At 71.6% G+C, this 53,402-nt stretch carries 61 protein-coding genes, 2 tRNA genes, 1 pseudogene and 1 riboswitch (1 of these 65 running past the window's edge); of the genes and pseudogenes, 26 read left to right on the forward strand and 38 right to left on the reverse strand.

Annotated features, from left to right (window positions below):
• The first annotated feature begins 283 nt into the window (after positions 1–283).
• Entirely contained in the window at positions 284–1,906 is a 1,623-nt protein-coding gene (locus tag ABT299_RS36190) for a long-chain-fatty-acid--CoA ligase (RefSeq protein WP_190851099.1), read from the forward strand.
• Here the strand turns inward: ABT299_RS36190 and ABT299_RS36195 are convergent.
• A complete protein-coding gene (locus ABT299_RS36195; protein ID WP_500253477.1) occupies positions 1,867–2,331 on the reverse strand; it encodes an SRPBCC family protein in 465 nt (154 codons plus the stop codon). The two genes, ABT299_RS36190 and ABT299_RS36195, sit on opposite strands and share 40 nt — an antisense overlap.
• Positions 2,328–2,573, reverse strand: a complete 246-nt coding sequence (locus tag ABT299_RS36200) for a hypothetical protein (RefSeq protein ID WP_206699739.1) — start codon at positions 2,571–2,573, stop codon at positions 2,328–2,330. The genes ABT299_RS36195 and ABT299_RS36200 overlap by 4 nt, the downstream gene beginning before the upstream one ends.
• A gap of 251 nt (positions 2,574–2,824) precedes the next feature.
• Here ABT299_RS36200 and ABT299_RS36205 point away from each other — a divergent pair, with 251 nt between their 5' ends.
• A complete protein-coding gene (locus ABT299_RS36205; protein WP_500253478.1) occupies positions 2,825–4,540 on the forward strand; it encodes an RNA polymerase sigma factor in 1,716 nt (571 codons plus the stop codon).
• A 42-nt stretch (positions 4,541–4,582) separates the two neighbouring features.
• On the opposite strand, the gene ABT299_RS36210 is transcribed toward ABT299_RS36205, so the two are convergent.
• The gene (locus ABT299_RS36210; RefSeq protein ID WP_190851085.1) at positions 4,583–5,350 is read right to left on the reverse strand and encodes a MerR family transcriptional regulator; all 768 of its coding nucleotides are present in this window, start codon (positions 5,348–5,350) and stop codon (positions 4,583–4,585) included.
• 91 nt (positions 5,351–5,441) lie between these two features.
• Between ABT299_RS36210 and ABT299_RS36215 the strand changes: the two genes are divergently transcribed.
• A complete protein-coding gene (locus ABT299_RS36215; protein ID WP_500253479.1) occupies positions 5,442–6,449 on the forward strand; it encodes an adenylate/guanylate cyclase domain-containing protein in 1,008 nt (335 codons plus the stop codon).
• Positions 6,450–6,521: 72 nt separating this feature from the next.
• A complete protein-coding gene (locus tag ABT299_RS36220) occupies positions 6,522–7,712 on the forward strand; it encodes a hypothetical protein (protein ID WP_500253480.1) in 1,191 nt (396 codons plus the stop codon).
• Here the strand turns inward: ABT299_RS36220 and ABT299_RS36225 are convergent.
• From ABT299_RS36225 to ABT299_RS36245, 5 genes are all read right to left on the reverse strand, one after another.
• Complete coding sequence (locus ABT299_RS36225) at positions 7,684–8,133, reverse strand: MarR family winged helix-turn-helix transcriptional regulator (RefSeq protein ID WP_500253481.1); 450 nt, start codon at positions 8,131–8,133, stop codon at positions 7,684–7,686. The two genes, ABT299_RS36220 and ABT299_RS36225, sit on opposite strands and share 29 nt — an antisense overlap.
• A 48-nt stretch (positions 8,134–8,181) precedes the next feature.
• The gene (locus ABT299_RS36230) at positions 8,182–9,138 is read right to left on the reverse strand and encodes a sigma-70 family RNA polymerase sigma factor (RefSeq protein WP_500253482.1); all 957 of its coding nucleotides are present in this window, start codon (positions 9,136–9,138) and stop codon (positions 8,182–8,184) included.
• A gap of 184 nt (positions 9,139–9,322) precedes the next feature.
• Entirely contained in the window at positions 9,323–9,781 is a 459-nt protein-coding gene (locus ABT299_RS36235; RefSeq protein WP_500253483.1) for a VOC family protein, read from the reverse strand.
• A gap of 25 nt (positions 9,782–9,806) precedes the next feature.
• Positions 9,807–10,742: a DUF5996 family protein gene (locus tag ABT299_RS36240; protein WP_190851059.1), complete on the reverse strand. Its 936-nt coding sequence runs from the start codon at positions 10,740–10,742 to the stop codon at positions 9,807–9,809.
• Positions 10,743–10,870: 128 nt separating this feature from the next.
• Positions 10,871–11,308, reverse strand: coding sequence for a hypothetical protein (locus tag ABT299_RS36245; protein ID WP_500253484.1), 438 nt, complete (start codon positions 11,306–11,308; stop codon positions 10,871–10,873).
• A gap of 216 nt (positions 11,309–11,524) precedes the next feature.
• On the opposite strand from ABT299_RS36245, the gene ABT299_RS36250 reads away from it, so the two are divergent.
• Positions 11,525–11,995 (forward strand): STAS domain-containing protein, encoded by a 471-nt coding sequence (locus tag ABT299_RS36250; RefSeq protein ID WP_500253485.1) that lies wholly within the window; start codon positions 11,525–11,527, stop codon positions 11,993–11,995.
• Between the two features lie 26 nt (positions 11,996–12,021).
• Here ABT299_RS36250 and ABT299_RS36255 read toward each other — a convergent pair whose 3' ends face one another.
• The 4 genes from ABT299_RS36255 to ABT299_RS36270 all read right to left on the reverse strand — a co-directional run bounded on the left by ABT299_RS36255 (position 12,022) and on the right by ABT299_RS36270 (position 16,312).
• Complete coding sequence (locus ABT299_RS36255; RefSeq protein ID WP_500253486.1) at positions 12,022–12,927, reverse strand: RNA polymerase sigma-70 factor; 906 nt, start codon at positions 12,925–12,927, stop codon at positions 12,022–12,024.
• A 37-nt stretch (positions 12,928–12,964) separates the two neighbouring features.
• Complete coding sequence (locus ABT299_RS36260; protein WP_500253487.1) at positions 12,965–14,047, reverse strand: NAD(P)/FAD-dependent oxidoreductase; 1,083 nt, start codon at positions 14,045–14,047, stop codon at positions 12,965–12,967.
• Between the two features lie 82 nt (positions 14,048–14,129).
• Positions 14,130–15,332 carry an MFS transporter gene (locus tag ABT299_RS36265; RefSeq protein WP_500253488.1) on the reverse strand — a complete coding sequence of 401 codons (1,203 nt, stop codon included), beginning with the start codon at positions 15,330–15,332 and terminating at the stop codon, positions 14,130–14,132.
• Entirely contained in the window at positions 15,329–16,312 is a 984-nt protein-coding gene (locus ABT299_RS36270) for an NAD(P)/FAD-dependent oxidoreductase (protein WP_500253489.1), read from the reverse strand. The genes ABT299_RS36265 and ABT299_RS36270 overlap by 4 nt, the downstream gene beginning before the upstream one ends.
• Positions 16,313–16,404: 92 nt before the next feature.
• On the opposite strand from ABT299_RS36270, the gene ABT299_RS36275 reads away from it, so the two are divergent.
• Positions 16,405–17,064 carry a helix-turn-helix domain-containing protein gene (locus tag ABT299_RS36275; protein ID WP_500253490.1) on the forward strand — a complete coding sequence of 220 codons (660 nt, stop codon included), beginning with the start codon at positions 16,405–16,407 and terminating at the stop codon, positions 17,062–17,064.
• Here ABT299_RS36275 and pabB read toward each other — a convergent pair.
• Positions 16,975–19,089: an aminodeoxychorismate synthase component I gene (gene pabB, locus ABT299_RS36280; RefSeq protein ID WP_500253491.1), complete on the reverse strand. Its 2,115-nt coding sequence runs from the start codon at positions 19,087–19,089 to the stop codon at positions 16,975–16,977. The genes ABT299_RS36275 and pabB overlap by 90 nt on opposite strands.
• A gap of 24 nt (positions 19,090–19,113) precedes the next feature.
• Positions 19,114–19,195, reverse strand: a riboswitch (ZMP/ZTP riboswitch).
• Positions 19,196–19,244: 49 nt separating this feature from the next.
• A complete protein-coding gene (locus ABT299_RS36285) occupies positions 19,245–19,847 on the reverse strand; it encodes a TetR/AcrR family transcriptional regulator (protein ID WP_500253492.1) in 603 nt (200 codons plus the stop codon).
• A gap of 117 nt (positions 19,848–19,964) precedes the next feature.
• Here ABT299_RS36285 and hpnH point away from each other — a divergent pair, with 117 nt between their 5' ends.
• Positions 19,965–20,966 (forward strand): adenosyl-hopene transferase HpnH, encoded by a 1,002-nt coding sequence (gene hpnH, locus ABT299_RS36290; protein ID WP_500253493.1) that lies wholly within the window; start codon positions 19,965–19,967, stop codon positions 20,964–20,966.
• Between the two features lie 14 nt (positions 20,967–20,980).
• On the opposite strand, the gene ABT299_RS36295 is transcribed toward hpnH, so the two are convergent.
• Both ABT299_RS36295 and lepB read right to left on the reverse strand, forming a co-directional pair.
• The gene (locus ABT299_RS36295) at positions 20,981–22,222 is read right to left on the reverse strand and encodes an ion channel protein (RefSeq protein WP_500253494.1); all 1,242 of its coding nucleotides are present in this window, start codon (positions 22,220–22,222) and stop codon (positions 20,981–20,983) included.
• A 163-nt stretch (positions 22,223–22,385) separates the two neighbouring features.
• Positions 22,386–23,303, reverse strand: coding sequence for a signal peptidase I (gene lepB, locus ABT299_RS36300; protein ID WP_500253495.1), 918 nt, complete (start codon positions 23,301–23,303; stop codon positions 22,386–22,388).
• A gap of 170 nt (positions 23,304–23,473) precedes the next feature.
• On the opposite strand from lepB, the gene ABT299_RS36305 reads away from it, so the two are divergent.
• Positions 23,474–23,788 (forward strand): hypothetical protein, encoded by a 315-nt coding sequence (locus ABT299_RS36305; RefSeq protein ID WP_190851029.1) that lies wholly within the window; start codon positions 23,474–23,476, stop codon positions 23,786–23,788.
• On the opposite strand, the gene ABT299_RS36310 is transcribed toward ABT299_RS36305, so the two are convergent.
• Positions 23,785–24,687, reverse strand: coding sequence for an SDR family oxidoreductase (locus tag ABT299_RS36310; RefSeq protein ID WP_500253496.1), 903 nt, complete (start codon positions 24,685–24,687; stop codon positions 23,785–23,787). The two genes, ABT299_RS36305 and ABT299_RS36310, sit on opposite strands and share 4 nt — an antisense overlap.
• 97 nt (positions 24,688–24,784) lie before the next feature.
• On the opposite strand from ABT299_RS36310, the gene ABT299_RS36315 reads away from it, so the two are divergent.
• On the forward strand, positions 24,785–25,387 hold the full coding sequence (locus ABT299_RS36315) for a TetR family transcriptional regulator (protein ID WP_190851025.1): 603 nt from the start codon (positions 24,785–24,787) through the stop codon (positions 25,385–25,387).
• Here the strand turns inward: ABT299_RS36315 and ABT299_RS36320 are convergent.
• Positions 25,338–25,805 carry a hypothetical protein gene (locus ABT299_RS36320; protein WP_433144931.1) on the reverse strand — a complete coding sequence of 156 codons (468 nt, stop codon included), beginning with the start codon at positions 25,803–25,805 and terminating at the stop codon, positions 25,338–25,340. The genes ABT299_RS36315 and ABT299_RS36320 overlap by 50 nt on opposite strands.
• 956 nt (positions 25,806–26,761) lie before the next feature.
• Positions 26,762–26,834 (reverse strand) — tRNA-Arg (locus ABT299_RS36325).
• Between the two features lie 192 nt (positions 26,835–27,026).
• On the opposite strand from ABT299_RS36325, the gene ABT299_RS36330 reads away from it, so the two are divergent.
• Positions 27,027–27,458, forward strand: a complete 432-nt coding sequence (locus tag ABT299_RS36330; protein ID WP_190851002.1) for a hypothetical protein — start codon at positions 27,027–27,029, stop codon at positions 27,456–27,458.
• A gap of 151 nt (positions 27,459–27,609) precedes the next feature.
• A tRNA-Ser gene (locus ABT299_RS36335) sits at positions 27,610–27,702 on the forward strand.
• Positions 27,703–27,863: 161 nt separating this feature from the next.
• Here the strand turns inward: ABT299_RS36335 and ABT299_RS36340 are convergent.
• From ABT299_RS36340 to ABT299_RS36360, 5 genes are all read right to left on the reverse strand, one after another.
• A complete protein-coding gene (locus tag ABT299_RS36340; protein WP_500253497.1) occupies positions 27,864–29,435 on the reverse strand; it encodes a site-specific integrase in 1,572 nt (523 codons plus the stop codon).
• Between the two features lie 67 nt (positions 29,436–29,502).
• The gene (locus ABT299_RS36345) at positions 29,503–29,811 is read right to left on the reverse strand and encodes a sigma factor-like helix-turn-helix DNA-binding protein (RefSeq protein WP_500253498.1); all 309 of its coding nucleotides are present in this window, start codon (positions 29,809–29,811) and stop codon (positions 29,503–29,505) included.
• A gap of 134 nt (positions 29,812–29,945) precedes the next feature.
• Positions 29,946–30,146, reverse strand: coding sequence for a helix-turn-helix domain-containing protein (locus ABT299_RS36350; RefSeq protein WP_500253499.1), 201 nt, complete (start codon positions 30,144–30,146; stop codon positions 29,946–29,948).
• A 59-nt stretch (positions 30,147–30,205) separates the two neighbouring features.
• Positions 30,206–32,029, reverse strand: coding sequence for a relaxase/mobilization nuclease domain-containing protein (locus ABT299_RS36355; RefSeq protein ID WP_500253500.1), 1,824 nt, complete (start codon positions 32,027–32,029; stop codon positions 30,206–30,208).
• Positions 32,030–32,075: 46 nt separating this feature from the next.
• On the reverse strand, positions 32,076–32,498 hold the full coding sequence (locus ABT299_RS36360) for a hypothetical protein (RefSeq protein WP_500253501.1): 423 nt from the start codon (positions 32,496–32,498) through the stop codon (positions 32,076–32,078).
• Between the two features lie 129 nt (positions 32,499–32,627).
• Here ABT299_RS36360 and ABT299_RS36365 point away from each other — a divergent pair, with 129 nt between their 5' ends.
• Complete coding sequence (locus tag ABT299_RS36365; protein ID WP_500253502.1) at positions 32,628–32,858, forward strand: hypothetical protein; 231 nt, start codon at positions 32,628–32,630, stop codon at positions 32,856–32,858.
• An 815-nt stretch (positions 32,859–33,673) separates the two neighbouring features.
• Here ABT299_RS36365 and ABT299_RS36370 read toward each other — a convergent pair.
• Positions 33,674–33,955: a hypothetical protein gene (locus tag ABT299_RS36370; RefSeq protein ID WP_500253503.1), complete on the reverse strand. Its 282-nt coding sequence runs from the start codon at positions 33,953–33,955 to the stop codon at positions 33,674–33,676.
• Between the two features lie 275 nt (positions 33,956–34,230).
• Positions 34,231–34,629, reverse strand: coding sequence for an ATP-binding protein (locus tag ABT299_RS36375; protein ID WP_500253504.1), 399 nt, complete (start codon positions 34,627–34,629; stop codon positions 34,231–34,233).
• A 143-nt stretch (positions 34,630–34,772) separates the two neighbouring features.
• Between ABT299_RS36375 and ABT299_RS36380 the strand changes: the two genes are divergently transcribed.
• From ABT299_RS36380 to ABT299_RS36395, 4 genes are all read left to right on the forward strand, one after another.
• Positions 34,773–35,582 (forward strand): helix-turn-helix domain-containing protein, encoded by an 810-nt coding sequence (locus ABT299_RS36380; RefSeq protein WP_500253505.1) that lies wholly within the window; start codon positions 34,773–34,775, stop codon positions 35,580–35,582.
• Positions 35,573–35,824, forward strand: coding sequence for a DUF397 domain-containing protein (locus ABT299_RS36385; RefSeq protein WP_500253506.1), 252 nt, complete (start codon positions 35,573–35,575; stop codon positions 35,822–35,824). Before ABT299_RS36380 ends, ABT299_RS36385 begins: the two co-directional genes overlap by 10 nt.
• Before the next feature lie 474 nt (positions 35,825–36,298).
• A complete protein-coding gene (locus ABT299_RS36390; RefSeq protein WP_500253507.1) occupies positions 36,299–36,757 on the forward strand; it encodes an nSTAND1 domain-containing NTPase in 459 nt (152 codons plus the stop codon).
• Positions 36,694–37,158, forward strand: coding sequence for an nSTAND1 domain-containing NTPase (locus ABT299_RS36395; RefSeq protein WP_500253508.1), 465 nt, complete (start codon positions 36,694–36,696; stop codon positions 37,156–37,158). Before ABT299_RS36390 ends, ABT299_RS36395 begins: the two co-directional genes overlap by 64 nt.
• A 137-nt stretch (positions 37,159–37,295) precedes the next feature.
• On the opposite strand, the gene ABT299_RS36400 is transcribed toward ABT299_RS36395, so the two are convergent.
• On the reverse strand, positions 37,296–37,712 hold the full coding sequence (locus tag ABT299_RS36400) for a hypothetical protein (RefSeq protein ID WP_500253509.1): 417 nt from the start codon (positions 37,710–37,712) through the stop codon (positions 37,296–37,298).
• Positions 37,713–37,842: 130 nt separating this feature from the next.
• The gene (locus ABT299_RS36405; protein ID WP_500253510.1) at positions 37,843–38,280 is read right to left on the reverse strand and encodes a MerR family transcriptional regulator; all 438 of its coding nucleotides are present in this window, start codon (positions 38,278–38,280) and stop codon (positions 37,843–37,845) included.
• Between the two features lie 119 nt (positions 38,281–38,399).
• On the opposite strand from ABT299_RS36405, the gene ABT299_RS36410 reads away from it, so the two are divergent.
• The 3 genes from ABT299_RS36410 to ABT299_RS36420 are packed head-to-tail and all read left to right on the forward strand — an operon-like array spanning position 38,400 to position 40,241.
• The gene (locus ABT299_RS36410) at positions 38,400–38,714 is read left to right on the forward strand and encodes an ArsR/SmtB family transcription factor (RefSeq protein WP_500253511.1); all 315 of its coding nucleotides are present in this window, start codon (positions 38,400–38,402) and stop codon (positions 38,712–38,714) included.
• Entirely contained in the window at positions 38,711–39,835 is a 1,125-nt protein-coding gene (gene arsB, locus ABT299_RS36415; protein ID WP_500253512.1) for an ACR3 family arsenite efflux transporter, read from the forward strand. Before ABT299_RS36410 ends, arsB begins: the two co-directional genes overlap by 4 nt.
• Entirely contained in the window at positions 39,828–40,241 is a 414-nt protein-coding gene (locus tag ABT299_RS36420) for an arsenate reductase ArsC (protein WP_500253513.1), read from the forward strand. Before arsB ends, ABT299_RS36420 begins: the two co-directional genes overlap by 8 nt.
• A gap of 984 nt (positions 40,242–41,225) precedes the next feature.
• Here the strand turns inward: ABT299_RS36420 and ABT299_RS36425 are convergent.
• A complete protein-coding gene (locus tag ABT299_RS36425) occupies positions 41,226–41,663 on the reverse strand; it encodes a VOC family protein (protein WP_500253514.1) in 438 nt (145 codons plus the stop codon).
• 603 nt (positions 41,664–42,266) lie between these two features.
• Here ABT299_RS36425 and ABT299_RS36430 point away from each other — a divergent pair.
• Positions 42,267–43,091 carry an ATP-binding protein gene (locus ABT299_RS36430; protein WP_500253515.1) on the forward strand — a complete coding sequence of 275 codons (825 nt, stop codon included), beginning with the start codon at positions 42,267–42,269 and terminating at the stop codon, positions 43,089–43,091.
• Positions 43,092–43,256: 165 nt separating this feature from the next.
• Complete coding sequence (locus ABT299_RS36435) at positions 43,257–43,529, forward strand: STAS domain-containing protein (RefSeq protein ID WP_500253516.1); 273 nt, start codon at positions 43,257–43,259, stop codon at positions 43,527–43,529.
• Between the two features lie 186 nt (positions 43,530–43,715).
• Here the strand turns inward: ABT299_RS36435 and ABT299_RS36440 are convergent.
• Positions 43,716–44,336: pseudogene (locus ABT299_RS36440) on the reverse strand (helix-turn-helix transcriptional regulator); the annotation flags it as partial.
• Positions 44,337–44,551: 215 nt separating this feature from the next.
• Between ABT299_RS36440 and ABT299_RS36445 the strand changes: the two are divergent.
• Positions 44,552–45,529, forward strand: coding sequence for an aldo/keto reductase (locus ABT299_RS36445; RefSeq protein WP_500253517.1), 978 nt, complete (start codon positions 44,552–44,554; stop codon positions 45,527–45,529).
• A gap of 10 nt (positions 45,530–45,539) precedes the next feature.
• Positions 45,540–46,079, forward strand: a complete 540-nt coding sequence (locus ABT299_RS36450; protein WP_500253518.1) for a zinc-binding dehydrogenase — start codon at positions 45,540–45,542, stop codon at positions 46,077–46,079.
• Between the two features lie 47 nt (positions 46,080–46,126).
• On the opposite strand, the gene ABT299_RS36455 is transcribed toward ABT299_RS36450, so the two are convergent.
• The 3 genes from ABT299_RS36455 to ABT299_RS36465 all read right to left on the reverse strand — a co-directional run bounded on the left by ABT299_RS36455 (position 46,127) and on the right by ABT299_RS36465 (position 48,924).
• Complete coding sequence (locus ABT299_RS36455) at positions 46,127–47,845, reverse strand: SpoIIE family protein phosphatase (RefSeq protein ID WP_500253519.1); 1,719 nt, start codon at positions 47,843–47,845, stop codon at positions 46,127–46,129.
• Positions 47,846–48,043: 198 nt separating this feature from the next.
• The gene (locus tag ABT299_RS36460; RefSeq protein ID WP_500253520.1) at positions 48,044–48,445 is read right to left on the reverse strand and encodes an STAS domain-containing protein; all 402 of its coding nucleotides are present in this window, start codon (positions 48,443–48,445) and stop codon (positions 48,044–48,046) included.
• 71 nt (positions 48,446–48,516) lie between these two features.
• Entirely contained in the window at positions 48,517–48,924 is a 408-nt protein-coding gene (locus tag ABT299_RS36465) for a DUF5994 family protein (RefSeq protein WP_500253521.1), read from the reverse strand.
• Positions 48,925–49,455: 531 nt separating this feature from the next.
• Between ABT299_RS36465 and ABT299_RS36470 the strand changes: the two genes are divergently transcribed.
• Positions 49,456–49,866, forward strand: coding sequence for an STAS domain-containing protein (locus ABT299_RS36470; RefSeq protein WP_500253522.1), 411 nt, complete (start codon positions 49,456–49,458; stop codon positions 49,864–49,866).
• Positions 49,867–49,980: 114 nt separating this feature from the next.
• Here the strand turns inward: ABT299_RS36470 and ABT299_RS36475 are convergent, their stop codons facing one another.
• The 3 genes from ABT299_RS36475 to ABT299_RS36485 are packed head-to-tail and all read right to left on the reverse strand — an operon-like array spanning position 49,981 to position 51,106.
• The gene (locus ABT299_RS36475) at positions 49,981–50,148 is read right to left on the reverse strand and encodes a hypothetical protein (RefSeq protein WP_500253523.1); all 168 of its coding nucleotides are present in this window, start codon (positions 50,146–50,148) and stop codon (positions 49,981–49,983) included.
• A 33-nt stretch (positions 50,149–50,181) separates the two neighbouring features.
• Entirely contained in the window at positions 50,182–50,538 is a 357-nt protein-coding gene (locus tag ABT299_RS36480) for a PRC-barrel domain-containing protein (protein ID WP_500253524.1), read from the reverse strand.
• A 10-nt stretch (positions 50,539–50,548) separates the two neighbouring features.
• Positions 50,549–51,106, reverse strand: coding sequence for a hypothetical protein (locus ABT299_RS36485; RefSeq protein WP_500253525.1), 558 nt, complete (start codon positions 51,104–51,106; stop codon positions 50,549–50,551).
• A gap of 352 nt (positions 51,107–51,458) precedes the next feature.
• Between ABT299_RS36485 and ABT299_RS36490 the strand changes: the two genes are divergently transcribed.
• Together ABT299_RS36490 and ABT299_RS36495 are read left to right on the forward strand one after the other, a co-directional pair.
• On the forward strand, positions 51,459–52,058 hold the full coding sequence (locus ABT299_RS36490) for a DUF5994 family protein (protein ID WP_500253526.1): 600 nt from the start codon (positions 51,459–51,461) through the stop codon (positions 52,056–52,058).
• On the forward strand, positions 52,055–52,420 hold the full coding sequence (locus ABT299_RS36495; RefSeq protein WP_500253527.1) for an STAS domain-containing protein: 366 nt from the start codon (positions 52,055–52,057) through the stop codon (positions 52,418–52,420). The genes ABT299_RS36490 and ABT299_RS36495 overlap by 4 nt, the downstream gene beginning before the upstream one ends.
• A 153-nt stretch (positions 52,421–52,573) precedes the next feature.
• Here the strand turns inward: ABT299_RS36495 and ABT299_RS36500 are convergent, their stop codons facing one another.
• Both ABT299_RS36500 and ABT299_RS36505 read right to left on the reverse strand, forming a co-directional pair.
• Positions 52,574–52,837: a DUF6458 family protein gene (locus ABT299_RS36500; RefSeq protein ID WP_500253528.1), complete on the reverse strand. Its 264-nt coding sequence runs from the start codon at positions 52,835–52,837 to the stop codon at positions 52,574–52,576.
• A 162-nt stretch (positions 52,838–52,999) separates the two neighbouring features.
• Positions 53,000–53,402 carry the end of a PP2C family protein-serine/threonine phosphatase gene (locus ABT299_RS36505; RefSeq protein WP_500253529.1) on the reverse strand. It continues 806 nt past the right edge of the window, so the window shows 403 of its 1,209 coding nt (coding positions 807–1,209); the start codon falls outside the window, past its right edge — the gene reads right to left on this strand; its stop codon occupies positions 53,000–53,002.

A 53,402-nucleotide genomic window follows, 5' to 3' on the forward strand; every position in this document is an offset into this window, starting at 1 on the left:
GCTGTTAGACGCTCCGCTGGCGCTCCGCGTGAAACAGCCCGTCAGTCGTCGGGCAGGCCCGCTGCGCTCGCTGGCGCTCGCTCCGCGTGCCTGCCCGTGAGGGTGGCTGGGGGTTCGAGCCTTCGGGCTGGGGTTCGAGCCTTCGGGCGGGCGTTCGAGCCTTCGTGGCTGGGGTTCGGGCTTGCGTGGCTGAGGTTCGGATCATCCGGGCTGGGGTCGGGCTCTGGGCAAATGGGGGGTGGTGGGCTAGAACGGAGTTCCGCAGCTGAGCCGGAGGTGTGCCGTGTGGAGCACCATGCAGGACTTCCCGCTGACCATCACCACGATCATGCGATACGGCACGCAGGTGTGCGGGTCCGCGGAGATCGCGACCTGGACCGGGGACGGCGCGCGGCGCCGGACGTACGCCGAGGTCGGTGAGCGCGCCGCCCGGCTCGCCGGGGCGCTGCGCGCGCTCGGGGTGGACGGTGACCAGCGCGTCGCCACGTTCATGTGGAACAACACCGAGCACCTGGAGGCGTACCTCGCGGTCCCGTCGATGGGGGCCGTCCTGCACACGCTGAACCTGCGGCTGTTCCCCGACCAGCTCGTGTACATCGCGAACCACGCCGAGGACTACGCCGTCATCGTGGACGGGTCGCTCATCCCGCTGCTCGCGCCGGTGCTGCCGCAGATGAAGACCGTCCGGCACGTCGTCGTGGTGGGCGACGGCGACACGGCGCCCCTGGAGGCGGCGGGCAAGGAACTGCACTCGTACGAGGAGCTGCTCGCCGCCGCGCCGCCGGAGTTCGACTGGCCGGAGATCGACGAACGGTCGGCGGCGGCCATGTGCTACACGAGCGGCACCACCGGGAACCCGAAGGGCGTCGTCTACTCGCACCGGTCCGCGTACCTGCACTCGCTGTCGGTGTGCACCGGGAACGCGCTCGGGATGAGCGGCGCCGACGTCGTGCTGCCGGTCGTGCCGATGTTCCACGCGAACGCGTGGGGCCTGCCCTACGCGGCGATGCTGGCCGGCGCGGCGCTGGTGATGCCGGACCGGTTCCTGCAGGCGGAGCCGCTGGTGAGGCTGATCGAGGCGGAGCGTCCGACGATCGCGGGCGCCGTTCCCACGATCTGGTCGGACGTGCTGCGGTACACGCTGGAGCACGGGTCGGACCTCAGCTCGCTGCGGCTCGTCCCGTGCGGCGGGTCGGCGGTGCCGGAGGCGCTCATGCGCGGGTTCGACGAGATCGGCGTGCGGATCGTGCAGGCGTGGGGGATGACGGAGACGTCGCCGGTCGCGACGATGGCGCACGCGCCGGCGGGCGCGGAGGGCGAGCGGGCGTGGCGGGCGCGGGTCAGCCAGGGGCGGGTCCTCGCCGGGCTGGAGATCCGGGTGGTCGGGGACGGCGACGTGGTGCTGCCGAACGACGGGGACGCCGTCGGCGAGGTGGAGATCCGCGGCCCGTGGATCACCGGCGCCTACTACCGCGACGAGGACCCCGGCAGGTTCCACGACGGCTGGCTGCGCACGGGCGACGTCGGCAACCTCTCCCCCGACGGGTACATGGTCCTCACCGACCGGGCGAAGGACGTCATCAAGTCCGGCGGCGAGTGGATCTCCTCGGTGGAGCTGGAGAACCACCTCATGGCCCATCCGGACGTGATCGAGGCGGCCGTCGTCGGGGTCCCGGACGACCGCTGGCAGGAGCGCCCGCTGGCGTCCGTGGTCGTCCGGGACGGCGCGTCGGTCACGGCGGCGCAGCTCAGGGAGTTCCTCACCGGCCGGGTGCCGAAGTGGCAGCTGCCCGAGCGGTGGACGTTCATCGCCGAGGTCCCGAAGACGAGCGTCGGGAAGTTCGACAAGAAGGTGCTGCGCCGCCGCTACGCGGAGGGCGGGCTGGAGGTCGAGCGGGTCGACTGAGCGAGGTGCGCGGCGATCGCGTCCTCCCATGACCGCAGGAACGCCGGGTACCCGTCGGCGAACGCTGCGAGGTCGGGCGCGGCGTCGGCGGTGAGGGCGGTCAGGTCGTAGACGACCTCGGCGGTGCTCCCGCCGTCCGGGTGCGGGACGACGTCGACGGTGACGGTCCCGGCGCGGAGGCCCGGTGTCACGCGGGCGTAGGAGACGTGCCGTCCGGGGTCGCGGGCGAGGACGACCCAGGTCGTCCGCTCGGTGCCGTGGACGGTCTCGAAGACCGTGCCCGGGGCGGTGTCGTCGGGGGCGCCGGCGGGGAAGAGCGGCCGCCAGCCGTGCACCCAGCGCTCCTCGCCGCGCGGCGTGAACAGCGCGAACGCCTCGCCGGGCGGCAGCGGGACCCGGACGGTCCCGGTGAGCCGGCGCCTCATCGGGCCGCTCCGTCCTCGGTGAGGGCGTGCGCGTCGGCGGCGGTGAGCGTCAGCCCGTACACGGACTTGAGCTGCCGGATCTTGCCGAGCGTCTCGGGGGAGAAGGGGGCGCTGCCGTCGAAGGCGTGCAGGGCGATGCCCTCGACCAGGTCGCCGAGCGAGATGTCGAGGTATTCGGCCAGCCCCTTGAGCACCTTCAGCACGTTCCGCTCGATCCGCATGCCGGTCTGAACACGGTCCACATGTACCATGGTACCAACATAACATCATCTGACCGGATTCTGACGCTCGGTCATGAACGGAGTGGTCACCGAGAGGGGCGGGCGCTTCGGCGTTCGGTCACCGGTATCGGCGTTTTCGGGGGATCGAGTGGTGTCGAACGGGCCAAGGGGTGTATGCAAGGTGGGCTGAATGTCCGGACGGCCCCTTTGGGGGCGGACTCTCATGCCGGTGTCGGGGAGCGTGTATGCCCAGATTGTCTCCCTCCGAAGACGTGGCGGACCGAAAACTGGTCCAGGGTCTGAACGAAGGCGACGAGGCGGCGCTGGGCACGCTCTATGACGAGTACGGTGAGCGCCTTTACGACTACGCGTTGTCAATGACGGGAGACGAGAAGACCGCCGCCGACATCGTCCACGACACCTTCATCGACGCGAGCCGCCGCGCCCCCCGGATGCGCGACCACCTGCACCTGAGCTCGTGGCTTTACGGCTCCGCCCGGCGCCGCTGCATCCGCCGCGGCCGCCCGAGGCACCTCTACTGGGACCGGGACGCCGAGTTCTCCGACACCCCGTTCCTGGAGCGCGCCGACGCCGGCGACGTCTCCGGCTGGCCGCCGTCCGCCGAGCTGCACCGCCTGCTGCGGGCCGCCCTCGACGCCCTGGACCCGGTCGACCAGGAGGCCGTGCTGATGGCGTTCCGGCACGACCTGCGGCCCGCGCGGCTCGGCGCCGCGCTCGGGATGTCGGGCCGCCGCGCCGCCGCGCGCGTCCGCGAGGGCGGCGCCGCGATGGAGGCGGCGCTCGCCGCCGAGGCCGTCCGGGCCGCCCGCTCCTGCGCCGATTTCTCGGCGCCCGTCCCGGAACCCGACGACGAGGCGGCCGAGGAGACCCGGCCCGCCGCCATCGCGGTCCTGGCGGCCCGCACCCCGCCGGCGAAGCGGCCGCCCGGCGCCGAGACGCCGGGGGGCGAAGATCGCCGGGACGCCGTGGACGGCCCTGAGACGGCGGACGGCGCGTCCGGCGCCGCCCGCGAGGGGGCGAGGCGCGGCCCGCTGTCCGCCGCGCTGTGGCGGACGTTCCACCGCCGCGGCGACGCCGCCGCGGACGAGGCCGCCGATCCGGCCGTCGCCGAGCACGTCGAGGGATGCCCGGCCTGCCGGGCCCGCGGCCGGGTCCGCGCCGCGCCGCTGCTGCGCCGGGCGCCCGCGCCCGTGCTGCCCGCCGCGCTGCGCCACCGCGTCATGCACACCGCGACCGACCCGGAGCTGGCCGGCTACCGCGCGGACATCGCCGCGCGCGGCGGCCCGCTGACCCCGGAGGGCCTGCCGAGCCAGCCGGACGTGCCGTCGCCGTTCACCCGGCGGTGGCTGTTCACCGGCGGCGGGATGGCGGGCGCGCTGGTCGCGGCGGTCGTGGCGGCGCTCCTCATGGGGCCCGGCATCGGCGGCGGCACGCTGTCGTGGCCGCCGTTCCTGAACCAGCCGACGATCAAGCACGACGGCGGGCACGGCGGCGGGAGCAAGGAGCACGGCGGCCACCGGTCCGGCGCGCCCGGCGGCCCCGGCGGCCCGTCCGGCGTGCCGGGCGGCCCGTCCGGCGCGCCCGTCCAGCCGCAGACCGACGAGAAGAGCCCGTCGCCCCCGGTGACGTCCGCGCCGCCGACGCCCACGCCGACGACCCCGAAGCCGCCCGCGCGGCCGGGCGTGCTCGTGGTGAACCCCGGCACGGTCGAGATGTACGGCACCAAGACCGCGCAGGTCAGCCTGTCCGCCAAGAACGGGCCGGTGACCTGGACGGCGATGACGTCCAACGGCGAGCTGGTGCTGTCGCAGATGCAGGGCGGCGTCGCCAAGGGCGGGACGGCGCACGTGACGGTCACGCTGCGGACCGCGCTCATCGGCCTGCCCGGCCAGGGCACGCTGACCTTCACCGACTCCGAGGGCGCCGCCCACCAGGTCACCGTCAAGTGGGGCGCCTCGCTGCTGTGACGCGCAGGGCCGCCCGGCGGCGCGGCCCCCGGGGCCGCGGGCTCAGCCGGCGGCGGGCCGGCCGTCGCCGGCGAGGTGGTCCCTGATCGTCTCGAGGTGCTCGCCGAGCGCGGCCTGCACGCGGGCCTCCATCGCCCGCGCGATCAGCGGGTCGACGACCATCTTCACCAGCGGCCGCATCCGCCGCACCACCGCGGCGACCTCGGTGACCTCCTCGCCGCCCGGCTGGTCCTCCAGCCGGGCGAAGACGTGCTCCTGGACGAGGCCGACGAACCGTCCCGCGATCACGTCGACGTCGCCGCGGATCCTCTCGGCGATGTCGAGCACCGCGTCCAGCGGGATGCCCGCCGCGACCAGCTCGGCGCCGACGTGCAGCAGCCGGGGGCTCGGCACGCGGAACTTCTCGCCGTCCGGCTCGATCAGGCCGAGCGCGACGGTGCGCTCCCGCATCCGCTCCCGCTCGGCCTCGTCCAGCCCGGCGCCGAAGATCGCGATGAGCTCGTCGTAGCCGACGGTGCCGGGGATCTCGTCCGACCACGGGTCGGTGAGCACCTTCTCCAGGCCGAGGACGTCGCCGACGTCCCGGCCGGTCTCCCACGCCGTCAGCAGGTCCTTGATGACCGCGAACGTGTAGCCGCGGCCGAGGAGCTGGCCGATCAGCCGCAGCCGGGCCAGGTGCGAGTCGTCGTACAGGCCGACCCGGCCGGCGAGCCGCGGCGGCGGCAGCAGCCCCCGGTCCTGGTAGGCGCGGATGTTGCGCACGGTGCTCCCGGCGGCCCGCGCCAGGTCGTCGATTCGGTACTCGGCCATGCCCCGCCTGCCGGTTGCGTCCATCTTGACCGCCGCGATCTTACTCCGCCATCATTGTGACATTGATCAATGAGACATAGAGGGGGAGTCCATGACGGACCCCGGCGGACCCCTGGACATCGAGGAGACCCTCCTCGGCGGGCCCCTGCGCTACACGCGCAAGGACGTCGAGGCCCTCTCCGGCGTCCCGGACGCGTACGCGCGCCGCATCTGGCAGGCCCTGGGCTTCCCCATCCCGCCCGACGACGAGGTCGCCTTCACCGACGGCGACGTCACCGCCCTCCGCGAGATCAACGAGGTGCTCGGCCACGACCTCGTCGACGAGGACACCGTCCTGCAGCTGGTCCGCGCCGTCGGCCAGACGATGGGGCGGCTCGCGAGCTGGCTCGGCGACGTCTGGCTGCAGCGCCTCAGCGTGCTGCCGGCCGACCAGCCCGTCACGCCCGACCTGGTCACCGCGGCCCTCGCCGCCACCGAGGAGCTGCGGCCCGCGTTCGAGCGGCTGCTGCTGCACGGCTGGCGCCGCCAGCTCACCGCCGCCGGGATGCGCGCCGCCGCCGTCACGGCCGCCGCGCCGTCCGACCCCGGCGCCGGCCTCGCCCACCTCGCGGTCGGGTTCGCCGACGTCGTCTCGTTCACCCGGCTCAGCCGCAGCCTCGACGCCGACGCGCTCGCCGCGTTCGTCGAGCGGTTCGAGTCCGCGACGGCGGAGATCGTCGCGGACCTCGGCGGCCGGGTCGTCAAGACCCTCGGCGACGAGGTCCTCTTCGTCGCGACCGACCCGTCCGCCGCCGCCGAGATCGGCCTGCGCGTCGCGGAGCGCTTCAACGAGGACCCCGAGTTCCCCAAGGTCCGCGTCGGCCTGGCGTACGGCGAGGTCATCCAGCGGCTCGGCGACGTCTTCGGCACGCCCGTCAACCTCGCCGCCCGGCTCACCGCGACCGCCTACCCCGGCACCGTCCTGATCGACGGCGAGCTGGCGTCCGCGCTGCCCAGCGGCGGCCGCTTCGACATCTCGTCGCTCCGGCCCCGCCCGTTGCAGGGCCTGGGGCGGGTCAGGCCGCGGCTCCTGCGCCGCGCCTCCGAAGGCCGGCGCTGACGCGCTAGGCGCGGTCGGGTGAGGGCGCCGTATCCTCGTCGGGCCCGTCGTCGCCGTCCACGAGAAGAGCTGATGGACTCCTCCCTCTATGTCCTGGTGGAGGACCTGCGCGGCGTCGACGCCGCGCGGATCCTGGCCCACGGGGTCTCCTCGATCACGGTCGGCGCGGCCTACCACCGCGCCCGCGACGTGACGCCCCACGGCCGCTCGCGCGTCACGTTCCGCCACGACGGCGTCCATTTCCCGCTGGACGGCCACTTCGACGGGCTCCGGCTCGTCCCGCCCGTGCGCGAGGGCGCGGACGAGCAGCCGCTGCGCGCGCTTCGGGAGGAGACGCGCGCGCTCGGCGTCCCCCTGCACGGGTGGGGCGTTTTCCTGCACAACACCACGCTCGGCTTGGCGTTCCCGGACGTGACGCAAGAGAACTGCTTCGGCGACCGCGCCGCGCCCGCCGACCTCTGCCCGTCCCACCCGGACGTCCGCGCCTACGCCGTCGCCCTAGGCCGCGCCATAGCCCGGCAGGGAATGGACTCCGTCGTCGCCGAGTCCCTGCATTTCGGGACGTTCGGCCACGGCTACCACCACGAACGCTCGTTCGTGGACCTCGGCCCGGCCGCCGAGTTCGCCCTCGGCCTGTGCTTCTGCGAGCACTGCCGCCGCCGCGTCCCCGGCGCCGATCAGGCCCGCGACGTCGCGGCCCGGCTCGCGGCGTCGGTGCTCGACGGAGGCCCGCCCGCGGAGGAGATCCCGGACGCCCTAGCCGAGTTCGCCCGCGCGCGCACGCCGGTCGTCACGTCCCTGGCCGCCGAGGTCGCCGACGCCGTGGCGGCGGAAGGCTCCCGCTTGACGTTCGTGGACCTGACCGGCGCCATGAAGGGCTACGCGGACGGCCTCCCCAGCGGTGCCCCGGCCGCCGCCGACGCCTGGCAGGTCGGCATCGACCCCGCCTCCCTGGCGGGTGCCGTCCCGTCTTATGCCGTTCTCTGCTACGCCCGGGAAACCGCACGGATCGCCGAGGACGTCGCCGCCTACCGAGCCGCACTAGGCCCGGACACCCGGCTGCGGGCCGTCCTGCGCCCGGGGCATCCCGACACCGCGTCCGCCGAACACCTGGCGGACAAGATCGACGTGGCCCGCGCGTCCGGCGCCGACACCGTCGACTTCTACCAGTACGGGCTGGTCCCGCTCCCCGTCCTCGACCGCATCCCCGCCCGGCGACTCAACGACCAGCGACTCAACGAGCGGCGTCGAGGTTCGCGGTGACGCGGCGCAGCGTCTCGCGCAGAGTGAGGAGTTCCTGGAGGTCCAGGCCGGTCGCCTCCAGGATCCGGCGCGGGACGTCCGCCGCGCGCGCCCGGAGCGCGTCGCCCCGCTCGGTGAGGTGCACCGTCACCGAGCGCTCGTCGTCGCGGCTGCGGCGCCGCTCCACCAGGCCCGCGAACTCCAGCCGCTTGAGCAGCGGCGACAGGGTCCCCGAATCGAGCCGCAGGCGCTCGCCCAGCCGCTTGACCGTCGGACCGTCCGCCTCCCACAGCGCGAGCATCGCCAGGTACTGCGGGTACGTCAGCCCTAGGCCGCTCAGCTCCGTCCGGTAGAGCGCGTCGAAGGCCCGGGACGTGGTGTGCAGGGCGAAGCAGACCTGGTGGTCGAGCCGCATCAGGTCGCCGTCGGGGATCCCGGTCATGCCCGCCAGTCTACGTTTGCGCCCATTGAGTTGCCCGCAACCGGAATCTCAGCGGGCCTCCAGCCGCGGCGGCAGGTCGAACGCCGCGAAGACCCGCGCGTCCTGGAAGACGACATTGCGCGCCAGCCCGTCGGGGCGGACGTCGAACACCTGGAGGGTGTGGAGCACGTGGCCGCCGTCGTCGTCCCGGTGGTAGGCGGCCACGGCGGGCTGCGCGTTCGCCGCCGTCCGGACCATCCGCCAGTCGGTGTCCCGCATCGCGAAGAGCCGCTCCATGAACCGTCCGTAGGCGTCCTTGCCGCGGTACCAGAGCGGGACGGGCGGCATCTCCAGCACCGCGTCCTCCGTCAGCAGGCCGACCAGTCCCGCCACGTCGGCGGCCTCGAACGACCGGACGTAGCTGTCCACGAGCGCGTCCATCGCGCCGTCGTCCGGCTCGGCGACCCGGTCCTCCGCCGGGGACGCCTCCTCCAGCCCTGCCCGCGCCCGCTGGAGCGCGCTGTTCACCGCCGCCGGGCTCGTCTCCAGCAGCTCCGCGACGTCCGCCGCCGGGAACTCCAGCACGTCGCGGAGGATCAGCACCGCCCGCTGCTTGGGCGGCAGCGCCTGCATCGCCGCGATCAGCGCCAGCCGCAGGGTCCCCCGCCGGACGGCCCGCTCCGCCGGATCGCCGAGCAGCGCGTCCGGGAACGGCTGGAGCCACGGCACGTCCAGCGCCGGGACGAGCGGCGCGTGCGGATCCTCGCTCGGGGCGCCGAGGCCGGACGGCAGCGGCCGCCGCGACCGGCCCTCCAGCGCCGTCAGGCAGGCGTTCGTCGCGATCCGGTACAGCCACGTCCGGACGGACGCCCGCCCCGCGTCGTAGCGCTCGCGGGCCCGCCACGCGCGCAGCATCGTCTCCTGGACCAGATCCTCGGCCTCGTGGACGGCCCCGAGCATCCGGTAGCAGTGCACCAGCAGCTCGCGCCGGTAGGGCTCCACACGGGCCTCGAAGTCCTCGTCCATACCGGGCCTCCTCCAAGGGCGTCCGCCGCGCTGGAACGCCCGCTCGCGCGACGGGCTGTGTGTGCGCGGGCGTCCGGGCACGCGTCAGGTCGTCGGATATACCGGCCGGCTCCCGTCCGTTCATCGCTCCCGGCGAAGAAATCCCGCCGGGAGCGCCCGGGAACGGGGGCGGCGGGACGATCCCTCAGCCGGACGACGACGCCGGCGGGTCGGCGAAGATGCCCTGGAGCAGGCCGGTCGCCTGGCCGACCTCGATGAGGTAGCCGTCGGGGTCGCGCATGTAGCAGCGGATCTCGGCCTTGCGGTCCAGCGGCTCGGTGACGAACTCGGCGCCCTGGGCCTTGGCGTGCTCATAGAAGGCGTTGATGTCCGCCACCCGGACGTTCATGAAAGTCGACACCGGGTCGCCCGGCGAGGGCGGCGTAAGGACGATGTCCGGCTTGTCCGGTGTCGGTCCGCCGCCGGGGTTCATGATGATCCAGCTGTTCGCCACCTTCACGGTGGCGGGGTTCTCCTCCAGGACCACCTCGCCGCCCAGGACGTTCACGTAGAAGTCCCTGGAGACGGCCACGTCCCGGACGGTCAGGAAGTGCGTGAGCACCAGCCCTTCGGTCGGTGCGGGGAAACCACCTTGGCCGGGCATCCCGGCTCCCTTCTCTCGTCGCGCGCTACACCCGGTACGGGGCCCAGCGGTTCGGGTCGTCCTCCAGCGCGGCCCGGTCCCAGCCGCCGAGGTCCGCGGCGGCCTCGTAGGTGCTCTGGAGGAACGCGGACAGCGTCCGGTCCGGGTCGTCCGCCGTGGCCACCGCCTCGTACGGCAGCAGGAACTGCCCATTCTCGCGGCTGTAGAACGCCGCGTCCGGCGCCACGGGACGCTCGGCGAACCCGTCGGGCTCGGGGTAGGCGTAGGCGTAGAAGGCGCCCTCGTCGAGGCCGGGCCAGAACCCGCAGCTGCTCAGCTCCTTCGAGTACCCCTCGACCATCACCCAGTCGCCGCAGTTCGGCGCGCCGCCGGGATGCCGGGGCGCGTCGCGTCCGGAGAACCGGGTGCAGGCGAGGTCCATCGCGCCCCAGAAGAAGTGCACCGGGCTCACCTTGCCGACGAAATGGGACCGGAACTCGCCGAGCACCCGGTTCGCCTGGAGCAGCTGCCGCCAGAACAGCCGCGCCGCGTCCGGGTCGTAGGACGCGTGCTGGTGGTCGTCGGCGAACGGGATCGACGGCTCCACCTCGTTCGGCCGCGCCTGGATCGTCGTCTCGATCCCGAGCCCGACGAGGTGGTCCATGGTCTCGGCGTAGAAGTCGGCGACCGGCTTCGGCTCCAGCGCCACCCGGCGCTCCTCGCCGCTGCTGGAGCGGATGCGGAGCACGTGGCCGACGAAGTCGAACTCGATGTCGAACGCCCCGGCCGCGAACGGGATCGTCGAGGTGGTGAGGCCCCGCGGGGTCACGTACAGCGTGACCTGCCACCAGTGGTTGACCAGCGGCGCGTGCGCCATGCGGATCTTCCCGACGATCTGCGCCCACATGTGCAGGGTCTCCCGCGTGCCGGTCCAGTCCGCGACGCGCAGCCGCGGCCATTCCTCCTGCCTGTGCTCCCCCACTGGAGTCCCCCTCGCGCGCACGCGTCCGCGGGCGCTGGGGGACCGCCCGCCTCCTATGGTCGCCCCCTACCCCTGGTTCCCCTCGGGCAACCGTCCGGTGCGGCGGCCCCGGAGCCGCCGCGCGGCCCTCAGATGCGGCGGAAGCGGGCGCGGCGGATCAGCCGGAACAGGCAGCCGCCGGCGGCCAGCGCGGACGCGAAGGCGGCCGGCGCGGCGGCGAGCAGCCACAGGCCCGTCCGCCACGTGCCCTGGAGCAGGTACCCGACCGCGAACAGCAGCAGGACGAACGTGAGCGTCGTCAGCAGCCCGGTCGCGAGGCCGGCGGCGATGATCAGTACGGTGCGGGCGATGGCCCTGCCCACGGCCGCCCGGCGGGCCCGCGTCCTGTGCGGGGAGGCGGGCGGGCGGAGCGCGGACGCAGGGCCGGGCGCTCCCGGCGGGCGGGGCGGGGCGAGGTCCGCGACGGCGGCGGGCGGCCCGGCGGTGCCCGTTCGCGCGCGCGGGTCCCGGCGGTCCCCTCGGTATCGGACCCCCGGTGCCGTGTTCCGCTGCGCCTCGCTGCTCATCGTCTTTTCTTCGTCGCGTCGATGTCGACCGTCGAGTCTTCCAGGGAGAGCGCGCCGGACGGGCGACCGCAAGGGAGCGCGGCGATTCCCGGCGGGCCGCGCAACCGCCGCAAAAAGCCCCGTTTCCCTGGCAGTGGAATTCCGGTCTTTCCGTCAAATACGTCCGAAACAAGAGAAATGAGTGATCGGCTCCTGTCCGGGTATGGAGCAGCCACCATGGGCCTGACCGTGGAGAGCCGGGCCGACCCGGTGCACACCGATCTGGTCGTCGTCACGCTGACCGGCGAGGTGGACGTGGCCACCGCCGGCCGCCTGCGCGACCACCTGGCCGCGCTGATCGCGCGCGGCGCGCGCCACCTGGTGCTGGACTTCGCGGGCGTCGCGTTCATCGACTCCAGCGGGCTCAGCGTGCTGGCCGGGATCCACCGGCTGCTGTCCGCGCCCGAGCGCCCCGGCCCCGGCGAGGGCGCCGCCGGCCCCGGGGCAGGGTCCGGCGAGGAGGGGGCCCGCGCGGACGGTTCCGGCGAGGGCGCCCGCGCGTCCGGGACCCTCGCCCTCGCCGCGGTCAACCTGCGGATCCGCGAGGTCCTGCGCACCACCGGCTTCACCCGGTTCGTGCCGATCTACTCGACGGTGGAGCCGGCGGTCGCCGTGCACCAGACCACGGTGCCGCGCACCGGCCCCTGAACCGGCCGCCAGGGCGGGCGGCCCGCTCAGCCCAGGCTGAGCGGGGTCTCGGAGTCCACGCGGGTCAGCTTCGCGGGGTTGCGGACGTAGTAGAGGCCGGTGATGCGGCCGCCCTCCACGCGGGCCGCCATGACACCGTCGATCTCGCCGTCGAGCCGCAGGAGCAGCGCCGGCGCGCCGTTGACGACCGTGAGCTCCGTCGTGATCGCGACCGTGCTCTTGACCTTGCCGCTGCCGCCGACGATGTAGCGCGCGACCTTGCTCGCCCCGACGATCGGCCGCGGCGCGGCCTGCTTCACGCCGCCGCCGTCGCCGATCAGGACGACCTCGGGCGCGAGGACGTCCAGCAGGCCCTGCAGGTCGCCGGTGTCGAGCGCGCGCCGGAACGACTCCACGACCGCCCGGCTCTCGCTCGCCGAGACCGCCTCGCGTGGACGGCGGGCGTCGACGTGCCGCCGGGCGCGGTAGGCGATCTGCCGGACGGCCGCGGGGCTCTTGCCGACCGCGGCCGCGATCTCCTCGTAGCTCACGTCGAACGCCTCGCGCAGCACGAACACCGCGCGCTCGGTCGGCGACAGCGTCTCCAGCACCAGCATCAGCGCCATCGACATGCTCTCGGCGAGGACGGCGTCCTCCGCCACGTCCGGCGCGGTGAGCAGCGGTTCCGGCAGCCAGGGGCCGACGTAGGACTCCTTGCGCCGGGACATCGTGCGCAGCCGGTTGAGCGCCTGCCGGGTCGCGATCCGGACCAGGTAGGCGCGCGGGTCCTTCACCTGGTCCAGATCGACCCCGACCCACCGCAGCCACGTCTCCTGGAGGACGTCCTCCGCGTCCGCCGCAGAGCCGAGCATCTCGTAGGCGACCGTGAAGAGGAGGTTGCGGTGGGCGACGAAGGCGTCGGTCGCCGCGTCGGTGGCGTGGTCGTCGGTCATGTCCTCGTCCCTGTCGTGTGCCGGCTCCGCCGGCCGGTCACTTCGATCCGGGGAGCCCGGTGGCGCCGATGCCGGTCCTGGCGCTGAACCGGGCGCTGCGGACGACCCCCTCCTTCGTCAGGGCCGCCGCCCGTCCGGCGAGGAACCGGCGGCGCGGGCTGTCGTCCCGGTGCGACGGCTGGATGACGCCGTCGCGCCGGCCGAGGCTGATGCACGTGGCGACGTAGTCCACCGAGTACGGCTTGAGCGGGCGTCCCTGGATCATCCGGGCCACCGTGTCGGCGGCGTGCGTCCCCTGCGGCTCCGCCGTCTGGCAGGACATGCGCGAGCCGGGGACGGCGGCGCAGTCGCCGGCGACGACGATGCGCGGGTCGCCGGTGCTGCGCAGGTACTCGTCCACGAGGGCGCGGCCCCGCTCGTCGACCTCCAGGCCGCTGCGCGCGGCGAGGTCGGGGACGCCGCCGATGACGGCCCACAGGACGAGGTCCGACGCGTGCCGCCCGCCCGAGCCCAGCAGCACCTCGCCGTCGTCCCGCACTTCCGTCACCGTGTCGTCCAGCACCGTCACATTCAACCGTTCCAGGCCGGTCCGCACGCGCGCGCGGGCCTTCTCCGAGAGGGAGGCCGCGAAGTCCCGTCCGACGAGCCGCACCGTCAGGCCGGGGCGGGCGTGGGCGACCTCGGCGGCGGTCTCGATGCCGGTCGGCCCGGCGCCGACGACGGTCACCGCGCCGTCCGCGGGCAGGGCCGCCAGCGCCGCGCGGGCCTGCTCCGCCCCTTCCCACGTCCCGACCGGGACGGTGCCCGGCAGCGGCGAGAGCGTGCTGCCGACGGCCAGGACCAGGTAGTCGAAGTCGAGGGTCTCGCCGCCGTCGAGCGCCACGCACCCGTCGCCGATCTTCTCCACGGCCGCCTGCCGCGTGCGGATCCCGTCGCGGAGCATCTCCGCCAGCGGGGTCGCCGCCCGGCCCGTCCCGGCGAGCTGCTGGTGCAGCCGCACCCGCTCGACGAAGTCGGGCCGGGGGTTCACCACCGTGATCTCCGCGCCCGGCGCCTTCTTCGCCAGCCGGTTCGCCGCGAGCGTCCCGGCGTACCCGGCGCCTGCCACGATCACCTTCATGTCCGCCTCCTGCGTCTCGGATGGGTCTGCCCACGAGACACCGGGGACGCCCGGCCCATAACAGCGCCGCGGGTAACGTGCGTCACACCGCCGTGACCTGGGCGGGCACCGCCCGCGACCGGCGCCGGGACAGCGCCCGGTCGAGGAGGGCGGCGGGGACGACGGCGGCGGCGAGGGCCGCGCCGATCCAGGCGACGGCGGTGATGCCCGCGCCGGCGTTCAGCGCGGCTCCGGCGAGCGCCGGGACGAGGCTGATGCCGAGCTGGAACGCCGAGACGGTGGTGGCTCCCGCGAGCGTCGGCGCCCGCCCGGCGATCGCGAACACCCGCCCGTAGATCGCCGGGTTCAGCACGAACCCCGCGACTCCGAGGAGCGCGACGAGCGGGACGACGGCCCACGCGTGCCGGGCGAGCAGCGCGAGCAGGACGGAGCACGCCAGGATCCCCGTGGCCCCGGCGAGCAGCGCGTGCGTGGGGTGCCGGTCGGCGATCCGCCCGCCGACCGACAGCCCGGCGAACGCGCCGGCGCCGAACAGCGCGAGGAGCGCGGGCACCCACACCTCGGGGACGCCGGTGACGCCGGTCAGGAGCGGCGCGAGGTAGTTGAAGGAGATCATGTAGGCGGCGGTGCTCAGCAGGGTGGCCGCGTAGACGACCCACAGCTGCGGCCGCCTCAGGGCGCCGAGTTCGCGCCTGACGCTGGGCTCCTCGCCGCCGCCGGTCGCGGGCACGGCGGTCAGGCTCAGGACGGCGCCGGCGGCGGTCAGCGCGGTGACGCCCCAGAATCCGCCCCGCCATCCGGTGAAGTGGCTGAGCAGCGCGCCCGCCGGACCGCCCGCGATCATCGCGAGGCTGAGCCCGCTGACGACGACCCCGGAGGCCCGCGCGGTGCGGTCGGGGGCGACGAGGCCGACGGCGGTGACCGCGGCGACCGCCCAGTACCCCGCGTAGGCGAGCCCGCAGATGAAGCGGCACCCCAGCAGCACCGTGTAGCTGCTGGTCAGCAGCCCTCCGGCGACCGCCACGGCGAAGACCGCCTGCGTGGCGACGAGCGTGGTGCGGCGCGGCCAGCGCAGCGTCAGGATCGCGAACGGCGGCCCGCCGATCACGACGCCGATCGCGAACGCCGAGATCAGCGCGCCCGCCGACGAAAGGCCGACGCCGAGGTCGTCGGCGATGTCCGGCAGGACCCCCGCGAGCAGGAACTCCGCGCTGCCCATCGCGAACAGGCTGAACGCGAGCAGGTAGACGCCGAGCGGCAGCCTTCCCCTGGACGCCGCGCTCACCGGACCCCACCGCCAACGGTGGCGGCGCGGCGCCGTGCGACCGCGTCGGCGACGTCCTCGTCCAGCAGGTCGTTGTTGATCGCGAACGCGGCGGCGGAGCCCATCCCGGCCGCCGTGACCACCTGGGCGCGCGGGTCCACGACGTTCCCCGCCGCCCACACGCCCGCGACGCTCGTGCGCCCGGTGCGGTCGGTGACGACCCATCCGCCGTCCTTCTCGCAGCCCAGCCGGGTCAGCAGCGCGTCGTTCGGGACCATGCGGGGGAAGAGGAACGCGGCGGCGCGGGGGACCACCCGGCCATCGGCGAGCGCGACGCCCCGCAGCCCGTCCCGGCCGGTGACCAGGTGCTCGATCCGGCCTTCGACGATGCGGAGCCCGCGCGCCTCCAACCGCTCGCGGTCCTCCGCCGCCAGGTCGAGCGTGTGGGCGAAGAAGGCGACGTCGTCGCTCCATCCGCGCAGGAGCAGCGCCTGGTGCACCGCGCCGGGACCGGTGCCGAGGACGGCGAGCGGCCGGTCGCGGACCTCGAACCCGTGGCAGTAGGGGCAGTGCAGGACGTCCTTGCCCCACCGCTCGCGCACGCCCGGGATGTCCGGCAGCTCGTCGCGGAGCCCGGTCGCGACGAGGATCCGGCGGGCGGCGAGCACAGGCCCGCCGTCCATGCGCACGCGGAAGCCGGGGTCGATGTGCTCGACCCGTCCGCGGATCAGCCCGGCGCCGTACCGCGCGATCTCGGCGCGGCCGAGCTCCAGCAGCGTCGCCGGGGGCAGCCCGTCGCGGGACAGGAAGCCGTGCATGTGCGCGGCGGGCGCGTTGCGCGGCTCACCGGCGTCGATCACCGCCACCCTGCGGCGGGCCCGTCCGAGCACCAGGGCCGCGTTCAGTCCGGCCGCACCCGCGCCGACCACCACCACGTCGTAGGACCCGTCCCCGGTGGCGCGCGGCGCGCCGCCGGCCCGGTCGTTCGTCGCCTCGTTCACGGCGATCACCTCCGCCGCCGATGCTCCGGCCCGGCATCCCGACCCGACAACTTCTGTTGCCGTTTCCGGGACGCGGGAGGTGGAATGGGGGGATGACCGAGCACTCCCCGCCTTTCGCGCCCGCCCCGGCGGGCGCGTCGGCTCCGGCAAGCGCGCCGGCTCCGGCGGCCGCGATCGCCGACACGCTGGCCCAGGTCGGCCCCCGCCTCAAGCGCGTCCGCACCCGGCGCGGCGTGAGCCTCGCGGCGCTGTCCGAGGCCACCGGCATCTCCAAGAGCACCCTGTCCAGGCTGGAGACGGGACAGCGCCGCCCGAGCCTCGAACTGCTGCTGCCCATCGCGCAGGCCCACCAGGTGCCGCTGGACGAGCTGGTCGGGGCGCCGCAGGTCGGCGACCCGCGCGTGCGCGCGAAGCCCGTCGTCCGCAACGGCCGCACCGTGATCCCGCTGACGCCGCACCCGGGCCCGCTCCAGGCGTGGAAGTCGATCATCCCGGCGGACCAGAACATCCCCGACCCGTGCACGCACGAGGGCTACGAGTGGCTGTACGTCCTGTCCGGGCGGCTGCGGCTCATCCTGGCCGATCACGACCTCGTCATGGGGCCGGGCGAGGCCGCCGAGTTCGACACCCGCCTGCCGCACTGGTTCGGCCCCGCCGGGGACTCACCCGTGGAGGTCCTCAACCTGTTCGGCCGCCAGGGGGAGCGCGTCCACATCCGCGCCCGGCCGCGCCCCCGCGACGCCGGCCGGTGACGGCTCCGGCGCCGGGGGCGCCGACGCGGCGATGGCGGCGATCATCGCGCGGGCCTTCACCAGGGTCTCGGCGAACTCCTCCTCCGGGTCGGACAGCGCGACGATCGCGCCGCCCACGTTGAAGGAGGTGCCGCCGGGCGCGACGACGATCGTCCGGTTGACGACGCTGAGCTCGCACGCGCCGCCGAGGGAGAACCAGCCGAGCGCCCCGGAGTAGACGCCGCGGGCCCGCCCCTCCAGCCGGTCGATGATCTCCATCGTGCGGACCTTCGGCGCGCCGGTCATCGACCCCGGCGGGAACGCGGCGCGCGCGCACCCGACCGCCGTCACCCCGTCGCGGAGCCTGCCCTCGACCGTGGACACCAGGTGGTGGACGGGCGCGAACGACTCGACGTCGAACAGCCGCGGGACGCGCACGGAGCCGACGGCGCAGACGGTGTTCAGGTCGTTGCGGACGAGGTCCACGATCATGAGGTTCTCGGCACGGTCCTTCTCGCTGGCCGCCAGCTCGCGGCGGAGGGCGTCGTCGTGCCCGGGGGCGGCGCCGCGGGGCCGGGTGCCCTTGATCGGCTTCGACCGCACCAGCCCCTCGGACGTCACCGCGAGGAACTGCTCCGGCGAGGCGCTGAGCACCGCGACGCCGGGGAAGGCGAGCAGCGCGCCGTACGGGACGGGGCTGACCCGCCGGAGGTGCGCGAACGTGGCGGCGGGGTCGACGGCGGTGCGCGCGGTCGCGGTGTTGGACAGGCAGATCTCGTACGACTCCCCGTCGCGGATCTCGTCCAGGCACTCGGCGACCAGGCCGAGGTACGCCTCCCGGTCGTGGTGCAGCTCGACGGGCGGTTCCGCCGCGTCGCCGGTCAGCGGCCCGGTCGGCGGCGGAGCCGGCTCGGACGGCAGGCCGCGGACGCGCGCGGCGGTCGCGGCGAACCACGCGTCCACCTCCGGGTCGCGGGCCAGGCGGCTGAGGCGCAGCAGGTAGGACTCGCCTTCCGCGTGGTCGATGACCAGCGCCCGGTCGGCGAACACCATCGCGGCGTCCGGGGTGGGCGAGGCGTGCGCGGCGGTGCCGCCCGTCTCGGCCTTCAGCTCGTACCCCAGGTAGCCGACGTAGCCCAGGCGGAACCCGAACGGGAGATCGCCGTCGTCGGGCAGCGCCCGCCGGGTCACCTCCCGTTCCAGGTAGTCGAAGAACGAGCCGGCCGGCTGCTCCGACACGGTGCCGTGCCCGTCCACCCGGACGCGCCGCTCCGCGACCCGGTACGTCACCAGCTCGCCGAGCGGGCCGTCGCCGTCGCCCATCATCGTGAACCGCGACGTCCCCTCCGCGTGCGTGCCGCTGTCCAGCCAGAACGCGCCGGAGCGTCCGGCGAACACCGTCCGGTAGGCCGCCTCGGGGTCGGGCGCCGCCGCCAGCCGGTGGACGTGGAGCCGGTAGGGCCCCGCGCCGTGGTGCGCGCGCGTGAGGTCACGGAAGTTGGCCAGCAGCTCGCGGCCGTGACCGGTGCAGATGGACTCGGGGTGGAACTGGATGCCCCAAACCGGCGCCGACCGGTGCCGCACCCCCATCAGGACGCCGTCGTCCGACCATGCGACGGCCTCCAGCTCGTCGGGCAGCGCCGTGACCGCCAGCGAGTGGTACCGGACGACGGGCAGCGGCGACGGCAGCCCCGCGAAGAGCCCCTCCCCGGTGTGGACGACCTGGGAGACCCGTCCGTGCACGGGTTCCGGCGCGTGCTCGACCTTGCCGCCGAGCCGGTGGCAGATGCCCTGGTGCCCCAGGCACACGCCGAGCAGCGGCAGCGACCACTCGTCGATCACCCGGGCGCCGATGCCGATGTCGCGGTCGCGGTCGGGACGTCCCGGCCCGGGGGAGATGACCACGTTGTCGAAGTCGGCGGGGGACAGCCCCGACCAGTCGGCGTCGTTGCGGACGACCGTCGGCGGCCGCCCGTTCACCTCGCCCAGCAGCTGGTACAGGTTGAACGTGAACGAGTCGTAGTTGTCGATCAGAAGTGTCCGCATCGGCGACCGCTCCCGGGCGTCGTCATGGATCGCCCAGGCGCACGGCGGCGGTGGCGGGCCGCTCCCCGGTGGTGCTCCACCCTAGGCGCCAGTCACGGCCCGCCCACACTGTAACCGCAGGCGGCGCCCGGTGGTCAGCCCGGCCGGAGGTGCGCTCAGGCCGGCCGGAGGCCGCGGAGGGTGCGGTCGAGGACGGCGCCGACCTCGGCGCGCGCGGCGGCCTGGTCGGCGGCGCGCGCGATGACGAGGCTCGCCTCGATGATCATCGCGACGATCAGCCGGGCCAGCACGCCCGGCGGCTGCCGGTCGAGCTCGCCGGCGTCCATCGCGCGCTCCAGCCACTCGGTGAGCAGCCGCAGGCCGTGCCGTTCCGCGAGGTCGTTCCAGGCGTCGGCGCCGAGCACGATGGGGCCCTCGACGAGCACGAGGCGCTGGAAGTCGCTGTCGACGCAGGTGTCGAGGAACGCGGCGAGGCCGTCCCGGATCCGGGCCAGCGGGCCGCCCGCCGCGGGCCGGTCGAGCTGCTGGCGGATCAGCCGCTCGGCCAGCTCCGCGCCGACCTGCTCGACCACGGCGCCGAACAGCGCGGCCTTGTCGCGGAAGTGGTGGTAGAGCGCGCCGCGGGTGACGCGGGCGGCGGCGACGACGTCCTCGGTGCCGGTGGCGGCGTAGCCGCGCTCGGCGAACAGCGCGCGGGCGGCGGCCAGCAGGGCGGCGCGGGTGTCGGCGGCGTGCTCGGCGCGTCGGGACGGCGTCATACCCGCGAACCTATATTGACGTACAGCTACCATGTTTCATACTCGCTGTATGGAGCATCGTCCGGATGCCGGGACGGTCCGGCGCACGGACGACACCCGCGGCTCAGGGAGGCGCACATGGGACTGCCCATGCGGCTGGCGGTCAAGATCGGGATCCATCTGGTGCGGCAGCGGATCCGCGGCACCGCGAAGTTCCCGATGATCATGGAGCTGGAACCGCTGTTCGCCTGCAACCTCAAGTGCGCCGGCTGCGGCAAGATCCAGCAGCCCGCGTCGCTGCTCAAGCAGCGGATGCCGGTGGAGCAGGCGGTGGCCGCCGTCGAGGAGTGCGGCGCGCCGATGGTGTCGATCGCGGGCGGCGAGCCGCTCATGCACCCGCAGATCGACCGGATCGTCGTCGAGCTGCTGCGGCGCCGCAAGTTCGTCGTCCTGTGCACCAACGCGGTGCTGCTGCGCAAGCACCTGCACCGCTTCCGCCCGCACCGCGACTTCGCCTGGATGGTGCACATCGACGGGCTGAAAGAGCGCCACGACGAGTCCGTCAGCAAGGACGGCGTCTTCGACGAGGCCGTGGACGCGATCCGGGCCGCCAAGGCCGCCGGGTTCGCCGTCTACACGAACTCGACGTTCTACAACACCGACACCCCCGAGACCGTCCGGGAGACCCTGGACTACCTGAACGACGAGCTCGGCGTCGACCGGATGGAGATCGCGCCCGGCTACGCCTACGAGAAGGCCCCCGACCAGGACCGGTTCCTCGGCGTCCAGCAGACCCGCGACCTGTTCCGGCAGGCGTTCGCGGGCGGCCGCCGGCGGCGCTGGCGCCTCAACCACTCCCCGCTCTACCTCGACTTCCTCGAAGGCCGGCGCGAGTTCGCGTGCACGCCGTGGGGCGTGCCGTCGTACTCGCTCCTCGGCTGGCAGAAGCCCTGCTACCTGCTCGCCGACGGCTACGCCGCCTCCTGGAAGGAGCTGCTGGAGACCACCGACTGGGACGCCTACGGCCGCGGCCGCGACCCGCGCTGCGACAACTGCATGGCCCACTGCGGCTACGAGCCCACCGCCGTCCTCGCCACCACGCAGTCGCTCCGCGAGAGCCTCCGGGCCCTGGCGGGCTGACGCCCCGCGCCTCGTCAGCCCTCCTTGACGAGCATCGGCGGACGCCCGACGGCCAGCAGCCACGGCGGCAGGACGACGACGCACATCAGCGGCAGCAGCTTGATGTCGGTGACGACGGTGACCGCCATGAACAGGCTCAGCCAGCCCTGCCGGGTGACGGCGACGAGCAGCCCGAGCACCCCCGCGCTGATCGCGAGGGACACCGGGACGTCGTCCACCAGCCGGTTCGCGAGCAGCCCGATCGCGACGCCCGTGAACACCGACGGGAAGATCCGCCCGCCGCGGAACCCGCACGACGCGGCGATCAGCAGCGCGGCCAGCTTCACCACGACGATCAGCAGCAGCCCGCCCGTCGAGTGCGACGACACGTGCTCAGTGAGGGTCTTCATCTCGCTCAGGCCCTTGAACAGGGTGATCCGGCCGCCGATCGCGCCGAGCACGCCGAGCACCGCCCCGCCGGCCACGAGCGCGGCGACCGGGCCCGGCAGCCGGTGGAACGCGGCGTGGACGTACGGGAACGCGTACACCAGCACCAGCCCGAGCGCGCACGCGGCGAGGGCGATGACCGAGCCGCTGACCAGGTCGACGAGCGTGAAGCCGGGGTAGCCGGGGACGTCCACCGCCAGCACCGGCGCGGCGAGCACGACGGTGGTGAGCGCCCCGGCGCCGGCGGCGACGAGCGGCGCGAACAGGCGGTCCCACAGCGGGGTGCCGGACTCGCCCGTCATCGTCTCCGACAGGATGAGCGCGGCCGCGACCGGAGTGCCGAACAGCGCGCCGATCGTCCCGGCCGCCGCGAGCCCCACCCACGCCTCGCCCGGGACCCTGGGCAGGAAGCGCCGCCCGAGCGCGAACGCCAGCGCGACGTTGACCGCGGTGATCGGGTTCTCCGGGCCGAGGCTGACCCCGCCCGCGAGCGTGAGGACGGTGGCGAGCAGCAGGCTCGGGACGACGGGCGCGGGCATCGGCGGCGCGACGAGGCCCTCGGTGGCCGGGTCGGGTCCCGCGTGGCCCGGCACCTTCCAGACGACGAGGCCGACCGCGACGCCCGCCAGGACGAGGATCAGGACCGTCCACCAGGCGGGCTCCCCGCCGATGCCGAGGGCGTGCGGGAGCCGGTCCCAGACGGCTTTCTGCAGCGCCTCGGCGACGGTGCTCACGCCGAGCAGGAGCAGGCTCGCCCCCACGCCGATCAGCAGTGCGGGCAGCGACAGCGCCAGCAGCGCGCGAGGCTGGGTCGCGGTGGTGCCGGCCACCCGCCCTCCCCCCGGAGCCGACGCGATCGATCTTCCTCCTCCCTACCCGCGAAGATCGCGCTGCGCAGAAACCCCCGGTCAAATTCCTGCGGCGGTCAGGCGTCGAGGGGGCCGAGGGGAAGGACGTCTCCCACGCCGAGTGGAGACCTGACGGCCCCGCTCATCAGCCCTTACGCGAGCGGCGCCGCAGCAGGACGACCGGCGTCGCCGCCGCCAGTCCCAGCGCGACCGGCGTCGCGGGCGCGAGAGCGCCGATGGCCCGATCGAACGTGCCGGGGATGGGGAGCATCTTCATCCGGTTCACGGGCCACACGACGACGAAGGCGCGGCCGATGACCCGGCCCCTCGGGATCGCGCCGCCGCCGGGGTCGCTCCGATGCGCGCGCGAGTCCGCGGACAGCTCCCGGTGGTCGCCCATGACCCACAGGGTCCCCGGCTTCACCGTCACGTCGAACGGCTGCTCGGACGGCTTGTTCTGCTCGTGCGTGACGGGATCGGTGTAGAGGTACGACCGCTCGTCCAGGGCCACCCCGTTGACGGACACGCGGCCCTGCGCGTCGCAGCATTTCACGTGGTCGCCCGGCACGCCGATGACCCGCTTGATGTAGTCCTTCTCGCCGGGGGCGACCCCGAAGGCGCCGCCGACCCACCGGAAGAACCGCGCCACCGGGTTCTTCGGCGTCGTGTACGTCACCTCGGGGTCCCACGAGTCCATGCCGTTGAACACCACGATGTCGCCGCGCTTGACGTCCCGCGTGTGGTAAACGATCTTGTTGACGAGGACCCGGTCGCCGATCTCCAGCGTGTTCTGCATGGAGCCCGACGGGATGTAGAAGGCCTGCACCAGGAACGTCTTCACCACGAGGGCGAGCACCACGGCGACGACGATGAGGACGGGCAGTTCCTTCCAGAACGACCCCTTCTTCTTCCCCTTCGCCGGTTCCGCCGCGCCGTCACCGGGCCGTTCGCCGTCCGTCCCGGTGGCCGCTCCGCCGGACGGCCGCTCCGAGGCCTCGTCTGCGGGTGCGGACCCGTCGAGGTCCTCCTCGCGGGGCGCCGCGCCGTCAGAGCTGGGGTGCATGTCTCTCCGATCGCCTCGCGCCTGCCCTCCAGCCGGATCCTACTGTCGCCGCGCCCCGTCCCTTCATGAAGAGCCGCTCTCCGCCGGCGCCCCTGTCCGAAACCCGGGGATTAGTGATGGCCCGGTTCAGGCCCCTGTCTCGGCGGCGGCGAGTGATCCATGATGCCTCCATGTCTTTGCCGCGCCTCCTCGCCGTCCTCGGGTTCTGCTCGCTGCTCGCCGTGGCCGTTTTCGGTCTCTGGCCGACGCACATCAAGGTGGGCGTCGAGACGGAGAGTTGCGGCTCGGTGTGGTTCTCCCGGACGCCCAGCGACGATCACCCGGCGAAGAACGACCCGACCGGCGAGGTCGATCTCCAGCGCGACGTCCGGTGCGGCGAGGCCAGGGACCAGGTCAAGCGTCCGGGACAGGTGGCCGCGGGGGTGACGGTGGCGCTGTTCCTGGCGGCGGCCGTGGCGGAGCGGCGCCGCTCGCGGTCCCGCTAGCCCTTGAGGTAGTCGCCGTGCTCCAGGTCGTCGAGCAGCGTCGGGTGGATGGGCGTCCAGCCGAGCAGCTCCCGTGTGGACGATGCGGACGCGGGCGCGTCGAAGCCGTACACGATGGCCATGAACGGGCTGGGGAAATGGGCGGCGGCCTCGTCCGGGGACAGTGAGACCGCGGGCAGCCCCAGACCCCGCGCGATCGTCTCCGCGACGCTCCTCAACGTGACGCCGGTTTCCGCCACCCCGTGAAGCACGCTGCCACCGGGCGCCTTCTCCAGCGCCAAGCGGAACAGGACCGCCGCGTCGAGCCGGTGCACCGCAGGCCACCGGTTGCCGCCGTCCCCGACATAAGCCGACACACCGGTCTTCCGTGCGGTGTCGACGAGCATGCCGATGAACCCGTAGTCCCCCGGCCCGTGGACGGTCGGGGCGAGCCGGACCACGCTCGACCGCACCCCCTCGGCGGCGAAGCCCAGGCAGGCCCGCTCACCCGGGAGCCGGAAGCCGGCGATCCCGGACGGATCGGGCTCGTCTTGCTCGGTGCTCACCCGTCCGGCGGGCATGACCAGCGTGCCCGAGGTGCAGACCAGCGGCCTGCCTGAGCGTCCGAGCGCCCGGCCGAGCGTCTCGATCGCGTTCCGGTCGCGCCTCATCATGTCGTCGGGGTCGGCGAAGTCGCCTCCGAACGCCATGTGCAGGACGCCGTCGGCGGCTTCGGCGCCGCTGCGCAGGCTGTCGAGATCGTCCAGGGACCCCCGGTGCGGCATGGCGCCCAGCGACTCCAGCCGCGCCGCCGCCGCGTCCGAGCGCGCGAGCCCGGTGACGGTGTGACCGGCGGCGATGAGCTCGGCGACGACGGCCGGACCGGTCAGTCCCGAACCGCCCGTGACGAAGACATGCATGACGACTCCCCGTAAAGCCAGTGACTGACGCTTCTTAGCGCCAGTCGCTGACTCTACACGTAGCGCCAGCCACTGACACATGCGGTAGTCTCGACGCGTGCCACGGAGCGGAGCAGAAGCGCGCCGCCGCCTTCGCCAGGCGGCCCTGGAGCTGTACCGGGAACGCGGCTACGACCGCACCACCGCGGCCGAGATCGCCGCCCGGGCCGGCGTCAACGAGCGCACGTTCTTCCGGCACTTCCCCGACAAGCGCGAGGTGCTCTTCGACGGCGAGGCCGACCTGCGCGACGCGATGACCCGCGCGGTGGCCGAGGCGCCCGCCGACCTGGAACCGCTCGACGTCCTGCTCGGCACGTTCCGCAAGGCGGGACGCGTCCTCGAGGAGAACCGCCCGTTCTCCGAACCCCGGCTGGAGATCATCGCCGCGACGCCCGCGCTCCGCGAACGGGAGCTGGCCAAGGCCGCCTCGCTCACCGACGCCCTGGCGGACGCCCTCCGCCGGCGCGGCGTCCCCGACCGCCTGGCGGCCCTCGCCGCCCAGACCGGCTGGGCCACCTTCCACCACGCCGCCCAAGCCTGGATCGACGACCCGTCCCAGAGCCTGGACGCCCATCTCCTCCAGGCCTTCGACGACCTGCGCGCCCTCTCCGCTACCGGCCGGACTCCACCGCCGGAGGATCCCGCCTCAACGGCTCGCTAGCCACACCGAGCTCCACCCTGGCGGCCTCCATGAACGCGAACCGGAGCTCCCGCTTGGCCGGCGCGCCCGTCCCGCGAAGCAGCGCATGGAGAGCCATCGTGTAGTCGTGAGCCGCCTGCGCCACCGAAGGAGTGCACACAAGTTCCGGAACCTTCTTGGCGAGCCAGAGCGCATGCAGATGCTGCCACTTCTCGGAATCCTCGATGTGCTCTCCCAAGGAGAGGCGGTCCAGGCACAGTTCCACCTGCTGGGCCGCTGACAGGAACTCCATGAGCGCCTCCTTGCGCTCCGCCCGTTCCGCGCTGTCCCGCTCGAACCGCGCCCGCCGCGCGTCCACCCGCGTGGAGAGGTACTGACCGACCAGCGTCCCAGCCGACCCGAGAGCCACCCCCGCCAACGGCAAGACCGTCGCACTCAAACTCACCTCCCTAAGACGCCAGCCCCCACCCCCACGTTCCGCGAACGCGAGAGACCCCTCGCAACGACCGCGAAGGGCACCCGAAGAGATCCGCCCGCGATCACTGTGCTCCGGCGCGAACGGAGCGCACCCCGTGACACAAGCGGGAGTGCCCCCTGGAGCGCGGGGGTCCACAGGGCCGCGCAGCCCCCTGGTTCGAGCTCGGCCAATGACTGTGTTCGCCCCGGGAACTCGTCGGCGGATCCCGAGCGTCCCAGAGCCATGCGAAGAGCTTGGAAGATCACTGCGGCGACGGCGCTGGGGGTGCTGGCCTTGGGGGCGGTCGAACCGGCCTGGCTCTTCTCGACGGCTTCGGGCAGTGGCCTGGCTGGGCAGACGACGGTAGGGCCAATGTGCCCTGTGCAGAGGGTCGGGCAAGTGTGCCCCGTGGGCCATGTGAGGATGTCGGCGTTGGTGACGCGGCATGACTGGCCCGGAGTGGCGGCCTTCATCCGGACGGACGGCCAAGGGCGTTTCCGAGTGCGCCTCGCCCCCGGCCGCTACACGATTCACGTGATGCGAAGCCCCTGGGAGTCTTCCCCCACCCCGTTCTTGAGGCGATCCACGATTCCCGTCACTGTCCATGCTCACGCGTACGCACGCGTAGAGGTCGGCTACGACAGCGGGATCCGCTGAGCCGAGCTTCTCCAAGCTCGCGAAGCGCACTGGCCCCGGTCACTGGCATCCGACGCCTCGCTGACGCCGGCACAGGGGACACCGCTGCACCTCGTCTCCGAGATCCTCGGCCACACGTCCTCGCGATCAAGAAAGACGTCTACGGGCATCTCCTCGTGGACGACAAGCGTGCAGCGGCCGAAGCGATGAGCGGGCGCTCTTCGGAGCGTGAGCGGTGCCGTGGCTCCCGCGCTAACGCAAGAGGCCCCTCGCGATGATCGCAAGGGGCCTCTGACCTGCTGCGCACCCGAAGGGATTCGAACCCCTAACCTTCTGATCCGTAGTCAGATGCTCTATCCATTGAGCTACGGGTGCCCGTTCGGACCCAACTGTACCGGCTCCCAGCACCGGACGGCGAATCGGCGTCCGAAGAGGCGTTCGCGAGAGTGTGAGCTGGGTCACGGAACCGTCTGTGGCGGAATAACGCCAAAGGGGTATTCGAGACGGATGTGACCACTGCGGTTTACCCTCGTCCGAAGTCCCAAACCCCCCTGAAGGAGAAAGTTCATGCGCATGTCTGCCGCCAAGCTCGTCGGCGCCCTGGCCATCGGTGGCCTGCTGATCGGCTCCACGGCCTGCGGTCCGGTGGACTCCATCACCGGCGGCGGCAAGAAGAAGACCGCCTGCAAGAACATCGAGACCGAGCTGAAGAGCGTCGCCTCGAGCGGTGGCTCGGCCACCGGCACCGGCGGCGCCGAGTCGACGGCCCAGACGTTCTCCGACGCGGCCGCCAAGATCCGCAGCGAGGGCCAGAACGCCGGCGGCGACGTCGAGACCGCCGCCACCGCGTTCGCCGGCGACCTCGACGAGACCGCGGCCACGCTCCGCAAGCTCAGTTCCGGCAACCTGTCCGGTGGCACGCCCAACTTCACGCAGATGCAGCAGCACGGCGAGGACCTGGGCAAGGCCTGCGGCTACACCGGCTTCCACATCGGCTGATCGCGGCGCTTCGCTCCCGCGGCCCCGGGAGCGAATCGTCCGGCAACCTCGTCGCCCGGAGGGCGTCTTCGCACTATGCTTCAGTGCCACAGGCCAGACTTTGCCGGTTGCTGCGCCGAACCGGTACCCTGTGCTGAGCCTGATGGCTCCTGGAGGATTCGCCTAGTCCGGTCTATGGCGCCGCACTGCTAATGCGGTTTGGGTTTACCGCCCATCCGGGGTTCAAATCCCCGATCCTCCGCCACCTGACCAGGGACTTCGCCCGAGATTGCGATCTTGGACGAAGTCCCTGTCGCGTTCCAGATGCCCGTTTTTCCGCGCCTGGTGTGCACATGGTGTGCACGGGACGTCGGCGGAGTGCGCTCGTTCCCAGCTGAGGCCGGGTGCTGACCCTCTCAGGCTTGGTTACCCTGCGTGTTTGCCGCGCCTGTTCCGGCGGTCCGCGAATGAGATCACGTTGGTGGCTGCGGGGACTCCCGTCTGCGGCTGGCGAGGAACGACCGCCGCCACAGCTTCTGCCGCTGCCTTGGACACCTCCGGAAGCACCGAGGTGTAGGTGTCGGCGGTGAACGAGTGGCGGGCATGACCGAGCGTCTCGCTGATCACTTTCATGTTGACGTTCCCCAGCAGCGCGAGCGTCGCAGCCCCGTGCCGTAGATCGTGGAAGCGGATCGGCGGCAGAGGCTCACCTCCGATCGCGATCTGGACGGCGCGAACGGAGATCCGGTGGCGACGGGCGATCCTGTCGACGGACCAGCCTTCGACGGAGTGCCGATGCCGGACGAGCCAGTACTTTCTGATCAGGTCCTCGAACCGTGTGGAGATCCACTGAGGGCGCAGCCGCGCTCCGTCCTCACGGGTGAAGACACGTCCGGAGTCCACCCATACCTCGGGGCCGGCGACGGACCTCTCTCCTTCCTGGTTGGCCCGCCAGTCCAGCAGTACCGAGACGGTCGCCTCGTCCAGCGCCACGGTGCGCTCGCCGGCCTCGGACTTGGTGTCATCGTAATCGTCGTCCTGGCTCTCGGAATCAGGACTCGTCTCGCGGATGGTCAGCGTGCCCGCGCCCTGCAGATCGGTGTCCGCCCAGGCCAGCCCCGCGACCTCGGCACGACGCAGGCCACGGAAGGCGACCAGATGGAAGAGGGCGTACAGCCGCTCCTCCGCGATGAAGTCGAGGAAGGCGCCCGTCTGCGCAGCTGTCCACACCATCACCGGCGCGGGCACCTTGCCGGTCTCCTGCCATCGCTCGACGCGCTCGCTCGTCCAGACGAGTGGCTTGACCCGCCTTCCCTTGATGCGCGGTGGTTCCACGTGTTCGATCGGGTTCTCTCTCAGGCGCTTGGACTTCACCGCCCAGTTCAGGGCGGAGAGCAGAACCGCATGGATCTTCTTCACCCGCGTCGGCGAGATGGGTTTGGTCTGTTTGCGGCGCGGAGCCTCGCCGACCTTCAGCGGTCTCGTCGAGTACGCCCGAACCTCAAGGAGGCGCCGGAGCAGTTCGCTGGGCTTTTCGCCTTCGGGAAGCGGACGGTTGATCTGCAGGATCGCCTCGTACAGGTCGATCACGTGCTTGTCTCTTAGATCGACCAGCTTGAGGTGCCCCAGCCCGGGCGCCAGGTAGAGCTGAACGATCTCCGCGTAGTCCGCGTATGTCGAGCCGGACAGGCTCTCCTTCTTGGCCGGAAGCCAGACGTTCTGCAGGTATACGCTCGTCTTCAGGTTCCGATCGAGCTGTCGGCCATGGACCTCGGTCTTGCCGAGTTCTTCCGTAAGTGCTTGCTGGGCGGCCCTCTTGGTCTTGAACGGGCCGACGGTCGGCTGTCTTCGCCGGCCACTGCTTCCTGCGGGTGCGTCGTAGCGCGCCCACCATGCACCGTGGTTCCGGTTGACCAGCTTCGGGCACTTGCCCGTGGGGTACTTCTCACCGGTCTCGGGATTGCGGCAGCCGCAACGCTTGTAGGTCGTGCCTCGCATGTCTTCTCCTCTAGAAACACTTCGTTTCGTGGTGTCGGAGGTGCGAGACATCTCGGCGGACGTTGCTCTAGTCGTGAGGCCGTTTTCTCAGCACCTGGGACACCGCTTGAACACTCACGCCGAGCTGGTCGGCGATCTCCGTGAGCGTGAGGCCATCAGCGCGGGCTTCGCGGAACGCTTCCCGCCGGACGGCGGCGAGGCCTCCGATCACCTCACGGGCGAGGGTGGCGAGAGGGTCTGTAGCGCGCGCACGGTGTAGCGGCTCGAGGTGGCCGAGTTCACCGACACCTTCGGCCAGCAGAGTCACCAGCCGTTCGAGGCGCTCCTGCGGGCGCTCACAGGGCTCATCGCAGACCTTCGTCCTGTCATCGCTCACTCGCGGAGAGTTAACTACAGTCAAGTAGATCGTTTCAAGGGGAGCCTTGAACCTCGGACGCCGAGGTCAGGGCCCCTAACCCCTGGATGACGATCTTCATCGTCATCCAGGGGGCGGGCGCGACTCCCGTCCACCTATGTCACGCCGAGCAACTTGCGAAGCTCCGCGGTCGGTACGCGGTAGGCGGTGCCGACTCGGATGACGCGGCATGGAAAGTCTCCGCGTTTCGCCAGCTCGTAGGCGTATGTGCGGGAGAGTCCCAGGGCGCGGGCTGCGGTCGTGATGCTGACGACGGTGGGAAGCGTGTCGAGGTCTTCGTGTCGCATGGTCTGCATTCGGATGCCTCTGTGTTTGGGGTCGTGGCGGGCATTGAAGTCTTCGTCATGGCGTATGGTCACCGGCGCTGTCGGCCTGGCCGAGGTGCCGGCGAAGGGCTCGGCGGTGCGGGTCTAGCAGGGACCGCCGGTTGCATTGGCGCCCACGGATTGGGGAAGGCGGCCATGGCCAGGCGTGCTTGCGAGGACATGGCCGCCTGCGCGGTTGGTTGTGGCGGGCTGTCGGGGGAGGCGGGTTGCGCTTCGCGGACGTGTGCGGCGGCGCTTCGGGCGGCGTCGGCTTGGGCTTGGCGGTGCTGGAGTCGGCGTAGCTCGGCAATGGTGTCGAGCAGCGTGATGAGGTTGGCGACGAGCATCATGGTCGACACGATCGTCCGGTTCTTGGCGGAGCCGGTGAGTGCGAGGAGGCGGGCTGCGGTGCGCAGGGCGTTGCCCGCAGGGGTGGGCCGGGGAATGCGACCGTAGGGTGCACGAGCGGCGCGGTCGTAGGTGTCGGCGGCGCGGCGGAGGTGGTGGTTGCCGGTGGCTTGCGCGGCGGTGCGGAGAGCGTCGGAGGCGGCCCAGCAGGCGTCTTGGACCGCGTATGGATTGGTGGCGAGGTAGCGACGAGTGTGGGCGGTGGCGTAGGACGCGGCGCGAGCCGCGTCGTCGTAGAACGCCTGCCGCTCCTCAACGGTGAGGTCGTCAACGACGGCGGTTGGCATGTCACGCGCCCCGGGTGATGCCCAACGTTGCTGGAGGCGCGTGAGAGAGAGGTCGTCTGCGAGCCGGCTTCCCGGATGCCAGGTCGGTTCCTCGTTGCCGGGGTCGGTGGGAAGGGCGACGGCGTAGCCGGTGATCTGACCTGGGACGTATTGGCTGTAGCGGACTTTCACCAGGAGTCCGTTGTCTTGGAGCCGCTCAAGGAAGTCGGCGGTCGTCCGGGCTTCGTCCGCGGCGCGGCGGACGGTGGTCCGCAGCACGGCCTGGCTTGTCCGCGCGGACAGGTGCTGTCCGGACAGCGGACGGACGGCGGACGGGCCGCGGACGAGGCCGTCCGCGCTTGTCCAGCGGAGGCGGAGTTTGGGCAGCGTGAGGTCGGCGGCGAGCTTGCCGCCCCCGTACCAGACCGGCTGTCCGGCCGCGTTGACATCGCCGGGCGCCGCCACGGCGTACCCGGTCAGCTCGCCAGCCGTTCGCTGACTGAACCGCCGCCGCACCAGGACACCGTCGGCCTGGAGGCGTTCGAAGAACTCCTTTTCGCTCCCCGCGCCAGCGGCTGCGGTCTGGACCTTGTGATGCAGGAAAGTGCGTGAAGGTACCGGCTGGCCGCGGCGGACGGCTTTCTCGGTCTCGCCGCGTTTGGGACGGCGGGCGGCGGTCCGGTCCGCTGGCGCCGTGGATCGCAGGCCGAACCGTGCCTCCACCGCTCGGCAGGCGTCCCGCACCCGGTATCCGTCGTTCCATACCTCGGGGCGGACGCCGTCCGGCCGCGCCAGCGTGGCCACGATGTGTACGTGGTCGGCGGCGTGCCGGACGGCGATCCAGCGGACGGCGTCAACGTCCCCCGCAGGGACAAGGCCGGTCCGCTGCATGATCTCGGCGGCGATCTGGGCCCACTGCTCATCGGTCATGACCGGGTCTTCTGGAGCGGCCCGTACGGCGCAATGCCAGACGGGCTTGCGGTAGTTCCGTTCACCGAGCAGCGCCAGCGGTTGCGTCAGTAGACCCTCCAGGTGGCGAAAGTCGCGGCGGCCATCCGCGCGTACTGCCGGTTCCAGGTCGGCTAGGTCCCCGAAGCCGGCCACGATGTGCGGGTCGCGGTGCTCACCATTGGTGCCCGGCCCGTAGAGGTACCGCAGCAGCCCTTGGACCCGGACGCCGCGGAGAACCTTCCCGATCACCCTGTGACACTCAGCGCCGTGGCCTTCGGGGCTTTGACGGCTCCTGTCATGGCAGCCGCCTTCTCAGCTCGTCAGCGAGGTCATCGAGCTTGCGGATCGTCTGCGCGGCGGCGCGGGCGTACCACTGGATCGTCCAGGACACCTCTCCTGAGTTCAGCGCGGCGACCGCCTGGTTGAGATTGACGCCGATCCGGTGCGCCTGACCGCGCACCTGCATGACGGCCTGCAACAACTCGCGCAGTTCGCTGTTCTCTGCTCGCGGTTTCCTGGTCGCTGCGGCGAGCAACGTCAGCGCCGCCCACGCCGCAGTCGCCAGGCGCTCCCGCTCGGCCGCCCTCGACAGCGCCGCGTGCTCATCGTCCGACAACAGGATGTACAGCACTCGCCTTCGTTTCGCCCCGCTGCGGGTTCGGCGGTTACGTCGCTGCACCATGCTCGACGCGGACTCGTCACTGCCGTCTTCGACCATTGGCCTCCTTGCCTGGGATCGCGCTCGATCCCGTCCCTCGCTGTGGACCGCGCCCGGTCCGCAGCCGATAACGCTTGCGTTCTCCATTTCTTGCCCTGCGTCAGCAGAGGCCGCGGCTAGGTCGCAGGCATGCAAGGGGAAGAGATCGTCGTTCGACTCACGCGCGACGAAGCGCTCGTCTTGTCCGAGTGGCTGGAACGGCTGCAGATGACCGATCTCGGCCGTGTCGTTGACGACTCAGCCGTCTGGGCGCCACCTCATCGGATCGCGGGCACGCTCGACAAGGCACTGCCGGATCTCTTCGCCTCTGACTACGCAGAGCGTCTCGACGCCGCTCGCCGCCGTCTCCGCCCGGAATGAGTCAGCGTTGGTCCGCCGGGGACCTGCACAGTCCAGAGTCTTCGCGTCCGCTTGCGCGATCAGCGTTCATGCCGCGAACAGGCACGCGATCGCCGATCCCGTTCCCTCGGCATCTTCGAGCACCGTCGGTCGGCGCTATCTGGAACTCCACTCCGTTATCCACAGCGCTGTGGATAACGAGCTCGTTCGAGAGCCTTGTGCTTATTTGCCCGTGGGAGCGCACTGAGGGCCTTGGCCGGGGGGTGCGGCTTGGAGTCTGAGCTTTCTGCCTTGAATTCAGCCAGAGTTGGTTGTGCAGCTTGATGGTGAGCCGCTTAGTGGCCTTTTCTGTGTGAGTGGCGGGTGCGTTCATGTGAGGTGCTCTCCAGCGTTGGCCGAATTCGGACCATTCCGGACTCCTCTCCTTCGGTTCGACTGAGTGCTCCAGCGGCCAGATCGGCCGCTCGCGTCACAGCTTCCCTCATCTCGCGCTAGTTGGCGACTTTAAGCGTCGGCGTGGCGTGCTGTTGTTCGAAAGCATTCCGGTCACGCTCCAGTCGTCATGCGCCCTTGCTCGACCTGCCGTTGACCCGGTGCAACTCAGGGAACTGCGTTCCTGCCGTCTCCCGGCTCACCGGCGCTCCCCACGAGCCGGCGCATCGGCGAGATGCCCGACCCGACGCTCTCGTACCGGCAGCCGAACGCCCCTCGCCGCCGCACGCGCCCGCAACCTGACGTCCCGGCGCCGTCGACCGCGCCGCAGGCGCCGACCACGCCTCCCACCGAACTCCTCCACTCCGACCGCTTCGCGCAGGCGGCCGACGTGGTCGAAGCGATCACCGGTCGGCGCGAGGATGCTGGGCTCCGAAAACCCGGACCTGCTCAAGCTCCGCTTCCACCGCGCGCTGATCCTCTTCCTCGGCGGAGACTCGCGGACGGCGCTTCCGGAGTTCGACGCCCTGGCCGATGCCTATGCCCGCACCGCAGAACCGACCAGCGACTGCGCCCTGCAGTCCCTTCGCTACGCGGCCCAATGCCGCGTCGGCCTCGGCCAGGACACCGTCGTGCTCGACCAGTTCCGCCGCCTCCTCGAGGACGTTGCCGACGCGGAAAGCCACGCCAGCGAACTCGCCCTCGACATCCGGTACAGCATCGGCATGCTCCTACTGTTGCCGACGACAAGGTCGCCGTCGAGAACGTCTTTGAGTCCCTTTACCAGGACCACCTGGTCATCAACGGCCCCGACGACGAACGCACCCGCGAGATCGCCGACCTGCTCACTCGCATCCGCCTCCCCACGTCCCCATAGCGCGCACTCCTTCAGGGCGCGGGCCTGAGCCTGGTCGGCGGGTAGTGGAGGGGCGGACGGGGGAGGCCGCCCCTCTGCTGGTCTTTATGCCGGGTCGAGGACGGCGAAGACGACTTTGCCGGTGCCGCCGGCGAGGGGGCGGACGCCCCAGCAGCGGCAGAACTGGTCGACGATGAACAGTCCGCGTCCGGCCTCGCTGATGGTGTCGGCGCGCTGCATGCACGGCAGGTCGCAGGTCGCGTCCTGGACCTCCATCCACAGTGCGCCGTCGTCGGTGCGTCCGATCCGGAACGTCACGTCGTCGTGGGACGCGAACGCGTAGCGCAGAGCGTTGGTGACCAGTTCGCTGGCCACCAGGCATGGGATGAAGTCGTCCATGTCCCACTGGCCGGTGACCAGCCGCACGAACCGCCGCACCTCGGCAACGACCGCGAGGTCGTGCTTCACCACCATTTCGTCCCCGCCCCGCGCCGCCTCGTCCATGATCCTTCTCCTTACTGTATGTGGCGAACACCACACAATTAGCAAGGTGCCGAGCTATTGTGGTGTTACCAGATCGTCTTGGTGACGACTGGAGACAAGACGCCCGTCTGGGTGAGGTACCAGGGAGAGGAAACTTTGCGCTCATGCCCCCACGACGTCAACGCCCCAAGGAGTCTCCGGCGCTGATCGCTTTCGGCGGCCAGCTTCGCCGGATGCGCGAGGCGAAGCAGGTCACGCAACAGTCCATCGCTGATCACACGAACATCAGCAAGGCGCAGGTGAGCCGTATCGAGAACGGCACCAGGCGGGCCACCCGAGCCTTCGTCGAGGCAGTCGATCGGCTGCTCAAGGCCGACGGAGCGCTGATCAAGCTCTGGCTGGACCTTAATCGAAACGGTCACCCGGTCCCCGTGTGGTTCGACTGGCCAGAGGTCGAGTCCGATGCGGCCATGCTCGTCTGCTGGGAACACTCCTTGATCCCTGGCTTGGCACAGACGCCGGCCTACGCACTGGCGATCCTGCATCACAACCAGGACGCTGCCGACGCCCGCATCGGCCGCCAGGCGATCATCACGAGCAGCAAGGAGGACGCCCCACCTACCCTGGTCCTGCTCATCGACGAGCAGTCCCTCTACCGTCCGGTCGGTACGGCGGAGACGATGCGGGAACAGCTCGAGCACCTCATAGAGATCAGCATGTTGCCCAACGTCACGATTCAAGTAGTGTTGACAAGCGGCGAGCATGACGGCAACACAGGTGCATTCGTGGTCGCGACGATGGACGATCGAAGCGAGGTCGCGTATGTCGAGACGGCCATACGCGCCCTCACCACCGACGACCCGACAGACCTGTCCGCGCTGGCACGAACGCTTGTCGCGCTTCGCTCGCGCGCTCTCACAGAAGACATGTCTCGCGAGCTAATCAGGAAGGTGGCCCAGGAAAAATGGACCTGACACACATCAGGTGGCGCAAGAGCAGCTACAGCGCTTCCAACGGTGGTAACTGCGTCGAACTGGCGGGGCTCTCCTGGCGCAAGAGCGGGCACAGTGGGGAGAACGGTGGGGACTGCGTCGAGATGGCGGATGCGGCCGGGGCGGTGGCGGTGCGGGACAGCAAGGACCCGGACGGTCCCGTCCTCGTGGTCACCCGTGCGGCCTTGCGCAGCGCCGTGAACTCCGCCCGCGCGACGCGCTGACCCTCCGCAACCGTCCCCCTGCCACCCACAAGACTGAGATGCGGCGGGCCGTCCACTCGACCCTGCCCGCACGGCCCGCCCCCCGCAATCGCCCCTAGAGGCAAGACCCCACGCCCGTCCGCCTCCTCCCAGAGACAACCCCGGCCGAGCGGTCAGGCCGCCAGCAAGTCCAGCCCGCGTCCGGCACTGGCCTCATGCCCTTCGAGAACCTCACGTGGCGCAGGGCAAGTCGAGCCCACGGCAACGGCCCGAGTGCGTCGATCCGGCGAGTGTGCACGGCTGACCGGGTCGTACTCCCTGCGACGCTCACCCGCGCGTCCGGGACCGCAGCCGGTCGGGTCGCTCCTTCACCAACGCCTTCCCCTTGCGGCGATGGCGTCCCACCCGATCTTCGAAGAAGATCAGGCCGTGTCCGGGGACGGGGTGGGGCCGCGTGGGTAGCGGGACGGGCGGCGCGTGCGGGCGGTGCGGCGTATGAGGCCCCGCCTGAACATCGCGTTGAACGTCCTGCTCGTGGTCGTGCTCGCCCTTCTGGGCATCCTGACGAACTACGCGACCGGGGGCGACAACGCGCCGCTGCCGCTGGACCTGCTGCGCAAGGTCGCCGTTCCCGGGCTCGGGGTGCTGATCGTGGCGTTGATCGTCCTGACGGCGATGTCGGCGCGGCTGGAGAATCCGCCGCGAGCGCCGGAGCGCGAGTGGGATCCGGGCCGCACACCGTATCCGGGACTGGAGGCGTTCGCCGAGGACGAGGCGGCGGTGTTCTTCGGACGGGACGAGCCGGTGAGCACGCTGCTCCGTCAGCTGTACCAGCGGATGGCGAGCGGTTCGTGGTCGTCGCCGTGGCTTCGGGGAGCGGCAAGTCCTCGATGGTGCAGGCCGGGCTGCTCCCCAGGTTGCGCGGGCGCCGCTGGCTGGTGCAGCCGGTACTGACGCCGGGGGCCGATCCGATGGCCGCACTGGCGACGACGTTCGGCGACGCTCGGGACGCGGAACGGTTGCGAAGGGCGCCGTCCGCGCTGCCCGAACTGGTCGCGCAGGAGCGGCGGCGGCCGGGGCGGCGCGACGCTCGCGTCCTCATCACCGTCGACCAGTTGGAAGAGCTGTTCACGCTTGCCGGATCCGACCAGCGGGACCTGTTCCTGTCGGCGCTGTCGGCGGCGTTGCGCGCCGATTCCAGGTTGTGGGTGGTGGCGACGGTCCGCATCGAGTTCCTGCGCTCCTTCCTGGAGACCGGCCATGCCGCACTGTTCGCCCGCCCCATAGCGCTCGCGCCGCCACGCTCGGCGGCTACCCCGTCCTGTTCGCAGCCCTCGCCGCCACCGCGGCATTAGCCGCCCTGGCGGCTACCGGCAGCATCCCCCGCCACGCCGCCATCCCCAGCACCGATCCCGCCGGCGACCCCGCCAGGGACCCAGCCCCTGCTGACCAACCCCCCGGGTAGAGCGGTCAGAGGGATCGCTGGGCGGCCTCACCAGGGTCGGGCGTACCGTCGGCGAGCATGAGCGAGGAGCAGGAGTTCCTGTGCAAGCTGGCGCGTCTGGTCGACCGCGAGCACCAACTCCACCATGCGCTGCACACCTGGCCGCAGGCCTGGGATATCCAGCCTGGCAGCCCCCTGGCCGGTGACGAGGCCAAGTCGCACCCGCACGACGTCGGCCACGGCGCTTGGCCCGCCCTGACCGTCGCGCAAGACCACTTGCTCGGCCTGCACTCGGCACTGCACTCCTCCCCGCAAGGCCGCGACCAGCTGATGATCCACACCCACTCCCAGTTCACCCTGCTGCGCGCCGGAATGGAGAACGCTGCGCGGGCGGTGTGGCTGCTGCAACCGGCAGACCGGGCAGGCCGCATCACCCGCCGGCTGGCGATCTTCCGGCTCTGCCATGGGCAGTCTGCCCCCACCCACAGTCCCGCCCTGGCGCCTCGGGGCGGGACGTGCACTGCGCCTCAGCAGCAGTCGCCGCAGCAGGTGCCGTCACACATCGGGTCGTCACAGCATGGGCACATCTTGGATCTCACCTCCCTTCGGGCTGAGAAAGCTCAGGCGGGCACCAGGTCCCCGGCTCAGGGTCCGGGCAGTCCGGGCCAGGCATCTGCGTCAGCATGCCGACGAGCTCGGATCGCAGCGCCGCCAGCCGGGTCATCTCGGCGTCGATCTCGTCGACGTGGCGGCGCAGCAGGCCTTCGGCCGGCTCGCAGGCGCACACCCCGGTCTCCCGCACCGCGAGCAGTTCGCGGATCTCCGCCAGCCGTAGACCCAGCCGTTGCGCACCCCGGATGAACAGCAGCCGGTCCACATCACGCCGGTCATAGCGACGATGCTCGCCAGTGGTGCGCTGAGGGGCGGGCAACAGCCCCGCCCGCTCGTAATAGCGCACCGTGTCGGCCCGCACTCCAGCGCGGGCCGCCAACTGTCCAACCGACAGCGCATCGGCCACCTGGTGAACCCTCATACCGCGAGGCTAAGACTTGGACCGCGCTCCAAGTTCAAGCCCATTCCGGCGGAATCTTGAAGCCCGCACTCACGCACCGGCAGTGGCATACTCCCGCACGTGCGGTAACGTATCATTCTATGATGATGTCAGTTGAGACTGATGTGTTGAGGCTGCTGGCCGATCCACTGCGGGCGCAGATCGTTTCACTGCTTGCGAGCGAGGCGCTGTGCACGTGCCACCTGGTCGAGGAGACCGGGGCCAAGCAGACCAACATCTCCAACCACCTGCGGGCGCTCCGTGAGGCGGGCCTGGTCGATACCGAGCCGTGCGGCCGCTTCACCTACTACCGGCTGCGCCCCGAGGCGCTGGACGACCTGGCAGGTCAGTTGACCGGGCTGGCCGAGGCCGCCCGGCGGGCGGCCGCCAACGAGCAAAAGAGGCCCTGTACGTGACCAGCACCGAATCGGCACCCACCGCCGTCGGCCGCGATGACCCCAATGTCGTCGCCGGGCTGTCGACCCTGGACCGGTTCCTTCCCGTCTGGATCATCGCCGCGATGGCGCTCGGCCTCGGCCTCGGACGCGCCATCCCCGGCCTGGACGACGCGCTCAGCAAGGTCGAACTCGGCGGCATCTCCGTCCCCATCGCGCTCGGCCTGCTGATCATGATGTATCCGGTGCTGGCCAAGGTGCGCTACGACCGGCTCGACACCGTCACCGGCGACCGCCGCCTGATGGTCTCCTCGCTGGTGCTGAACTGGATCGTCGGACCCGCCGTGATGTTCGCGCTGGCCTGGATCTTCCTGCCCGACCTGCCCGAGTACCGCACCGGGCTCATCATCGTCGGGCTCGCCCGCTGCATCGCGATGGTCATCATCTGGAACGACCTGGCCTGCGGCGACCGGGAGGCGGCCGCGGTGCTGGTGGCGCTGAACTCGGTGTTCCAGGTCGTCGCGTTCGGGGTGCTCGGCTGGTTCTACCTGGAGGTCCTGCCGGGCTGGCTCGGCCTGGACACCAACGACCTGCACATCTCCACCGGCAAGATCGTGGTGAACGTGCTGGTCTTCCTCGGCGTCCCGCTGCTGGCCGGCTACCTCACCCGGCACTTCGGTGAGAAGGCCCGCGGCCGCGCGTGGTACGAGTCGCGGTTCCTTCCGCGCATCGGGCCGGTCGCGCTGCACGGGCTGCTGTTCACCATCGTGATCCTGTTCGCCCTGCAGGGGAAGACGATCACCTCCCGGCCCGCTGACGTCGCCCGCATCGCGATCCCCCTGCTGGCCTATTTCGCGCTGATGTGGGGCGGGGCGTTCGCGCTGGGCCGGGGCGTCCGGCTGCCCTACCCGCGCACTGCGACCTTGGCGTTCACCGCCGCCGGGAACAACTTCGAGCTGGCCATCGCGGTCGCGATCGGCACCTTCGGCGTCACCTCCGGCCAGGCCCTGTCGGGTGTCGTCGGACCGCTGATCGAGGTGCCCGTGCTGGTCGGCCTCGTCTACGTCTCGCTGTGGCTGCGCCGCCGCTTCACCACCCCGCCGAACAGCCCTCGCCCTACACCGGAGCCCCTTGATGCCTGACAAGCCCAGCGTGCTGTTCGTCTGCGTCCACAACGCCGGACGCTCCCAGATGGCCGCCGCCTACCTCACCCACTTCGCCGGTGACCGGGTCGAAGTCCGCTCCGCCGGATCCCAGCCCGCCGACCAGGTCAACCCCGCCGTCGTCGCGGCCATGGCCGAAGAGGGCATCGACATCTCCACCGAGATCCCTAAAGTCCTCACCGTCGACGCCGTCCAAGCCTCCGACGTCGTCATCACCATGGGCTGCGGCGATACCTGCCCGGTCTTCCCCGGCAAGCGCTACCTCGACTGGCAGCTCGACGACCCCGCCGGCCAGGGCGTCGACGCCGTCCGCCCCATCCGCGACGAGATCCGCGGCCGCATCGAGAGGCTCACCGCCGAACTCATCAGCGCAGAGCAGGCGTGACCGGCACGCCCACGTCCCGACCCGTCCTGGACGTCGCCGTCATCGGCGGCGGCTAGGCCGGACTCGCCGCCGGTTACTACCTGCGGCGAACCGACCTCACCTTCGAAATCCTCGACGCCCAGGAACAACCCGGCGGGGCCTGGCCGCACGTATGGGACTCGCTCCGGCTGTTCTCACCGGCCCGCTACAGCTCGCTGCCCGGCTGGCCCATGCCTCTTTCACCACAGCCCGGCAACCCGCCCGCCGCCCACGTCGTCGACTACCTGACGGCCTACGAGAAGCGCTACGAACTGCCCATCACCCGTCCCGTCCGGATCAAAGCCGTCCACCGGGACGGCGGCCTCCTCCGGCTGGACAGCGACAAGCCCGGCCCCTGTTCATCCACCTCACCGCCACCGGCATCGCCAGAGGACGGCCGCACCCAGTACTCCGACGCGATCATCTGGTGCACCGGCTTCCGCCCCGCCCTCAACCACCTCACCCCGCTCGGCCTCCGCGACAACACCGGCCAGATCCCACCAACGGCCGCACCCAAGCCATCGGCGAACCACGCCTGCACCTCCTCGGCTACGGCGACTGGACCGGTCCCGGCTCCACCGCCCCTATCGGTGCCGCACGAACAGCCCGAGACACCGTCCGCACAATCACGCCCGACCAGTTCGGCGTCGGTGTCGACGAGCGGAATGTTCTGCGTGCCCGGCAGCGTCGCCCACACGGCATCGTCGGGGTGGCGTCCAGCCCTGCGCGGCGTCATGGAGCCGCCGGCGGCGAGGACGTCCTCACCCGCCGCCTCGGGTGGGAGCGGCTCGTGTGGCACATCCCCCCGGCACAAAGGACAGTACCTCTCGCCCCCTGTTCGTCGATCCCCGGTGGTCGGGGGGCGGTGAACCCGGCTCGGTGGAGGTGCGAGAGATGATGTTGGCAGCTACACCTTCTCCGGCGAGCGGCAGGTTGATAACACATCCTCATCGGGCCGATCGGACGTCAGTTCTTCTTCAGCTCCTCGGCGAGCATCACGATGATGCCACTGGGACCGCGGACGTACGTGAGCTTGTAGATGTCCTCATAGGTGGCCACGCCGCGAAGCGGCCGGCATCCGTGTTTCGCGGCTATCTCGAGGGCCTTGTCGATGTCGTCCACCGAGAAGGCGACGCGGTGCATGCCGATCTCGTTGGGACGGGTGGGCTGCGACTCGATCGCTTTGGGATGGATGTACTCGAATAGCTCAAGGCGACCCTGACCGTTCGGCGTCTGGAGCATCGCAATGTTGGCGCGGTTTCCGTCAAGGCCGACGGCGGTGTCGGTCCACTCGCCACTGACCGTGTCACGGCCGACGACCGTGAGACCGAGGTCCGTGAAAAAGGAGATCGCTGCTTCGAGGTCGCGAACGGTGATGCCGACGTTCTCGAGTTTGATGGCCATGCGTTGCATGCTACCGAGCCGGACCGCTCCGATGGCGAGCCGGGACTCGATCGAACAAGCCCGGTGAGAATCCGGTTTCGCCGGATGAGGTAGCGGCGGATCACGCTGCTCTGCTTTTTGATGCCGGCTGATTTCCGACGTCGCGTTCGTCGAGACCTGTGCCATTCGCGATCTGAGGCACTACAGGGCGAACGTTGGTCGATGCGGCACTGGGGGGCCGAGCAGGGGCGGCAGCGTCGCACCTCGACGTCTTTTTTCAATACCTAACCCGTGGCTGAACGCTCGCTGCATAACCTGCCCCGCAGGACCCATGGCCTGGAATTTCTCGCCAAAGCCCGCCTGTGCGTTATCGACGGCACCACGCCCCGAATCCATCGGCGACCAGCAGGAACTCACCGCTTAACCTGCAGGAACGGGCCAAGCCGGAGATCAGTTCTGACACTGCCGCGCTGGACGTGACCGCTCTGGCGGCGCGGGAGGGGCTAGTGTGGAGGGCAGACGGCACCATGTCTCCGGCCGGAGGGCTGGGATGGGAAGTCGTGTAGGGCGGCCGCCCCGACCCCAGTGGCTTGCGCTCCCTTAATCAGGGTTGGTGAGGCCGCGATGCGCCCCGAGCGCGCAGGCGAGAACCCGAACTCTTCTGACTCTCGCACTGGTGATTTCCGTTTGCCGCTGCCGGTGCTCTCGGGCGCCCAGTGGGAGGTCCTCCAGCGGGCGGCGGCGCTGGCCGGGGTCGATGTCGAGACTTACGTGCGCTCCGCGGTGCTGGATCGTGTCAAGCGCGATCTGCCCACCCCGGCCGTGCCCCTTCCGGACGCGTCGGACGGCGTGCTGAGAGTCGATGAGGCGATCGATACCGGGGCGGCGGTGGTGGAGGCCGCCGCCGTTGGGGCGCCGTCTCCGGACGGGCGGCGGGTGTGGTCGTGGTGGTGGGACCGCGCTCCGGGCGACGGCACCGGCGATGCGTCCGGTGTGTCGGCGCCCGCCCAGGCGCGCGTGCTGGTACACGCAGTGCTGAGCGGGCTGGGCCTCGCTGAAGCGGCCGATCTGAGTGTCGTGCTGGTCAGCGAGTTGGTGACCAATGCGATCCGGCACGGCGCCGCTCCGATCGGCGTGCGGTTGGTGGTCGACCACGCCGACGGGGACGGTGACGGGCAGGTCACATGCGGTGTCAGCGACGCCGCGGCAGCGGCGCCGTCCCTGCGCAGGGCCGGGCTTGAGGACGAGGACGGCCGCGGGCTGGCCCTGATGGTGAGGCTGTCGGCCGATTGCGGCTGGTTCCGATCGCCCGTCGGCAAGACCGTCTGGTTCGCCCAGCCTCTTCCCCGGGCCGGCGCCGGCCGACACGACACGGGCCGCGCAGATGGCATTGCGCCGCCGCCCGAATCAAGCTTCCACCTCGGCGGCATTCCGGACGCCCTGAGATGAGAGGCGACGAACGCTCGTGGTCGCCACCGGCTCACGCATGAGTCAGATCCATCCTCAAAGGAGGCGGATATGCCAGCAAACCCGAAGAGGGTTCCTCCAAGCCCCCAACTGCGAGTCGAGGTCGGGTCGGCCGGAGCATGGCTGACGGTCCATCTGGCCGGAGAGATGGACATGGCCACCGCTCCGGCATTGATCGACGGGGTCGGAAAGCTCATCGCCGAGAAGGACCAAGGCCCGATCGCGCTGGAGACGTCACGTGTGACCTTCTGCGACTCGTCCGGGCTCAACGCGCTCATCCGACTGTGGAAGCAGGCGCGTTCCGCAGGCGTGGAACTGGTCATTCTGCGTCCGCACGCCCGGCTGGGCCGTCTGCTCTCCATGACGGGCATGGACCGCCACGTACGGATCGTGGACATCCTCTCTGAACTTGAGGCTTGAGCCGACTCGCCAACTCAGCCGGCACTGCCGCCAGGGCCGCGCCGCGCGGCGGGGCGGGCCGCTTCGGGGTGGGGGCGGGCATGTCGAGGAGGCGCAGTGCGTCGTGGTCGGGGGTGCCGGGTTCGGCGAGGTAAATGCCCAGAGTTTGGCGAAGTCGGGGCTTTTGACGAGGAGTTCGCCGACGAGGCTGGTGAGGTCGGGGGCGTCGGGTGCGGTGCCTGCTTGGGCGCGCAGGCGTGCGACGCAGCCGCGGACCTGGGCGTCCCAGTCGGGGAACAGGTCGCGTGCGGCGGGGTGCAGGAAGAGGTAGCGGGCGAGGTTGCGGTGTTTGGCGGGCCAGTCGTCCATGCTGGCGTACAGGGCGAGTCCGCCGGGGTTGCTGGCGAGGAAGTCCATGCTGCGGCTGACGATGTAGGCCGGGTTGGGGCGCAGGGTCTCCAGCAGCAGTTTGAGGTGGGGGCGGACGGTGCGGCTGGGTGGCGGCGGGGGTTTGGGGGCGTAGCGGGCGGCGCGGGCGGCGAGTTCGCGTAGATGCTGGTGCTCGCGGTCGTCCATGCGCAGCGCGCGGGCGAGGGCGTCCAGGACCGACGGGCTGGGCCGGATCTCCTTCCCGCGTTCCAGCCGCACGTAGTAGTCGATGCTGATTCCGGCCAGGGTGGCGAGTTCTTCGCGGCGCAGTCCTGGGGTGCGGCGTAGGCCGGCGCCGGGGGTGAGGCCGACTTGGTCGGGGCTGGGCTGGGTGCGGCGCGCGCGCAGGAACCGGCCCAGCTCCGGGCCGGTGCTGTCGCCGGTGCGCTCTTGTGCCATGGCTTCAGTGTTACACCGCGCTGACCTGCACAGCGGGCGGGTGAGGGGCCCTGTCACTACCCCCGAACCGCCCGGCCTGTCACCCAGGCTGCAACCGCGCAAGGCTGGGTTCAACAGAGAGACATGGTGCCGGGGGCGGCGACCCCGCCCGGCCGGTTGCCGAGCGTGGTAGCGGCAATGACGATCGCAACACTCATTCTGAAGGAGCCAATGGCATGAAGCACGTCAAGTTGCGTGACCTGGAGGTTTCCCGGATCGGGTTGGGTGCGATGGGGATGTCGCACGGCTATACCGGTGCGGGTACCGATGACGCCGAGTCGATCCGGACGCTGCATCGGGCGCTCGAGCTGGGCGTCACGTTCATCGACACCGCCGAGATCTACGGCCCGTACGCCAATGAGGAGCTGCTGGGCCGGGCGTTGAAGGGGCGCCGGGACCAGGTGGTGCTGGCCACCAAGTTCGGTCTGGTCTCGCACGCCGGGGCAGGCCCGGGGAACCTGGACTCCAGCCCGGCCAATGTCCGCACGGCGGTCGAGGGATCGTTGCGGCGGCTGGGCACCGATCACATCGATCTGTACTACCAGCACCGCGTCGACCCGAACACGCCGATCGAGGACACCGTCGGCGCGCTGGCCGAGCTGGTCGAGCAGGGCAAGGTCCGCGCGATCGGCCTGTCGGAGGCCGGTCCGGACACCATCCGCCGCGCCGACGCCGTCCACCCGGTCACCGCGGTGCAGTCCGAGTACTCGCTGTGGACGCGGGGCCTGGAGGAGCGGGTACTGCCGGTGCTGCGGGAACTGGGCATCGGCCTGGTGCCGTTCTCCCCGCTGGGCCGCGGGTTCCTGACCGGGAAGATCCGCTCCACCGACGAGTTCGCCGAGAACGACTTCCGGCACGGTAACCCGCGCTTCACCGGCGAGAACTTCCAGCGGAACCTGCGCATCGCAGACGAGGTGCAAGCCGTCGCCGCCGAAGTGGGCGCTACCCCCGCCCAGGTCGCGCTGGCCTGGCTGCTGGCCCAGGGCGACGACATCGCACCGATCCCCGGCACCAAGCGCGTCCACCGGGTGGAGGAGAACACCGCCGCTGACGGGGTGGATTTGACCGCCGAGCAGCTCGCCAGGCTCAGCGGTCTGCCGCCGGCCGCCGGCGACACCCACACCGAAGCCGGCATGCGAATGATGGAGCGCTGACCGCGCCGCTGTGAGACCGCGGCCCTGCGAGACAACGCCACCCCGAGACCACCGCACCCCCGAGCAAGAGGAGCGCTACGGCCTGAACGGCGTCGACGGCGGGCAGGGCGAGGCCGTCCGCGTCCCCTATGCCGACGGGACGCTGGTCAAGCTCCCCGTGGGCGAGGATTCCCCGCTGCCGCCGTCCCTGCTGACCCTGTCGGATGTGCTGGGCACCGGCCACCACGGCGCCGTCACCGCCGGTGTCGGGCCCGGTGACCGCGTCCTGGTCGTCGGGGACGGTGCGGTCGGCCTGTCGGCGGTGATCGCGGCCAAGCGGCTGGGCGCCGAGCAGATCATCCTCATGGGCCGCCACACCGACCGCACCGACCTGGGCCGCGACTTCGGCGCCACCGACGTCGTCGCCGAACGCGGTGAGGAGGGTGTGGCGCGGGTCCGGGGGTTGACCGGCGGTGACGGTGCCGACCGTGTCGTCGAGGCCGTCGGCACCCGCCAGAGGCTCGACACCGCCTTCGGGGCCGTCATCGAGGTCAGCATGTCCCCGCTGTAAGTTCGCCCGCCGACGGCTGTCCGCCCGCCGGCTTCCATGCCGTGTGTTCAGGCGGGGACGCGGAGGGCGAGGATGGCGATGTCGTCCTCGCCGCTGGGTTCCATGCGCTCCAGGAGACGGTCGCACAGCTCGGACACGGGGAGCCGGGCGAGGTGGGCGCTGTGGCGGCGCAGGCCGGTGAGGCTGTCGGTCAGGTCGGTGCCGCGGGTCTCGATGAGGCCGTCGGTGTAGAGCAGGAGTGTGGACAGGGGTGGCAGCTCGCGGGTGCCGTCGGGTCGGCGGCCGGTGAGGTCGGGGTTGCCGAGCAGCATGCCGTGCTCGTCGAGGAAGGTCGTGGCGCCGTCTTGGGCGATCAGGACGGGCGGGGGGTGGCCGGCGTTGCACCATCGCAGCTGCCAGGCGCCGGCGGTGGTCTTCTCGACGCGGGCGAACACGGCGGTGGCGAGTTCGGCGTCGCTGACGGCGTCCATCACCGCGTCCAAGCGTTCCAGGACGGTGCTCGGGGACGCGTCCGGGTCCCAGGCCAGGGCCCGCAGCATGTTGCGGACCTGCGCCATGCGGGACGCCGCACGCAGGTCGTGGCCGACGATGTCGCCGATGACCAGTCCGGTGGCGCCGTCGGCCAGGGGGAAGGCGTCGTACCAGTCGCCGCCGACCCAGCTGGCCTGTGCGGCGGGCAGGTACCGGGCCTGGAGTTGCAGGTCGTCCGGTTGGGGGAGCGGGGTGAGCAGGCTGCGCTGCATGGCCTCGGCGGTGTTGCGCTGTGCGGCGAACAATCGGGCGTTGGCCAGGACGAGGCCGGTGCGGCGTGCGATGTCCTCCACGACGAGCCGGTCGTCGGGGCCGTAGCCGTGTCCGGGGCGGGAGTAGCCCAGAGTGAGCGCGCCGTAGGTCTCGCCGCGGGCCGTCAGCGGAGTGATGATCACGCGGTGCGCGTCCATGATTTGGAAGAGCTCGTGCTGGGCCGCGGTCAGCGGCTCGTCGGTGTACGGGCGGGCGGCGTCGCCGTCGACGATCAGGGGCGTGCCGCCGTGCAGCACCCGTGCGAGCGGTCCGCGGGGGGCCGGGGGGAGCGAAGGGAGTGGTCCCTCCAGGTGGGCGATCTCGGCGGGCGAGAGCCCGCGGTGCGTCACCGCCACCCGCTCGATGTGCCCGTCGGGGGTCAGCAGGTTGACGGCCGCCCAGTCCCCGAGTGCCGGCACCACGAGCCGGACCAGCCGCCGCAGCACCTCTTGCTCGTTCAGCGTGGACGACAGCACGGTGGTGATCTCGGCGACCAGGGCCAGCCGGGCGTTGGCGCGCTGGACCTGGTCCATCTGGTCGTGGCGTTCCCGCTCGATCCGGGCCCGCTCGGCCGCGTCCTGCAGCACGATGACCGCTCCGGCCACCGCCCCGGCTCCGGGTTCCCCGGCGGCCGCGGCCGCGGCGTCGGCGTAGATCGGCGCGGACGACCAGGAGAGCATCACCGGCCGTCCGTCGCGATGGGTGAAGGGGTCGCCGTCGGCGTGGTCGGGGACACCGGTCCGCATCGCGCGGAGGATGCGACGGTCGCGCCCCGCGGGGGGATCGTCCTCGGCGGCGCGGTGCAGGAACCGGTCCATCGGCCTTCCCAGCGCCTCCTCGCGGGTGTATCCCAGCAGTTGCCGGGCGCGGGGGTTCCAGGCGGTGATCCGGCCGGCCGCGTTGACGGCCACGACCCCCGCGTTCATCGCCTCGACCAGGCCGTCATGATGCGTCCCGGCCCGGCCGTCGGGCTGCCCGCCCATCTGCTCCCCCCGGTCCGATATCAGGAACCTGCCCCCACGGCCATTCCGAACACCTCCGTCGCGGGAGGGGAGCGCCCTGCCATGGCCCCCTCCCCGACGGTGTTCCCGGGACCGGCGCGGACGCCTCCCTACGACCGGCTTGGCCGGACCCCGTGCGGTCCGGCCGCCATGCCCGGCTGGTGCGGGGAGCTCATGCGGTCATGCCGCGGCCTCTGACGCGGCCTCGGGGTGCGAAGCCGTCTGGACGACGAACACCCGCTCCAGGCCCGTGTGGCGAAGGAGTTCGGTGAGCGGCCGGTCGACGGCGCGCAGGCGGACGGTGATCCCGAGCGCCGCGGCTCGGTGCTGGAAGCCGACCAGGACGGCGAGCCCGGATTCGTCGCAGGCCGACACCTCGCCCATGTCGAGCATCAGCAGCCGGCCGCTGTGCCGCAGCGTCCCCAGCAGGTGCTCGCGCAGCGCCGGCGCCGCAGCGGTGTCCAGGGCGCCGTGCAGGGCGACGATGGTGTGGCCGGGGCGCCGGTGGGCGGGCATGCGCACCTCTGCGGGAGCCGCGGTCAGGTCGCCGGCAACGGGTGCGGCGGTCATGAAGGTGGTCATCGTGATCTCCGAACGTCGGGCGCCCTGCGGCGGCCCGGAAGCGGTGAACGAGCGACACGGAGTCGTGCGGCTCAGGGGCGGGTGGTGGAGACGTCGCAGGAGGCGAGGATCTCCTCCGGCAGCGCATCGCCGGTAGAGGCCGTGGCCTTGGCCAGGGCCTCCTCCGCGGAGGGCCGGGACGTTTCGGGCGGTATGACGAGAAGGAGGACCGGCTCGTCGCGTCCGCAGGCGACCGCGACCATGTGGTCCAGGTGGGGCAGCCAGCCCACCCTGATGACCCGCCCGAGGGCCGTGATGCGGAGCGGGACGTGCTCCCAGTCGTCGAAGTCGATGGTCAGGCGGGTGGCCATGCCCAGCCGGTCGGTCAGGGCGATCACCAGCTCGGTGAGTTCGGCGGACGCGTCGCGCGATCGGGGCCACCAGCCGCCGTCCATGATCCCGCGCCCCCGGTCGCCCGGGACCAGCCGCAGCCGGGACATTGTCGGTGGCGGAAGCGGGAGCGGTACGGCCGCGCTGGAAGCGTGTGCGGGTCGAGTGCTGTGGCGGGCCATCTCGAGGGCCCCGATTCTCGGTCCGGCAAGGACCGGGTCGTGATCCCCGGGAACGGCGCCGGCATGGCGGCCCGCGCACGAAGTGCTCCCGGTACCACCAACCTACGCGACCGGGCCCGCCCTGGGCGGGGCATACGCCGGATCCCACGGCCCGCTCGCGCTCATCGGCGTTTCGCCCATCGCCCAACGGTTCGGCCCTGGGGCGACGCCGATGAACACCGCGGCGCGCCGAGCAGTCGAGCAGGACCGCACCACACTCAGGCGGTTTTGCAGGTCGTTGCCCTTGAGCAGGCGCCATACCGCATAGCGTGGAAGGTGGAGCAGAGGATCGGTCCGGGCGCGGCGCCGGCGGGTACCGCGGCCGGGAGCCGACGGGGCATCCGAAGGTAGGGGGGTTCGCCCGTCGACGCTCTGCGGACTCCGTTCGCCCGCGCTCTGCGTCCTGATCGGAGTGACATCATGAACACGTCGTACACGTTCGAAGGCCATACCGGCACTCATCCGCAGGTGGTGCTGTCGGTGGTGCGCCGCCCCACGTACACGGTCGCAGCCCTGCAAGGCGATCTCGACGTGCTGACAGCCCCGGCGCTGTGCGACAGGCTGCTGGAGCTGCTGCACCCGGGGCAGCGGATCCTGGTGCTGGACCTGTCACATCTGTGGTTCTGCGATGCGGCTGGCATATCTGTTTTGATCAGCGCCTGGCACCGTGCTCTGGCTCTGGGCGTCTCGATGCGCCTCGCCGCTCCCCGCTCCTACGTCGCGAAGATCCTTGACGACGCCGCCCTGGGGCACGGCCTCGTGACCTATCCGACCCTGGCCCGAGCGCTCAAACAGCCGATTCCTCCGGCCCTCGAACCGGCCGCGGTCTGACCCGCGCGGGGACGGCCGAGGGCACGGGGGCGGTGCCCATCGTGGTGGCGGTCGCTGTGGGGTCGACTTGCCCGCGGACGACGCGGACTGACGTCTGGGCCGGTTCCGCGGCGGTCAGCGGAGCGGCCGTTTGCGCCTGGTGGAGCGCACGGCGAGGAACGCCAGATCGGCGGCGAGGATGATGACGCCGATGATCAGCAGGTAGAACAGGCCGTGGACAAGGATGCCGAGGATGCCCAGCACCAGCGCGGCGATGACCACGGCGAGGACGAGGACCATCATGTGCCTTCACTCCTTCGGTCGGGGGTCGGGTGTTCAGCGGCGGGCGAGCTGGCGTTCGCCGCCGGCGCCGGGTTCGTAGTGCAGGCCGTAGTGCCGGAAGACGGCTTCCTCGTCCCCGGCGGGCAGGACGTCGTCGGTGCCGATCGCGGGACTGCGCTTGACCCGCGACCTGTCGTGGGCGACCCGCACGTAGCCGGGCCCGGCGGTCGCGCCTTCCAGGGGGACGAAGGCCAGGCGGTGGCGGGTGGGCAGGCCGATCCGCACGGTGGCCATGGCGGGTTCGTCGGTGCTGGTGTCGACGTAGACCGACTCCAGCGTGCCGATCTTGTGGCCGCCGGAGTCGAGGACGGCGCGGGTGCGCCATTCCCTGATGTCGGCCATCTGGATCATCGAGACTCCTTCATTTTCCGGTGGAATCAGGTCCCCAGTCCTCGTCGTCCAATTCGTCCCAGGTCGGCTGATCCGCGGGCCGTGTGCCCGGACGGTGGGGTGATCTGCCGGGGGTGGTGGCGCGGCGGGGCGGCGGTGGGGACGGTGCGGCGGCGGGTTCGTCCAGGCGGGGTTTGAGCTGCCGGTAGCGCTCCTCGGCCTCCTCGACGCCGAGGTCGAGGACGGCGGCGATCTGTTCGAAGCCCATGCCGGCGGCTTGGGCGGTGTTGAGCAGGCGCGCCTCGGTCTGGTCCAGGTTCAGGCGGACCGCGCTGAGCACCAGCAGGGCCGCGGCGACCTCGACCGGCTCGGGACCGTCGCCGGTCCCGTGCTGGGCCCGGTCGCCGGCGTCGATGACGGCGTCGATGGCGTCGCGGTCGGGCATCGGCCGTTCTCTGGACCGCCAGAGGAATTCGTCCACGCCGGTCGCGTGGCGGGGGGTCAGGTAGGCCCGCGCCTGGAGGACGATCCTGGGTTCTGGTGCGGGCAGGCCGACGGACGCGTGGTCAGCTCGGTTCGTGGGTGTCATGGGGCCTCGCTTCCGACGGCCGCTGGTCCAGGGCCGCCCGGCTCGGGGAGGAGCGGACGACCCCGGACGATCCGGCGCAGTCCCCAGCAGCGACTGGGCCGACTCCCATTCAAACCCGGCGCCCCGATAACGGCCACAGGGAATCCGCGCACAGGTCATCACTTGCGCTGATGACCGGTCTTCCGGGAATCATGTCGTTTTCCCTCGCCCCTGGAAAATGCCATCAAAAAGCTTCTGAATTTTACGAAAATACAAATCCGTGGGGTACAATGAAAATATCCGGCAACGACGGTATCTCGGTCCCGAGGTCGATCCGCCGCACCGGCTCACCCTCCAACGGGAGGCGCCCGCCATGTGGACCACCGTCGAACGCCGTACGACGATCAGCCTGTCACCGCCAACGGCTCCGCGGCTGCGGCTGCGCCCCGAGGCCCCGCCCGGGGCGGCGCGGACCGCACTGGACGGCGCCTGGTGGCCCCGTTCGGGCGACCCCGCCGCCGAACTGCCGGGCCTGATCCTGGCCCTGCAGGACCACGGTCCCATCGACGACCACCGTCCCATCACCCACGTCCTGCTCCGGGTGGACGACTGGGACGAACGTCCGCGTCGGCTCCGCGTCGACGGTCCGGCCGACACCCGGGTCGTGCGGTTGAGCTGGTTCGACTCCCTTCCCGCGGGGCTCCTCACCGCGATCCACGCCGACGGGCGGCGCGTCGACCTGCTCACCGTCCCGGCCCCGACGGGCCGCGCCGAAGCCGAGGCGGCGATGGAATTGGCGTCCCACCCTGCCAACCATCTGCACACCCCCGGTCTGCTGGCCGCCCTCACCGCGCCGCCCGAACCCGGCCACGACCATGCCCAGGCCGACTCCGAGAGCGCCTGGGAATCCGAGGGCGGGCGACTGCGCGCGAACCTCGCGGCACGCGCCGACGGCGAGCGGAGATCGTCATGAACCCGTCGACCACCACCGCGGCCGCGGACCCGGCCCGCGCCCCCGACGAAGTGCGGATGCCCGCTCACCGGCGTCCCGGTCACACCATCGTCGCGTTGTCGGGCGCCTTGGACGGCGCCGCCGCCCCGGCGCTGCGCGAGCACCTGATCGGCGCGTTGCGGCACAGCGGCCGCCTGCTGATCCTCGATCTGGGCGAAGTGACGTCCGCCGACCCGGCCGGTCTGGCGGTCCTCGTCGGCATCCGCCGCCGCGCCGCCGGACTCGGCATCGCCGTGCGCCTGGTCGCCCCCGGCCCGCAGGTCGCAGGGCTGCTCCGTACCACCGGGCTCGACCGGGCGCTCCCCGCCGAACCCGCCGCATGACACGCCGAACGGCCGCACGACCGCGACCGGCGACCGATGGAGGCGGGGCGGCGGCGTCAGGAAACGGCGATGGCGACCGCCGCGATGAGCACGCAGACGATCGCCACCGCGATGGCCATGCCACCGATGAGGCCCGTCATCAGCCGCACGTACTCATCTTTCATGGTCATCGCGCACTCCTCCTCGCCGTCCCGGCCCGCGGTCCGCGTCGTCCATGGCGTCCTGGCGGCTGCGGGCGGACCATCGCTTCGGCCGCGGCCTGCCGCGCACGACCAGGTGGAGCAGCAGCAGGATGGCGCCGGCGACCATCAGGATGGCGCCGACCGCTTGCAGATCGATACCGCGCATGGAGCCGGTGACGGCGAAAGCGAGAACCGCCCCGATCGTCAGGAGGGCCATGCCGCCGGCCATCGGCATCACAACGCCGCCCTTCGGGAAATTCGAGTGAACGATCGCGTGATCGTTCCGTCACCATTCAATGCCGGTCCGGCGGCAGGGGAAACAGCCGAATTCCGAACACTTCTTCTCCTGCGGAGATGACCGTCGACCCGGGCGCCGCGCCGGACCCGGGTCTCGCGGTCACAGGAGCGATCGGGTGAGGTGGTCGGCGGTGCCGCCCCGCCATTCGATGAGGAAGAGGGTGGCATCGTCGCTGGTGATCCCGCCTCTTTCCCGCATGAGCGTGTGCGAGAGGTCCCGCACCATCTGCTGGACGCTCGCGCTGGCCGGCCCGACGCGTTCGATCGTGGCGATCAGGCGTTCCTCGCCGAACTGCTGCCCGCCGGTGGTGTGCTCTTCGATGAGGCCGTCGGTGTAGGCCAGCACCCGGTCGCCGGGACGGAGCCGCCGGTGGTTGATCAAGGGCGTCGATCCCCCGAAGCCGACAGGCAGCGTCCCGTGGCCTTCCAGCGCGCAGATGACCTCGTGGTCGCGGATCAGCAGGGGGGCCGGGTGACCGGCGTTGACCCATTCCAGGTGGCCG

Source organism: Spirillospora sp. NPDC000708, from assembly GCF_040299565.1.
Lineage (GTDB): Bacteria > Actinomycetota > Actinomycetes > Streptosporangiales > Streptosporangiaceae > Spirillospora.

Coding starts and splice junctions, on each gene's coding strand:
- ABT299_RS36195 (WP_500253477.1), bottom strand. CDS start 2,331: ATGAGGCGCCGGCTCACCGGGACCGTCCGGGTCCCGCTGCCGCCCGGC.
- ABT299_RS36210 (WP_190851085.1), bottom strand. CDS start 5,350: ATGGCCGAGTACCGAATCGACGACCTGGCGCGGGCCGCCGGGAGCACC.
- ABT299_RS36215 (WP_500253479.1), top strand. CDS start 5,442: ATGACGGACCCCGGCGGACCCCTGGACATCGAGGAGACCCTCCTCGGC.
- ABT299_RS36220 (WP_500253480.1), top strand. CDS start 6,522: ATGGACTCCTCCCTCTATGTCCTGGTGGAGGACCTGCGCGGCGTCGAC.
- ABT299_RS36225 (WP_500253481.1), bottom strand. CDS start 8,133: ATGACCGGGATCCCCGACGGCGACCTGATGCGGCTCGACCACCAGGTC.
- ABT299_RS36230 (WP_500253482.1), bottom strand. CDS start 9,138: ATGGACGAGGACTTCGAGGCCCGTGTGGAGCCCTACCGGCGCGAGCTG.
- ABT299_RS36235 (WP_500253483.1), bottom strand. CDS start 9,781: ATGCCCGGCCAAGGTGGTTTCCCCGCACCGACCGAAGGGCTGGTGCTC.
- ABT299_RS36245 (WP_500253484.1), bottom strand. CDS start 11,308: ATGAGCAGCGAGGCGCAGCGGAACACGGCACCGGGGGTCCGATACCGA.
- ABT299_RS36250 (WP_500253485.1), top strand. CDS start 11,525: ATGGGCCTGACCGTGGAGAGCCGGGCCGACCCGGTGCACACCGATCTG.
- ABT299_RS36255 (WP_500253486.1), bottom strand. CDS start 12,927: ATGACCGACGACCACGCCACCGACGCGGCGACCGACGCCTTCGTCGCC.
- ABT299_RS36260 (WP_500253487.1), bottom strand. CDS start 14,047: ATGAAGGTGATCGTGGCAGGCGCCGGGTACGCCGGGACGCTCGCGGCG.
- ABT299_RS36275 (WP_500253490.1), top strand. CDS start 16,405: ATGACCGAGCACTCCCCGCCTTTCGCGCCCGCCCCGGCGGGCGCGTCG.
- pabB (WP_500253491.1), bottom strand. CDS start 19,089: ATGCGGACACTTCTGATCGACAACTACGACTCGTTCACGTTCAACCTG.
- ABT299_RS36285 (WP_500253492.1), bottom strand. CDS start 19,847: ATGACGCCGTCCCGACGCGCCGAGCACGCCGCCGACACCCGCGCCGCC.
- hpnH (WP_500253493.1), top strand. CDS start 19,965: ATGGGACTGCCCATGCGGCTGGCGGTCAAGATCGGGATCCATCTGGTG.
- lepB (WP_500253495.1), bottom strand. CDS start 23,303: ATGCACCCCAGCTCTGACGGCGCGGCGCCCCGCGAGGAGGACCTCGAC.
- ABT299_RS36305 (WP_190851029.1), top strand. CDS start 23,474: ATGTCTTTGCCGCGCCTCCTCGCCGTCCTCGGGTTCTGCTCGCTGCTC.
- ABT299_RS36310 (WP_500253496.1), bottom strand. CDS start 24,687: ATGCATGTCTTCGTCACGGGCGGTTCGGGACTGACCGGTCCGGCCGTC.
- ABT299_RS36330 (WP_190851002.1), top strand. CDS start 27,027: ATGCGCATGTCTGCCGCCAAGCTCGTCGGCGCCCTGGCCATCGGTGGC.
- ABT299_RS36340 (WP_500253497.1), bottom strand. CDS start 29,435: ATGCGAGGCACGACCTACAAGCGTTGCGGCTGCCGCAATCCCGAGACC.
- ABT299_RS36350 (WP_500253499.1), bottom strand. CDS start 30,146: ATGCAGACCATGCGACACGAAGACCTCGACACGCTTCCCACCGTCGTC.
- ABT299_RS36360 (WP_500253501.1), bottom strand. CDS start 32,498: ATGGTCGAAGACGGCAGTGACGAGTCCGCGTCGAGCATGGTGCAGCGA.
- ABT299_RS36365 (WP_500253502.1), top strand. CDS start 32,628: ATGCAAGGGGAAGAGATCGTCGTTCGACTCACGCGCGACGAAGCGCTC.
- ABT299_RS36375 (WP_500253504.1), bottom strand. CDS start 34,629: ATGGACGAGGCGGCGCGGGGCGGGGACGAAATGGTGGTGAAGCACGAC.
- ABT299_RS36380 (WP_500253505.1), top strand. CDS start 34,773: ATGCCCCCACGACGTCAACGCCCCAAGGAGTCTCCGGCGCTGATCGCT.
- ABT299_RS36385 (WP_500253506.1), top strand. CDS start 35,573: ATGGACCTGACACACATCAGGTGGCGCAAGAGCAGCTACAGCGCTTCC.
- ABT299_RS36390 (WP_500253507.1), top strand. CDS start 36,299: ATGAGGCCCCGCCTGAACATCGCGTTGAACGTCCTGCTCGTGGTCGTG.
- ABT299_RS36395 (WP_500253508.1), top strand. CDS start 36,694: ATGGTGCAGGCCGGGCTGCTCCCCAGGTTGCGCGGGCGCCGCTGGCTG.
- ABT299_RS36400 (WP_500253509.1), bottom strand. CDS start 37,712: ATGGCAGAGCCGGAAGATCGCCAGCCGGCGGGTGATGCGGCCTGCCCG.
- ABT299_RS36405 (WP_500253510.1), bottom strand. CDS start 38,280: ATGAGGGTTCACCAGGTGGCCGATGCGCTGTCGGTTGGACAGTTGGCG.
- ABT299_RS36410 (WP_500253511.1), top strand. CDS start 38,400: ATGATGATGTCAGTTGAGACTGATGTGTTGAGGCTGCTGGCCGATCCA.
- ABT299_RS36420 (WP_500253513.1), top strand. CDS start 39,828: ATGCCTGACAAGCCCAGCGTGCTGTTCGTCTGCGTCCACAACGCCGGA.
- ABT299_RS36425 (WP_500253514.1), bottom strand. CDS start 41,663: ATGGCCATCAAACTCGAGAACGTCGGCATCACCGTTCGCGACCTCGAA.
- ABT299_RS36430 (WP_500253515.1), top strand. CDS start 42,267: ATGCGCCCCGAGCGCGCAGGCGAGAACCCGAACTCTTCTGACTCTCGC.
- ABT299_RS36435 (WP_500253516.1), top strand. CDS start 43,257: ATGGACATGGCCACCGCTCCGGCATTGATCGACGGGGTCGGAAAGCTC.
- ABT299_RS36445 (WP_500253517.1), top strand. CDS start 44,552: ATGAAGCACGTCAAGTTGCGTGACCTGGAGGTTTCCCGGATCGGGTTG.
- ABT299_RS36455 (WP_500253519.1), bottom strand. CDS start 47,845: ATGGGCGGGCAGCCCGACGGCCGGGCCGGGACGCATCATGACGGCCTG.
- ABT299_RS36460 (WP_500253520.1), bottom strand. CDS start 48,445: ATGACCACCTTCATGACCGCCGCACCCGTTGCCGGCGACCTGACCGCG.
- ABT299_RS36465 (WP_500253521.1), bottom strand. CDS start 48,924: ATGTCCCGGCTGCGGCTGGTCCCGGGCGACCGGGGGCGCGGGATCATG.
- ABT299_RS36470 (WP_500253522.1), top strand. CDS start 49,456: ATGAACACGTCGTACACGTTCGAAGGCCATACCGGCACTCATCCGCAG.
- ABT299_RS36475 (WP_500253523.1), bottom strand. CDS start 50,148: ATGATGGTCCTCGTCCTCGCCGTGGTCATCGCCGCGCTGGTGCTGGGC.
- ABT299_RS36480 (WP_500253524.1), bottom strand. CDS start 50,538: ATGATCCAGATGGCCGACATCAGGGAATGGCGCACCCGCGCCGTCCTC.
- ABT299_RS36485 (WP_500253525.1), bottom strand. CDS start 51,106: ATGACACCCACGAACCGAGCTGACCACGCGTCCGTCGGCCTGCCCGCA.
- ABT299_RS36490 (WP_500253526.1), top strand. CDS start 51,459: ATGTGGACCACCGTCGAACGCCGTACGACGATCAGCCTGTCACCGCCA.
- ABT299_RS36495 (WP_500253527.1), top strand. CDS start 52,055: ATGAACCCGTCGACCACCACCGCGGCCGCGGACCCGGCCCGCGCCCCC.
- ABT299_RS36500 (WP_500253528.1), bottom strand. CDS start 52,837: ATGCCGATGGCCGGCGGCATGGCCCTCCTGACGATCGGGGCGGTTCTC.